At 59.4% G+C, this 55,148-nt stretch carries 61 protein-coding genes, 2 tRNA genes and 1 pseudogene (1 of these 64 running past the window's edge); 40 read left to right on the plus strand and 24 right to left on the minus strand.

Annotated elements, in window-relative coordinates; all coding sequences use genetic code 11:
• Nucleotides 1-325: 325 nt before the first annotated feature.
• Complete coding sequence (gene hemH, locus JMV15_RS26130) at nt 326-1,351, minus strand: ferrochelatase (protein ID WP_014716851.1); 1,026 nt, start codon at nt 1,349-1,351, stop codon at nt 326-328.
• A gap of 14 nt (nt 1,352-1,365) precedes the next feature.
• A complete protein-coding gene (locus JMV15_RS26135) occupies nt 1,366-2,265 on the minus strand; it encodes a TIGR01777 family oxidoreductase (RefSeq protein ID WP_038448815.1) in 900 nt (299 codons plus the stop codon).
• A 212-nt stretch (nt 2,266-2,477) separates the two neighbouring features.
• Here JMV15_RS26135 and JMV15_RS26140 point away from each other — a divergent pair, with 212 nt between their 5' ends.
• The 12 genes from JMV15_RS26140 (at nt 2,478) to JMV15_RS26195 (ending at nt 12,466) form a co-directional block, all read left to right on the plus strand.
• On the plus strand, nt 2,478-3,464 hold the full coding sequence (locus JMV15_RS26140) for an NAD(P)/FAD-dependent oxidoreductase (protein ID WP_014716849.1): 987 nt from the start codon (nt 2,478-2,480) through the stop codon (nt 3,462-3,464).
• Nucleotides 3,461-3,676: a TIGR02450 family Trp-rich protein gene (locus JMV15_RS26145; RefSeq protein ID WP_014716848.1), complete on the plus strand. Its 216-nt coding sequence runs from the start codon at nt 3,461-3,463 to the stop codon at nt 3,674-3,676. The genes JMV15_RS26140 and JMV15_RS26145 overlap by 4 nt, the downstream gene beginning before the upstream one ends.
• 111 nt (nt 3,677-3,787) lie before the next feature.
• A complete protein-coding gene (locus JMV15_RS26150) occupies nt 3,788-4,747 on the plus strand; it encodes a YbgA family protein (RefSeq protein ID WP_014716847.1) in 960 nt (319 codons plus the stop codon).
• Between the two features lie 3 nt (nt 4,748-4,750).
• Nucleotides 4,751-5,680: a MerR family transcriptional regulator gene (locus JMV15_RS26155; protein WP_032903986.1), complete on the plus strand. Its 930-nt coding sequence runs from the start codon at nt 4,751-4,753 to the stop codon at nt 5,678-5,680.
• Complete coding sequence (gene phrB, locus JMV15_RS26160) at nt 5,681-7,123, plus strand: deoxyribodipyrimidine photo-lyase (protein ID WP_069868938.1); 1,443 nt, start codon at nt 5,681-5,683, stop codon at nt 7,121-7,123.
• Entirely contained in the window at nt 7,116-7,538 is a 423-nt protein-coding gene (locus JMV15_RS26165; RefSeq protein WP_020302485.1) for a nuclear transport factor 2 family protein, read from the plus strand. Before phrB ends, JMV15_RS26165 begins: the two co-directional genes overlap by 8 nt.
• Nucleotides 7,535-8,317 carry an SDR family NAD(P)-dependent oxidoreductase gene (locus JMV15_RS26170; protein ID WP_032903982.1) on the plus strand — a complete coding sequence of 261 codons (783 nt, stop codon included), beginning with the start codon at nt 7,535-7,537 and terminating at the stop codon, nt 8,315-8,317. Before JMV15_RS26165 ends, JMV15_RS26170 begins: the two co-directional genes overlap by 4 nt.
• Nucleotides 8,314-9,561, plus strand: a complete 1,248-nt coding sequence (locus JMV15_RS26175) for an NAD(P)/FAD-dependent oxidoreductase (protein ID WP_032903980.1) — start codon at nt 8,314-8,316, stop codon at nt 9,559-9,561. Before JMV15_RS26170 ends, JMV15_RS26175 begins: the two co-directional genes overlap by 4 nt.
• Complete coding sequence (locus JMV15_RS26180; protein ID WP_069868935.1) at nt 9,558-10,367, plus strand: DUF1365 domain-containing protein; 810 nt, start codon at nt 9,558-9,560, stop codon at nt 10,365-10,367. The genes JMV15_RS26175 and JMV15_RS26180 overlap by 4 nt, the downstream gene beginning before the upstream one ends.
• On the plus strand, nt 10,354-11,625 hold the full coding sequence (locus JMV15_RS26185; RefSeq protein WP_060766634.1) for an SAM-dependent methyltransferase: 1,272 nt from the start codon (nt 10,354-10,356) through the stop codon (nt 11,623-11,625). Before JMV15_RS26180 ends, JMV15_RS26185 begins: the two co-directional genes overlap by 14 nt.
• Nucleotides 11,618-12,109: a DUF2878 domain-containing protein gene (locus JMV15_RS26190; protein ID WP_014716839.1), complete on the plus strand. Its 492-nt coding sequence runs from the start codon at nt 11,618-11,620 to the stop codon at nt 12,107-12,109. The genes JMV15_RS26185 and JMV15_RS26190 overlap by 8 nt, the downstream gene beginning before the upstream one ends.
• Before the next feature lie 54 nt (nt 12,110-12,163).
• The gene (locus JMV15_RS26195) at nt 12,164-12,466 is read left to right on the plus strand and encodes a YkgJ family cysteine cluster protein (RefSeq protein WP_003188364.1); all 303 of its coding nucleotides are present in this window, start codon (nt 12,164-12,166) and stop codon (nt 12,464-12,466) included.
• A gap of 141 nt (nt 12,467-12,607) precedes the next feature.
• On the opposite strand, the gene JMV15_RS26200 is transcribed toward JMV15_RS26195, so the two are convergent.
• The 6 genes from JMV15_RS26200 to hemA form a co-directional block, all read right to left on the minus strand.
• Nucleotides 12,608-13,126 carry an acyloxyacyl hydrolase gene (locus tag JMV15_RS26200; protein WP_014716838.1) on the minus strand — a complete coding sequence of 173 codons (519 nt, stop codon included), beginning with the start codon at nt 13,124-13,126 and terminating at the stop codon, nt 12,608-12,610.
• Nucleotides 13,127-13,237: 111 nt separating this feature from the next.
• Nucleotides 13,238-14,032: a glutamate racemase gene (gene murI, locus JMV15_RS26205; protein ID WP_069868932.1), complete on the minus strand. Its 795-nt coding sequence runs from the start codon at nt 14,030-14,032 to the stop codon at nt 13,238-13,240.
• Nucleotides 14,025-14,780, minus strand: a complete 756-nt coding sequence (locus tag JMV15_RS26210; protein ID WP_069868930.1) for a molybdopterin-synthase adenylyltransferase MoeB — start codon at nt 14,778-14,780, stop codon at nt 14,025-14,027. Before JMV15_RS26210 ends, murI begins: the two co-directional genes overlap by 8 nt.
• Nucleotides 14,774-15,604 carry a peptide chain release factor N(5)-glutamine methyltransferase gene (prmC, locus tag JMV15_RS26215; protein ID WP_069868928.1) on the minus strand — a complete coding sequence of 277 codons (831 nt, stop codon included), beginning with the start codon at nt 15,602-15,604 and terminating at the stop codon, nt 14,774-14,776. Before prmC ends, JMV15_RS26210 begins: the two co-directional genes overlap by 7 nt.
• On the minus strand, nt 15,605-16,687 hold the full coding sequence (prfA, locus tag JMV15_RS26220; RefSeq protein ID WP_014716834.1) for a peptide chain release factor 1: 1,083 nt from the start codon (nt 16,685-16,687) through the stop codon (nt 15,605-15,607). It lies immediately after the preceding gene.
• Nucleotides 16,684-17,973: a glutamyl-tRNA reductase gene (gene hemA, locus JMV15_RS26225; RefSeq protein ID WP_003188356.1), complete on the minus strand. Its 1,290-nt coding sequence runs from the start codon at nt 17,971-17,973 to the stop codon at nt 16,684-16,686. The genes prfA and hemA overlap by 4 nt, the downstream gene beginning before the upstream one ends.
• A 244-nt stretch (nt 17,974-18,217) precedes the next feature.
• Between hemA and JMV15_RS26230 the strand changes: the two genes are divergently transcribed.
• The 18 genes from JMV15_RS26230 to JMV15_RS26310 all read left to right on the plus strand — a co-directional run bounded on the left by JMV15_RS26230 (nt 18,218) and on the right by JMV15_RS26310 (nt 32,711).
• A complete protein-coding gene (locus JMV15_RS26230) occupies nt 18,218-19,942 on the plus strand; it encodes a tetratricopeptide repeat protein (RefSeq protein ID WP_014716833.1) in 1,725 nt (574 codons plus the stop codon).
• Between the two features lie 4 nt (nt 19,943-19,946).
• Nucleotides 19,947-20,564, plus strand: a complete 618-nt coding sequence (gene lolB / locus JMV15_RS26235) for a lipoprotein insertase outer membrane protein LolB (RefSeq protein ID WP_003188354.1) — start codon at nt 19,947-19,949, stop codon at nt 20,562-20,564.
• Nucleotides 20,565-20,613: 49 nt separating this feature from the next.
• Nucleotides 20,614-21,417: a 4-(cytidine 5'-diphospho)-2-C-methyl-D-erythritol kinase gene (gene ispE, locus JMV15_RS26240; RefSeq protein WP_178114207.1), complete on the plus strand. Its 804-nt coding sequence runs from the start codon at nt 20,614-20,616 to the stop codon at nt 21,415-21,417.
• A 37-nt stretch (nt 21,418-21,454) separates the two neighbouring features.
• Nucleotides 21,455-21,529: transfer RNA gene (locus JMV15_RS26245), tRNA-Gln, on the plus strand.
• Between the two features lie 46 nt (nt 21,530-21,575).
• Nucleotides 21,576-22,517 (plus strand): ribose-phosphate pyrophosphokinase, encoded by a 942-nt coding sequence (locus JMV15_RS26250; RefSeq protein WP_003171603.1) that lies wholly within the window; start codon nt 21,576-21,578, stop codon nt 22,515-22,517.
• A gap of 137 nt (nt 22,518-22,654) precedes the next feature.
• A complete protein-coding gene (locus JMV15_RS26255) occupies nt 22,655-23,254 on the plus strand; it encodes a 50S ribosomal protein L25/general stress protein Ctc (RefSeq protein ID WP_003188351.1) in 600 nt (199 codons plus the stop codon).
• Between the two features lie 167 nt (nt 23,255-23,421).
• Entirely contained in the window at nt 23,422-24,006 is a 585-nt protein-coding gene (gene pth / locus JMV15_RS26260) for an aminoacyl-tRNA hydrolase (protein ID WP_010213318.1), read from the plus strand.
• A gap of 22 nt (nt 24,007-24,028) precedes the next feature.
• Complete coding sequence (ychF, locus tag JMV15_RS26265; RefSeq protein ID WP_014716830.1) at nt 24,029-25,129, plus strand: redox-regulated ATPase YchF; 1,101 nt, start codon at nt 24,029-24,031, stop codon at nt 25,127-25,129.
• A 321-nt stretch (nt 25,130-25,450) separates the two neighbouring features.
• Complete coding sequence (locus tag JMV15_RS26270; RefSeq protein WP_038448795.1) at nt 25,451-26,374, plus strand: sigma-54-dependent Fis family transcriptional regulator; 924 nt, start codon at nt 25,451-25,453, stop codon at nt 26,372-26,374.
• Nucleotides 26,375-26,617: 243 nt separating this feature from the next.
• Nucleotides 26,618-26,842: a hypothetical protein gene (locus tag JMV15_RS26275; RefSeq protein WP_014716828.1), complete on the plus strand. Its 225-nt coding sequence runs from the start codon at nt 26,618-26,620 to the stop codon at nt 26,840-26,842.
• Between the two features lie 485 nt (nt 26,843-27,327).
• The gene (sctJ, locus tag JMV15_RS26280) at nt 27,328-28,128 is read left to right on the plus strand and encodes a type III secretion system inner membrane ring lipoprotein SctJ (RefSeq protein ID WP_038448793.1); all 801 of its coding nucleotides are present in this window, start codon (nt 27,328-27,330) and stop codon (nt 28,126-28,128) included.
• A 13-nt stretch (nt 28,129-28,141) separates the two neighbouring features.
• Nucleotides 28,142-28,723, plus strand: coding sequence for a type III secretion protein (locus JMV15_RS26285; RefSeq protein ID WP_224796991.1), 582 nt, complete (start codon nt 28,142-28,144; stop codon nt 28,721-28,723).
• Nucleotides 28,701-29,294 (plus strand): type III secretion system stator protein SctL, encoded by a 594-nt coding sequence (gene sctL / locus JMV15_RS26290; protein WP_014716824.1) that lies wholly within the window; start codon nt 28,701-28,703, stop codon nt 29,292-29,294. Before JMV15_RS26285 ends, sctL begins: the two co-directional genes overlap by 23 nt.
• Before the next feature lie 90 nt (nt 29,295-29,384).
• On the plus strand, nt 29,385-29,600 hold the full coding sequence (locus JMV15_RS26295) for a hypothetical protein (protein WP_014716823.1): 216 nt from the start codon (nt 29,385-29,387) through the stop codon (nt 29,598-29,600).
• On the plus strand, nt 29,601-29,993 hold the full coding sequence (locus tag JMV15_RS26300; RefSeq protein ID WP_014716822.1) for a hypothetical protein: 393 nt from the start codon (nt 29,601-29,603) through the stop codon (nt 29,991-29,993). It begins immediately after the preceding gene.
• A 14-nt stretch (nt 29,994-30,007) separates the two neighbouring features.
• Entirely contained in the window at nt 30,008-32,149 is a 2,142-nt protein-coding gene (sctC, locus tag JMV15_RS26305; protein ID WP_014716821.1) for a type III secretion system outer membrane ring subunit SctC, read from the plus strand.
• Entirely contained in the window at nt 32,146-32,328 is a 183-nt protein-coding gene (hrpT, locus tag JMV15_RS28485; RefSeq protein ID WP_235991966.1) for an HrpT family type III secretion system protein, read from the plus strand. Before sctC ends, hrpT begins: the two co-directional genes overlap by 4 nt.
• A gap of 17 nt (nt 32,329-32,345) precedes the next feature.
• A complete protein-coding gene (locus JMV15_RS26310; RefSeq protein WP_102666821.1) occupies nt 32,346-32,711 on the plus strand; it encodes a transcriptional regulator in 366 nt (121 codons plus the stop codon).
• On the opposite strand, the gene sctU is transcribed toward JMV15_RS26310, so the two are convergent.
• Genes sctU through JMV15_RS26365 form a run of 11 tightly spaced genes read right to left on the minus strand, consistent with a single transcriptional unit; the run spans nt 32,712 to nt 42,852 of the window.
• On the minus strand, nt 32,712-33,809 hold the full coding sequence (gene sctU, locus JMV15_RS26315; protein ID WP_020301452.1) for a type III secretion system export apparatus subunit SctU: 1,098 nt from the start codon (nt 33,807-33,809) through the stop codon (nt 32,712-32,714).
• Entirely contained in the window at nt 33,806-34,594 is a 789-nt protein-coding gene (gene sctT, locus JMV15_RS26320; RefSeq protein ID WP_020301451.1) for a type III secretion system export apparatus subunit SctT, read from the minus strand. Before sctT ends, sctU begins: the two co-directional genes overlap by 4 nt.
• Nucleotides 34,595-34,604: 10 nt before the next feature.
• Entirely contained in the window at nt 34,605-34,868 is a 264-nt protein-coding gene (gene sctS, locus JMV15_RS26325) for a type III secretion system export apparatus subunit SctS (RefSeq protein WP_014716816.1), read from the minus strand.
• A 7-nt stretch (nt 34,869-34,875) separates the two neighbouring features.
• Nucleotides 34,876-35,529 carry a type III secretion system export apparatus subunit SctR gene (sctR, locus tag JMV15_RS26330; protein WP_014716815.1) on the minus strand — a complete coding sequence of 218 codons (654 nt, stop codon included), beginning with the start codon at nt 35,527-35,529 and terminating at the stop codon, nt 34,876-34,878.
• Entirely contained in the window at nt 35,526-36,539 is a 1,014-nt protein-coding gene (locus tag JMV15_RS26335) for a FliM/FliN family flagellar motor switch protein (protein WP_014716814.1), read from the minus strand. Before JMV15_RS26335 ends, sctR begins: the two co-directional genes overlap by 4 nt.
• The gene (locus tag JMV15_RS26340; protein WP_172832673.1) at nt 36,536-36,994 is read right to left on the minus strand and encodes a type III secretion system HrpP C-terminal domain-containing protein; all 459 of its coding nucleotides are present in this window, start codon (nt 36,992-36,994) and stop codon (nt 36,536-36,538) included. The genes JMV15_RS26335 and JMV15_RS26340 overlap by 4 nt, the downstream gene beginning before the upstream one ends.
• Nucleotides 36,991-37,419 carry a type III secretion system stalk subunit SctO gene (gene sctO, locus JMV15_RS26345; RefSeq protein ID WP_038448788.1) on the minus strand — a complete coding sequence of 143 codons (429 nt, stop codon included), beginning with the start codon at nt 37,417-37,419 and terminating at the stop codon, nt 36,991-36,993. Before sctO ends, JMV15_RS26340 begins: the two co-directional genes overlap by 4 nt.
• Nucleotides 37,406-38,764 carry a FliI/YscN family ATPase gene (locus tag JMV15_RS26350; protein WP_014716811.1) on the minus strand — a complete coding sequence of 453 codons (1,359 nt, stop codon included), beginning with the start codon at nt 38,762-38,764 and terminating at the stop codon, nt 37,406-37,408. The genes sctO and JMV15_RS26350 overlap by 14 nt, the downstream gene beginning before the upstream one ends.
• A complete protein-coding gene (locus tag JMV15_RS26355) occupies nt 38,761-39,660 on the minus strand; it encodes an FHA domain-containing protein (protein ID WP_038448786.1) in 900 nt (299 codons plus the stop codon). Before JMV15_RS26355 ends, JMV15_RS26350 begins: the two co-directional genes overlap by 4 nt.
• Before the next feature lie 37 nt (nt 39,661-39,697).
• Complete coding sequence (gene sctV / locus JMV15_RS26360) at nt 39,698-41,791, minus strand: type III secretion system export apparatus subunit SctV (protein WP_038448783.1); 2,094 nt, start codon at nt 41,789-41,791, stop codon at nt 39,698-39,700.
• Nucleotides 41,788-42,852, minus strand: a complete 1,065-nt coding sequence (locus JMV15_RS26365) for a TyeA family type III secretion system gatekeeper subunit (RefSeq protein WP_014716808.1) — start codon at nt 42,850-42,852, stop codon at nt 41,788-41,790. Before JMV15_RS26365 ends, sctV begins: the two co-directional genes overlap by 4 nt.
• Before the next feature lie 264 nt (nt 42,853-43,116).
• On the opposite strand from JMV15_RS26365, the gene JMV15_RS26370 reads away from it, so the two are divergent.
• The 6 genes from JMV15_RS26370 to JMV15_RS26395 all read left to right on the plus strand — a co-directional run bounded on the left by JMV15_RS26370 (nt 43,117) and on the right by JMV15_RS26395 (nt 47,572).
• The gene (locus tag JMV15_RS26370) at nt 43,117-43,668 is read left to right on the plus strand and encodes an RNA polymerase sigma factor (RefSeq protein WP_014716807.1); all 552 of its coding nucleotides are present in this window, start codon (nt 43,117-43,119) and stop codon (nt 43,666-43,668) included.
• A 235-nt stretch (nt 43,669-43,903) separates the two neighbouring features.
• A tRNA-Met gene (locus JMV15_RS26375) sits at nt 43,904-43,980 on the plus strand.
• A gap of 128 nt (nt 43,981-44,108) precedes the next feature.
• Complete coding sequence (locus JMV15_RS26380) at nt 44,109-44,888, plus strand: PhzF family phenazine biosynthesis protein (RefSeq protein WP_038448781.1); 780 nt, start codon at nt 44,109-44,111, stop codon at nt 44,886-44,888.
• Nucleotides 44,889-44,926: 38 nt separating this feature from the next.
• The gene (gene ggt / locus JMV15_RS26385) at nt 44,927-46,756 is read left to right on the plus strand and encodes a gamma-glutamyltransferase (protein ID WP_201491960.1); all 1,830 of its coding nucleotides are present in this window, start codon (nt 44,927-44,929) and stop codon (nt 46,754-46,756) included.
• Between the two features lie 194 nt (nt 46,757-46,950).
• A complete protein-coding gene (locus JMV15_RS26390; protein WP_019817026.1) occupies nt 46,951-47,271 on the plus strand; it encodes a hypothetical protein in 321 nt (106 codons plus the stop codon).
• Nucleotides 47,258-47,572: a helix-turn-helix domain-containing protein gene (locus JMV15_RS26395; RefSeq protein WP_019817027.1), complete on the plus strand. Its 315-nt coding sequence runs from the start codon at nt 47,258-47,260 to the stop codon at nt 47,570-47,572. Before JMV15_RS26390 ends, JMV15_RS26395 begins: the two co-directional genes overlap by 14 nt.
• Nucleotides 47,573-47,594: 22 nt before the next feature.
• Here JMV15_RS26395 and ddlA read toward each other — a convergent pair whose 3' ends face one another.
• Nucleotides 47,595-48,692 carry a D-alanine--D-alanine ligase gene (gene ddlA, locus JMV15_RS26400; protein WP_038448779.1) on the minus strand — a complete coding sequence of 366 codons (1,098 nt, stop codon included), beginning with the start codon at nt 48,690-48,692 and terminating at the stop codon, nt 47,595-47,597.
• Between the two features lie 162 nt (nt 48,693-48,854).
• On the opposite strand from ddlA, the gene JMV15_RS26405 reads away from it, so the two are divergent.
• Together JMV15_RS26405 and JMV15_RS26410 are read left to right on the plus strand one after the other, a co-directional pair.
• Nucleotides 48,855-49,664, plus strand: coding sequence for an AraC family transcriptional regulator (locus tag JMV15_RS26405; RefSeq protein ID WP_201491961.1), 810 nt, complete (start codon nt 48,855-48,857; stop codon nt 49,662-49,664).
• A gap of 437 nt (nt 49,665-50,101) precedes the next feature.
• The gene (locus tag JMV15_RS26410; RefSeq protein ID WP_014716802.1) at nt 50,102-50,338 is read left to right on the plus strand and encodes a DUF6124 family protein; all 237 of its coding nucleotides are present in this window, start codon (nt 50,102-50,104) and stop codon (nt 50,336-50,338) included.
• 131 nt (nt 50,339-50,469) lie between these two features.
• Here the strand turns inward: JMV15_RS26410 and JMV15_RS26415 are convergent, their stop codons facing one another.
• The 4 genes and pseudogenes from JMV15_RS26415 to JMV15_RS26425 all read right to left on the minus strand — a co-directional run bounded on the left by JMV15_RS26415 (nt 50,470) and on the right by JMV15_RS26425 (nt 52,851).
• A complete protein-coding gene (locus tag JMV15_RS26415) occupies nt 50,470-51,045 on the minus strand; it encodes a flavin reductase family protein (RefSeq protein ID WP_038448774.1) in 576 nt (191 codons plus the stop codon).
• 60 nt (nt 51,046-51,105) lie between these two features.
• Complete coding sequence (locus JMV15_RS28840; RefSeq protein ID WP_370712620.1) at nt 51,106-51,537, minus strand: methyl-accepting chemotaxis protein; 432 nt, start codon at nt 51,535-51,537, stop codon at nt 51,106-51,108.
• A 108-nt stretch (nt 51,538-51,645) separates the two neighbouring features.
• Nucleotides 51,646-52,422 (minus strand): annotated as a pseudogene (locus JMV15_RS28845) (PAS domain-containing protein); the annotation flags it as partial.
• 96 nt (nt 52,423-52,518) lie between these two features.
• Nucleotides 52,519-52,851 carry a DUF2790 domain-containing protein gene (locus JMV15_RS26425; RefSeq protein WP_014716799.1) on the minus strand — a complete coding sequence of 111 codons (333 nt, stop codon included), beginning with the start codon at nt 52,849-52,851 and terminating at the stop codon, nt 52,519-52,521.
• A gap of 226 nt (nt 52,852-53,077) precedes the next feature.
• Between JMV15_RS26425 and JMV15_RS26430 the strand changes: the two genes are divergently transcribed.
• Both JMV15_RS26430 and JMV15_RS26435 read left to right on the plus strand, forming a co-directional pair.
• Nucleotides 53,078-54,397, plus strand: a complete 1,320-nt coding sequence (locus JMV15_RS26430) for an OprD family porin (protein WP_038448772.1) — start codon at nt 53,078-53,080, stop codon at nt 54,395-54,397.
• A 337-nt stretch (nt 54,398-54,734) separates the two neighbouring features.
• A protein-coding gene (locus JMV15_RS26435; protein WP_014716797.1) for a heavy metal response regulator transcription factor crosses the window boundary here: on the plus strand, nt 54,735-55,148 show its 5' portion. The gene runs 261 nt beyond the window's last position; the window shows 414 of its 675 coding nt (coding positions 1-414); the start codon lies at nt 54,735-54,737; the stop codon falls past the right edge of the window.

Below are 55,148 nucleotides of genomic sequence, written 5' to 3' on the forward strand. Positions count from 1 at the left end.
GAAAAGCCCCCGTGGCCCCAAGGTACCCAAGCCCAAAACATGGGTTAAAGGCACCGCGGTGAATGCGCATGTTTCAACGGACCGGATAATCAAGGCTGCCAAGACGAAAAGACCTTGAAAGGGCTGGCTGTAAAAGCGGAACCCTAAGCAGCCGTTACCGCAGGAATGGATATGTACACAATCCAACTGTGTTGACTGCCATGCCGCCTTCGCGAGCAAGCCCGCTCCCACAGTTGGTCCGCGGGGGGTCAAGTAGGGAAGCGTCGCGGTTAGGCCGCCATCGCAGGCAAGCCAGCTCCCACAATTGGATCACCGCAGGGCTCGATTACAAGGCAACCGGCGCCCGTTCGCACAGGGTATTAAGCGCCGCCGCCCACTGCGGCTCGTCATTCAGGCAAGGCACCAACACCAACTCCTCGCCCCCCGCTTCACGAAATTGCTCGCGACCGCGATCGCCAATTTCCTCCAACGTCTCAATACAGTCGGCGACGAACGCCGGGCACATCACCAGCAGCTTCTTCACCCCTTGCTGGGCCAATGCCTCAAGGCGCGCCTCGGTGTAGGGTTCGATCCACTTGGCCCGGCCCAGGCGGGACTGGAACGCCACCGACCATTTACCCTCCGGCAAACCCAGCCGCTCGGCCACATCCCGCGCCACGCTGAAGCACTGCGCGCGGTAACAGGTGGCAAGCACTTCAGGGGATGCGTTCTTGCAGCAGTCGGCGTCCTTGAAGCAGTGCTGGCCGGTAGGGTCGAGCTTGGTCAGGTGACGCTCAGGCAAACCATGGAAACTGAGCAGCAAGTGATCGTAATCCTGCTCCACATAAGCGCGCACACTCGCCGCCAGCGCATCGAGGTACTCAGGCTGATCGTAGAACGGTTGCAGGATCGAAAACTGCACATTCAGTTGCTTGTCGCGCACCACTCGCTTGGCTTCCTCTATCACCGTGGTGACGGTGCTGTCGGCAAATTGAGGGTACAACGGCGCCAGTGTGATTTTTTGAATACCCTGGGCGGCCAGGCGCGTCAGGACCGTTTCCAGGGACGGTTCGCCGTAACGCATCGCCAGTTCCACCGGGCCCTGGGTCCACTGCGCGGTCATCTGCTGTTGCAGGCGGCGGCTCAGCACCACCAGCGGCGAACCTTCGTCCCACCAGATCGACGCATAGGCATGGGCCGATTGCTCGGGGCGCTTGATCAGGATCAGCGACACCAGCAAGCGCCGCACCGGCCACGGCAAGTCGATCACATAAGGGTCCATCAGGAACTGATTGAGGTAGCTGCGCACATCGGCCACTGAAGTGGACTTTGGCGAACCCAGGTTGACCAGTAACAACGCGTGATCGGTCATGCAACATCCTATCTTTAGAGGCGGCTGGACAAGTCGTCCAGAGCCGCACGCAACTCAGTGAACTGGAAAGTGAAACCTGCGGCCTGCAGCCGTTCAGGCAAAGCCTTTTGCCCGCCCAGCAACAAGCCGGACAACTCACCCAGGCCAACCTTCAACGCAAATGCCGGCATCGGCATGAACGCCGGGCGGTGCAGCACCTGGCCCAAGGTCTTGGCAAATTCGCGGTTGCGCACCGGGTGTGGCGCGCAGGCATTATAAGGACCGTTGGCGTCTTGCTTGTGCAGAAGAAAATCAATCAGGGCGATTTGATCCTTGATATGCACCCAGGGCATCCACTGCCGTCCACTGCCAATCGGCCCGCCCAGCGCCAGTTTGAACGGCAGCAGCAGGCGCGACAAAAAGCCGCCCTCGGCAGACAGCACCAACCCCGTACGCACCAGCACCACGCGAATGCCCAAGGCTTCGGCACGCTGGGCGGTTTCCTCCCAGGCGATACACAACTGGCTGGGGAAGTCATCCAGCACCGGGCCGCTGGCTTCGGTCAGTTCGCGCTCGCCGCCGTCGCCGTACCAACCCACCGCAGAACCGGAGATCAGCACCGCCGGTTTTTGCTCCAGGCTTTCCATCCAGGCCAGCAAGGTTTCGGTGAGGTGAATGCGACTGTTCCACAGCAATGCCTTGCGCTTGTGGGTCCAAGGCCGGTCGGCGATAGGCGCGCCTGCCAGGTTGACCACCGCGTCCACCGCGCCAATCACCTCTTGTAGACGAGCCACCCCGAGCACCTGCGCACCACACACCTGGGCGACCGTTTCCGGTTGCCGGCTCCACACCGTCAGGCGATGGCCTTGCGCGAGCCAGTGCTTGCAGAGTTGGCGACCGATCAAGCCGGTACCGCCGGTCAGCAAAATATGCATGGGACTCTCCTCATGTAACGTTCGCCGCCGCTCACTGGTCTATTTTATAAGCAGGGATCAATTTGATAATTGAGCGTGACGGGGGTTCAAGCCTTAGCTTAACCATAGGTCACGCCACACAATCAGGCACGCCAAAACTTATACCAAAAAACAATATTGTACAGCTATTGGTGTCGGCGTAGTCTGTACCCAACGGTAAAACGAGGCCTCCCATGACTGTTCCCATCGCGATCATTGGTACCGGCATCGCCGGTCTCTCCGCCGCCCGAGCGTTACAAGACGCCGGGCACGCAGTACAACTCTTCGATAAAAGCCGCGGCAGCGGTGGCCGCATGTCCAGTAAGCGCAGCGACGCCGGCGCGCTGGACATGGGCGCGCAATATTTCACCGCCCGCGACCGGCGCTTCGTCAACGAAGTGCAGCGCTGGCAAAGCAACGGCTGGGCCGAGCAGTGGAAGCCCCAGCTGTATAACTTCAAGTCCGGGCAATTGACGCCCTCCCCCGATGAGCAGATCCGCTGGGTGGGCACACCGCGCATGAGCGCCATCACCCGCGCCCTGCTCGACGACTTGCCGGTGGAGTTCGGTTGCCGCATCACCGAAGTCTTCCAGGGCACGCAGCACTGGAACCTGCTCGACGCGGACGGCGGCAATCACGGCCCTTTCAGTCACGTGATCATTGCCACGCCGGCGCCCCAAGCCACCGCCCTGCTGGCCGCCGCGCCCAAGCTGGCGAGCGCCGCCGCCGGGGTGAAAATGGACCCGACCTGGGCCATCGCCCTGGCGTTCGACAAGCCCCTGGATACGCCGATGGAGGGCTGCTTCGTGCAAGACAGCCCCCTCGACTGGCTGGCGCGCAACCGCAGCAAGCCTGGGCGCGACACCACCCTCGACACCTGGGTGCTGCACGCCACCAGCGCCTGGAGCAAGGCCCACCTAGACCTGCCCAAGGAAGCGGTGATCGAACACCTGCACGGCGCCTTTGCCGAATTGCTGCACAGCGCCATGCCCGCGCCGTCGTTCAGCCTGGCGCATCGCTGGCTCTACGCACGCCCCTCCAGCAGCCATGAGTTCGGTGTGCTGGCCGACGCCGACCTGGGCTTGTTCGTTTGCGGCGACTGGTGCCTGTCCGGTCGGGTGGAAGGTGCCTGGTTGAGTGGCCAGGAAGCGGCGCGACGCTTGATCGAGCACCTGCAATGAACCGCATCAACCCCGCCAAACTGCTGCTGTCAAAATGGACGGCAGCTCATCCTCGCCACAAGGAAAAACACTTCCTGGTCACCGAGTTGTTCCGTGACGACGAGGGCACGGTGCTGGACATCGAACTGCAGGCCATCCTTACTCGGCGCGCCGAACGCCTGCCCTGGCAGACCCTGAAAAACGCTGAAGACTGGAAAATCGGCTGGAAATAAGCGGCGGCACAAACCTGTACAAATTATTTGACTTGTACAACATCGAGCCTATGATGAGATTTAGTTGTACAAGATTTTTAGCTTGTACAGGATTCTTGCAGAGGTTTGCTTATGTCCAGCCATGTGAAACCGAAGATCGCCATCAGCGCCTGCCTTCTGGGTGAGAACGTGCGCTTCAATGGCGGTCATAAACAGTCCCTGCTATGCAGCCAGACCCTGAGTGACTACTTCGATTTTGTCCCGTTGTGCCCTGAAGTTGCCATCGGCCTGGGCATTCCTCGGCAAGCGATCCGCCTGGTCGGCGATCCCAACCAACCGCAGGCTGTGGGCAGCGTAAACCCTGCGCTCAATGTCACTCAGCCACTGGACGATTACGGCCAGCAAATGGCCCGGGAACATACCGACCTGTGCGGCTACATTTTCATGCAAAAGTCACCGTCTTGTGGGCTGGAGCGGGTCAAGGTGTACCGCGACAACGGCACGCCCGTCGACGGTGGCGGGCGCGGTATTTACGCCCAGGCGTTTTGTGCCCGCCACCCCAACCTGCCGGTGGAAGAGGACGGTCGCCTGAACGACCCGGTGCTTCGAGAAAACTTCCTCACCCGCGTATTCGTGTACGCCAGTTGGCAGCAACTGTTGGCCGACGGCCTTACCCGTCACCGCTTGCTGACGTTTCACTCGCGCTACAAGTACCTGCTGATGGCCCACAGCCCGGCGCATTACAAAAGCCTGGGCCACTTGCTCGGCAGCATGGGCAAGGGCATTGACCTGCAAGCTTTGGCCGACGGCTATTTCAGCGAACTGATGGCGGGCCTGAAAAAATGCGCGACTCGCGGTACCCATACCAATGTGCTGCAACACATCAGTGGCTACCTCAAGCAGGCCATCAGCGCCGATGACAAACAGGAAATGCAGACCGTCATCGGCCAATACCGCCACGGCATCGTGCCACTGGTGGTGCCGCTGACCCTGCTCAAGCACCACTTTCGCCAACATCCGGACCGCTACATCGCGCAGCAGGCCTACCTGCAACCGCACCCGGAAAACCTCAGCCTGCGTAATGCGATCTAACCCATGAAACCTGCCCTGCTCGACGAACCCGGCGAAGACATCGCCCTGGCCCTGGAAAACGGTTGGCTGCCGATCCGCGAGGTGGCGCGCCAGACCGGCGTGAATGCGGTGACGCTGCGCGCGTGGGAGCGCCGCTACGGCCTCATCGTGCCCCAGCGCACGCCCAAAGGGCATCGGTTGTTCAGCGCCGAACACGTGCAACGCATCCAGGCCATCCTCACCTGGCTCAATCGCGGCGTGCCGGTCAGCCAGGTCAAAGGGCTGATCGACTCCGCCCAAGGTAGCCCGGAGCCGATGGAAAACGAGTGGCAGAGCCTGCGCCAGCATTTGGTGAGTGCCATCAGTGAACTGGCCGAGCGCCGGGTCGATGACGCCTTCAACCAGGCCATGGCGCTGTACCCACCACGCACCTTGTGCGAGCAACTGATGCTGCCGCTGCTCAACGAGCTGGAACAACGCTGGCAGGGCCAGTTCGGCGCGCAGATGGAGCGGGTGTTCTTCTTGTCCTGGTTGCGCAGCAAGTTCGGCGCACGGATCTATCACAACAATCGTCAACTCCACGGCGCGCCGCTGTTGCTGGTCAATCATTCCGACCTGCCCCTGGAACCCCACCTCTGGCTCAGCGCCTGGCTGGCCAGCAGTGCCGATTGCCCGGTGGAAGTGTTCGATTGGCCGCTGCCGGTGGGCGAACTCGCCCTGGCGGTGGAACACCTGCAACCGCGTGCGGTGCTGCTGTATTCGAGCAAGGCGTTGCAGGTGCCGGCCCTCAGCAAACTGCTGGGCGGCATCCGTTGCCCAACCGTGATTGCCGGACCAACGGTGTGCATCCACCACGCCGAGTTGGGCGTATTAACCCAGGACATCCCTGAGTTGTCCGTGGCCGAGGACCTGTTGTCGGCCCATCAATTATTGATCCAGCGTGGAATTGTCTGAATGCATCTGATCTGGCTGCGCACCGACTTGCGCCTGCACGACAACACTGCCCTGGCGGCCGCGAGCCAGCGCGGCCCCGTCGCAGCTGTTTACCTGATCACGCCCGAGCAATGGCAGGCGCATGATGACGCGCCGTGCAAAGTCGATTTCTGGCTGCGCAACTTGCAGCACCTGAGCCAGGCACTGGACAACCTCAACATCCCCCTGTTAATCCGCCACGCCGCGACCTGGGACCAGGCGCCGACGGTACTGAGCCAACTGTGCCGCGAGCTGTCGGTGGAGTCGGTACACGTCAACGAGGAATACGGCATTCACGAAACCCGCCGCGACAGCGCCGTGGCCCAGGCCCTGGAAGCTGACGGCGTGACCTTCCACAGCTACCTGGACCAACTGTTTTTCCACCCGGGTAGTGTGCTGACCAAGACCGGCACCTACTTCCAGGTGTTCAGCCAGTTCCGCAAGGTCTGCTACAGCCGCCTGCACAGCGCCCTGCCCCGCGTGGTGCCGACGCCAAAGGCCCAGGCCGAGCCTGGCGTGAAGAGCGACCCTGTGCCAACGGCAGTCGAAGGGTTCCCGACACCCAGCGAAACCTTGCGTGCCCTCTGGCCCGCTGGCGAAGACGAGGCGCGCCGTCGCCTCGATGCCTTCGCTGATCAGCAGATCAGCTATTACAAGGACGAACGCGACTTCCCGGCCAAGCCCGGCACCAGTCAGCTTTCTGCCTACCTGGCCGCCGGAGTGGTTTCGCCGCGCCAGTGCTTGCACGCCGCGCTGCAAACCAACCAGGGCGAGTTCGAAAGCGGCGACATCGGCGCCATCACCTGGATCAACGAGCTGCTGTGGCGCGAGTTCTACAAGCACATCCTGGTCGGCTACCCACGGGTTTCCCGCCACCGCGCGTTTCGCCCGGAAACCGAAGCGCTGGCCTGGCGCAAGGCGCCCGAAGACCTGGCCGCCTGGCAACAGGCGCGCACCGGCTTGCCGATCATCGACGCGGCCATGCGCCAATTGCTGGAAACCGGCTGGATGCACAATCGCCTGCGCATGGTGGTGGCGATGTTCCTGACCAAAAACCTGCTGATCGACTGGCGCGAAGGCGAGCGCTTCTTCATGCGCCACCTGATCGACGGTGATCTGGCGGCCAACAACGGCGGCTGGCAGTGGAGTTCGTCCACCGGCACCGACTCGGCGCCGTATTTCCGGATATTCAGCCCGCTGAGCCAATCGGAAAAATTCGACGGCGACGGCGTGTTCATCAAACGCTGGCTCCCGGAACTGGCCGCGCTGAATAAAAAACAAGTGCACAACCCCGAAGCGGCTGGCGGCCTGTTCGGCGTGGCGGATTATCCGCGTGCCATCGTCGATTTGAAACAGTCTCGCGAGCGTGCCTTGGCCGCATTTCGCCGGCTGCCTTCGCGTCAGGAGATGGCCGAACATGAGTGACTTCCTGCGCCAGTTCGCCCACACCTTCGCCACGCTGGACAAGCACAACCTGCACCTGCTCGGCCGCCTGTACAGCGAGGACGTCGCCTTCGCCGACCCCCTGCATGAAGTTCAGGGCCTGCCAGCGTTGCAGCGTTACTTTGCCGACTTGTACAGCAACGTCAGCGAGCTGAACTTTGACTTCCACGGCTTCGATACCGTGGCCGAAGGCGAGGGCTACCTGCGCTGGACTATGCGTTTTCGTCACCCACGCCTGGCCGGCGGCCAGGTGATCGAGGTGCCAGGCTGTTCCCATTTGATGTGGCACGACAAGGTTTACCGCCATCGCGACTACTTCGATGCCGGCGCCCTGCTCTATGAACATGTCCCCCTACTGGGTCGCGTTATTCGTTGGCTGAAAAGGAGAATGGGATGAGCCTTACACCGCCCCGTCGTTATTGGCTGACCGGCGCCAGCAGTGGTATCGGTGCGGCGCTGGCCGTGGAGTTGCTCGACAGCGGCGCCCACGTGGCCCTCAGTTCCCGCACCCAAGGCCCGCTGGATGCCCTCGCCGTTCGATATCCAGGCCAGGTGCTGGTGGTGGCCGGCGACCTGACCAACAGCCAGACCGTGCGCGAGATCGGTGAGCGTATCAGCGAGGTCTGGGGTTCGCTGGACACGGTGATCCTCAACGCCGGCACTTGTGAATACGTCGACGCCCGGCAATTTGACGCCTCGATCATCGAGCACGTGGTGCGTACCAACCTGCTGGCGAGCAGTTATTGCATCGAGGCCGCGCTGCCGCTGTTGCGCGCCGGGCGTACCCCGCATCTGGTGGGCGTGGCCAGTGCCGTGACCTACCTGCCCATGCCTCGCGCCGAAGCCTACGGCGCGTCCAAGGCCGGCCTGCGTTACTTGTTCGAATCCCTGCGTATCGGCCTGTCGCCAGAAAACATCGATGTCACGGTGATCAGCCCAGGCTTCGTCGACACGCCGCTGACCGAGCGCAATGATTTCCCGATGCCCCTGAGCTGGCCGGCCGACAAAGCCGCGAAACACATCTTCGCCAAGCTGGAAAAACGCCCGCTGGAAATCGCCTTTCCGGCCCTGTTCATTGCCACCTTGTGGCCGCTGTCGAAGCTGCCCAACCGCGCGCAACTGATCATCGGCAAACGCATGCTGCGCAGCCCGCCACCGAAGAAGGACGACCTGTGAAGATCGCCATTATCGGCAGCGGCATCGCCGGGCTGACCAGCGCCTACCTGCTCAGCCGTCGCCACGACATTACGCTGTTCGAGGCCAGTGACTGCATTGGCGGGCATACCCACACGGCCAAGGTGACGGTCGACGGCAAAAGCTATGCGGTGGACACGGGCTTCATTGTGTTCAACGACTGGACCTACCCCAACTTCATCCGTCTGCTGGAGCAGATCGGGGTCAGGTTCAAACCCACCGAGATGAGCTTTTCGGTGTGTGACCAAAGCACTGGCTTTGAGTACAACGGCAACAACCTCAACAGCCTGTTTGCCCAGCGCCGCAACATCCTGTCGCCGGGGTTCTGGGGCATGTTGCGCGATATCCTGCGCTTCAATCGCCAGGCGCCCCTGGACTTGCAAGAGCAGCGCATCAGCGCCGACATGACCCTGGGCGATTACCTCACCGCTGGCGGCTATGGCCCCAGGTTTATCCGGCATTACATCGTGCCGATGGGCGCGGCCATCTGGTCGATGTCCTTGGCCGATATGCTCAAGTTTCCGCTGCAGTTTTTTGTGCGCTTCTTCAAGAATCACGGCTTGCTTTCGGTGAGCAACCGCCCGCAATGGTGCGTGATCGAAGGCGGCTCCAGCTGTTATATCGAGCCGCTGACCCGCAGCTTTCGCGAACAGATACGGCTCAACTGCCCTGTGCATAAGGTGCAACGCAGCGACGAGGGTGTGGTTATCCACAGCCCGGCCGGCAGCGAAACCTTCGACCGCGTGGTGTTCGCCTGCCACAGCGATCAGGCCCTGGCCTTGCTCGATGACCCCAGCCAGGCCGAACAGCAGATCCTCGGTGCCCTGCCCTACGCCGACAACGACGTGGTGCTGCACACCGACACACGCCTGCTGCCCGACCGCAAACTGGCCTGGGCCAGCTGGAACTATCGGCTGACGGGCAACGTGCAACAACAGGCCGCCGTCACCTATGACATGAACATCCTGCAAGGCATCGACAGCGCCACTACCTTTTGCGTCAGCCTCAACCAGACGCCGATGATCAACCCGCTGAAGATCCTGGCGCGCTACACCTACGCCCATCCGCAATACAGCCTGGCCGCAGTCGCCGCACAGGCACGCTGGGAAGAATTGAACGGCGTGCGCAATACCTTCTACTGCGGGGCCTACTGGGCCAGCGGCTTTCACGAAGACGGCGTGGTCAGCGCTCTGCGCGTGGCCCAGGCGTTTGGGGAAACCCTGTGAACAGCGCCCTGTACAGCGGCTGGATCGCCCATCGGCGGTTTACGCCGAAGGCCCACGCCTTTCGCTACCGCATCGGCCTGCTGTACCTGGACCTCAGCGAAGAGGACGAAGTACTGGGGCTCTCGCCGCTGGCCGGCACGGGGCGCCTGGCGCCCTTCGGTTTCCGCCAGCAGGATTACCTGCGTGAATTCACACGCCACGGCATGAGCCTGAGCGATGCCGTGCGCCAGGAAGTCGGCAAGGCCCTGGGGCAAACACCCCAGGGCGCTATCTGCCTGCTGACCCAGGCCCGCAGTTGGGGCCTGGCTTTTAACCCGGTGAGTTTCTTCTACTGCTTCGAGGCTGACGGGCAACTGGCCGCGATCCTGTGTGAAGTGACCAACACCCCATGGCGCGAGCGCTATCACTACGTGCTGCCTGCCCAGGCACTGGGCGCCGATGAGCACCAGCATTTCGCCGTGGCCAAGGCCTTCCATGTGTCGCCGTTTTTGCCTCGCGAGCTGGAATACCGCATGAGTTTCAGCCCGCCCGCAGCCAGGCTCGGCGTGCATATGGCCGATTGGCAGGGCACGCAAAAAGTCTTCGACGCCACCTTGAGCCTGGAAAAACAGGCACTGAGCCGCGCCAGCCTGCATCGCTATCTGTGGCGCTTCCCCTGGATGACCGCCAAGACCGGCCTTGCGATCTACTGGCAAGCCTTGCGCCTGCTGCTCAAACGCACACCGATTTTTTCCCACCAGGCCGCCGATGGCGCCTCTCGCACCGCAGTCGGGTATACCAAGGATCGCCACCATGAAATCCCCTAGCTTATCGGTCAAGGCTAACCGCCTGAACGTCAACGGCATGACCGCTGCGCTGTTGCGCAAAGGCGTGTTGCGCCAGCTCAGCCAATTGCGCCACGGCCAGTTGGTGATCATCGAGGATGGCGAGCGGCAAGTCTTCGGCGCACGGGAAGCGCACCTGCTGGGCGAGATCCAGATTCTCGACGCGGCGGTATGGGGGCTGGTAGCGGCCAATGGATCGATCGGCGCTGGCGAAGCGTTTATCCATGGTTACTGGACCAGCCCCGACCTCACCGCCGTCGTGCGGGTGATGGTCAGCAATCTGGAGGTGCTCGACGCCATGGAAGGCGGGCTGGCACGCCTGGCCCGGCCGTTCACTCAGGGCCTGCACTGGCTCAACCGCAACACACGCAAAGGCTCGCAAAAAAACATCGCCGCCCATTACGACCTGGGCAACGACCTGTTCGAAGAATTTCTCGACCCCACCATGATGTACTCGGCGGCGCAGTTCCTGACGCCTGATGACACCCTGGAGCAGGCACAGCTGAACAAACTGGCGCGGATTTGCCAGAAACTGGCGCTCAAGCCCAGCGACCATCTGCTGGAAATCGGTACCGGCTGGGGCAGCATGGCGTTGTATGCGGCGCAGCATTATGGTTGCCGGGTCACCACCACGACCTTGTCCAAGGAGCAGTTCGCCTACACCGCCCAGCGTGTCGAGGCGCTGGGCCTGCAAGATCAAGTGACCGTGCTGCTGAGCGATTACCGCGACCTCACCGGTGAGTACGACAAGCTGGTGTCGATCGAAATGATTGAAGCGGTGGGCCATCGTTTCCTGCCCACCTATTTCAAACAATGTGCCCAGTTGCTCAAGCCCGACGGCCTGATGCTGCTGCAAGCCATCACCATACGTGAACAGCGCTTTGAACAGGCCAAGCGCAGCGTCGACTTTATCCAGCGCTACATCTTCCCCGGCGGCGCGCTGCCCTGTGTGCAAAACATGCTGCAGATCGTCAGCCGCGACACCGACATGAACCTGCTGCACATGGAAGACTTCGGCCTGCACTACGCTCGCACCCTGCGCCTGTGGCATGAAAACTTTCGCCGCGCCCATGGCCGTCTTGCGGAACTCGGTTATGACGAATACTTCCTGCGCCTGTGGGAGTTTTACCTGTGCTACTGCGAAGGCGGCTTTATGGAGCGCACCATCGGCACCGCGCAGTTGCTGCTGGCCAAACCGGCGGCCATCAATCCGCCGCTGCTCGGGCGTTTCAGTGCTTAAATCCCTGGCCAATGCCGTGCTGTTTCAGTGCGGCTGGTTTGCCTGCGTACTCGGCGGCGATAGCCGTTGGTTGCTGATCGGCGTCGCGGCACTGGGCGCACACTTGCTGTGGATAAGTGCTTGGGCAAGAGAGGGGCAAGTGATTCTGGCCGTGACGGTGCTGGGAACGCTGGTCGATACAGCACTGCGCGGGCTCGGCGTGTTTGAGTTCAATACGCCGGGACCACTGATTCCGCTGTGGCTGATACTGTTATGGGCCTTGCTGGCCACCACCTTGCGCCATTGCCTGGCCTGGAGCGCACGGCCCTGGTGGCTGGCCAGCCTGCTAGGCGCGGTGGGCGGGCCGTTGTCTTATTACGCCGGCAGCCAATTGGCAGGCGTGAGTTTTGCGTACGGCACCACCCCGACACTGATCGGCCTGGCGCTGTTATGGGCCATGCTCTTTCCGCTGTTGCACGGGGTTGCACAGAGGCTGGAATACTGACGCCCGTCCGAGCATTCATACGCGTCTAGCGCACTTGCCTTACACTGCGCGCCTATGACCAACATCCCTCACATTCAAATCACCGAACCCGTCACCTGCTCGACGTGCGCGGCCTGTTGCTGCCAGCTGGAAGTCATGCTGATCACCGACACCGGCGTGCCGCAACGCTTTATCGATACCGACGATTGGGGAGGTGAGGTGATGCTGCGCCTGGACGACGGCTGGTGCGCAGCGCTGGACCGCGACACGATGATGTGCACGATCTATGAGCTTCGGCCGTTGATTTGCCGGGAGTTCGAGATGGGGGCGCCGGAATGCCTTGAAGAGCGCGAAGGTATTACCACGGCCTATCGCTGACCCCGAACTTCGTGACGATCACGGGCTTGTGTGGGAGCGGGCTTGCTCGCGAATGCGGTGGGTCAGTCTAAGTATGTGCTAGCTGATACACCGCTTTCGCGAGCAAGCCCGCTCCCACAGGGGGGCCAAGTGTTCTTGAGATTAGAGCGGCATGGTGTAGTGCAGCGAGTAGCTCTCTACCCCATCGTTATTGCTGCTGATGCCGGCATTGGAATAATGCGTGGCACGAATGCCCACTTCATGCCCGCCGTTGAACCGCAGGCCGAAACCCAGGCGGTCTTCGAACTGGAAGGACTGGCCGATGTTGTTGTCTTCCAGCCGAGTGCGGGAGAACAACGCCACGCCGATACCGGCTTCGATGTAGGGCTTGACCGACTCGCCGGCAAACTCATACACAAATACCGGCGAGAACGACAGGCTGCTAGCGCCTGCACGGTCGTCCCCTTCCCAATAGGTATAGGCGCCGCTCCAGTAGCCGGTCAGTCGGCCGACATTGCTCTGCATCCAGCTTTTGTCCCAATCGGAGGTCAGGCCCAGGCGGTAGGTCAGCGTCGAATCGCTGGTGCTCCCCAAGCCGAACTCCAGGCCGGCGGCCTGGGCTGAAACAGAGTGTCCCAACATAGCGGCCGCAATCGCAGCCAAACAGAACAAGCGCTTCATGTGAAACGTCCTTTGCAAACGGAATAATTGGGTTATGTACAGGCTAACGGGCTATAGAAGCCGACGCATAGCCAGAAGTTCAGCTTTTTTCAGTGTTATTTCACGAAATTTTCACGAGCCAAAGCTTCGCACAACTCCAGGATGTTTCCAAAGTGTCGGTAGGATATTTTTTAGGTGACACAGATCGCCGCTGGTCCAGAACTGTGTAGCTTCAGGTTCGCCAGCGGCCAGCAGGTCGCGCTCACCCAGCAAGCGCTTGAGCTGGCGCGCCACAGCGGCGCCGGTATCAATGAGGATGATGCTGGGGGGCAGCATCTGCGCCAGGAGTGGCTTGAGGAAGGGGTAATGAGTGCAACCCAGGATGATGGTGTCGCAACCGGCGCTGAGCAGCGGCTCTACATAGCCTTGCAGCAGGGCGCGCAAGGCCGGGCTGTTGAGGTCGCCGGCTTCAATCAGCTCCACCAGGCCTGGGCACGGCTGGGTAATCACTCGCACATCGGTGGCGAAGCGGTCGAGCAAGGCGGCGAACTTGGCGCTTTGCAGGGTACCGGTGGTGGCGAGCACACCCACCACGCCACTGCGCGTGGCTGCGGCCGCAGGTTTCACCGCAGGCTCCATACCGACCAATGGCCAGTCAGGGTAATCCTGGCGTAAGTCGGCCACGGCGGCGACAGTCGCCGTATTACAGGCAATCACAAAGGCCTTGGCGCCCCGCTCGCGGAAAAACTCAGCGACCGAGCGAGAACGCTCAAGAATGAACGCCGGCGTTTTCTCGCCATAAGGAATGTGCCCGCAGTCAGCCACGTACAACAGTGACTCGTGGGGCAACAACTGCTGGATTTCTTCCAGCACCGTGAGGCCGCCGATGCCGGAATCGAACACACCAATAGGCGCGCCCTTAACCATGCTTTGCCCCGCAGACGCTGCAGCCTGGGTCACGCTTGACGCGCAACTCGCGAAAACGCGTGGTCAGCGCATCGATCAACAACAGGCGCCCCACCAACGGCTCACCAAAACCGGCCAGCAGCTTCAAGGCTTCCAGCGCTTGCAGGCTGCCAACCACCCCCACCAACGGCCCGACAACGCCGGCTTCGCTGCAGGTCAGTTCAGTGTCGCTGCCGTGCCCGTACAAACAGTGGTAACAGGGGCTGTCGGCGCGACGGGGGTCGAATACCGACAACTGCCCCTCAAGGCGAATGGCCGCGCCACTGACCAGCGGTTTACCGGCGGCCACGCAGGCCGCGTTGACCGCCTCGCGGGTAGAGAAGTTGTCGCTGCAATCGAGCACCAGGTCCACTGCGTTGACCGCAGCGGCCAGCGAGTCGGCATCCAGCGCAGCACGATGGGCGACCAGGGTGACTTCAGGGTTGATCGCCCTCAGGCGCCCCATGGCCGAATCGACCTTGGTCTGCCCCACGCTGTCGGTGTCATGGATGATCTGGCGTTGCAGGTTGGTCAAATCGACTGTATCGAAATCCGCCAGGTGCAATTCGCCCACCCCGGCAGCGGCCAGGTAAAGCGCCACCGGAGCGCCCAGGCCACCCAGGCCGACGATCAACGCGCGACTCTGCTTCAGGCGCAATTGGCCGTCGATGTCGACAGGCTGCAACAGAATCTGCCGGCTATAGCGCAACAACTCCTGATCGGTCAGCACGGGCGGCGCCCCAAGGTGATGCGCTCGTGACCGCCGAGATCGATGCGGCTGTGTACGCCGTCAAAGCCCTGGTTCAGCAACAAATCCCGCACGGCCTGGGCCTGGTCGTAACCGTGCTCGAGCAACAGCCAGCCTCCGTCGTTCAGGTGGTCAGGAGACTCTTGGGTGATCAGGCGCAAGTCGTCCAGACCATCGTGCCCCGCCACCAGCGCACTGGCCGGTTCGAAGCGCACATCGCCGGCCGCCAGGTGCGGGTCATTGTCGGCAATGTAGGGCGGGTTGCTGATGATCAGGTCGAAGCGGTGGCCTTGCAGGGCGCTGAACCAATGGCTGTTGAGCACCGTAGCGTTATTGAGGTGCAGACGTTGACGATTGCGCTCGGCCAGGGCCACGGCCTCCAGCACGCGGTCGACCGCCGTGACCTGCCAGGCCGGACGTTCGCTGGCCAGGGCCAAGGCGATGGCACCGCTGCCGGTGCCCAGGTCCAGGATCTGGGCGGGCGTGGCGGGCAGCAATTCCAGGGCAGCTTCCACCAGCAACTCAGTTTCCGGGCGGGGGATCAAAGTGTGCGGTGCTACTTCCAGGTCGAGTTTCCAGAAGCCTTGCTGGCCGAGGATATAGGCCACCGGCTCGCCGCTGCGGCGTCGCTGCAGGTAGCCGGCAAAGGTCAGGGCATCTTCGCTGCTGACGATCTTTTCCGGCCAGGTATGCAGGTAGCTGCGCGATTTGCCCAGGGCAGCGGCAAGCAGCAACTCCACGTCCAGGCGCGCCGTTGGCGAGTCGGGCAGGTCAGCGGCGCGCAGCAGGCTGGCAATGATGGTCATTCAGTCACCTATCGCCGCCAGTTGGTCGGCCTGGTATTCGGCGAGCAACGGCTCGATCACCGCATCCACGCCACCGGCGAGAATTTCGTCGAGGGAGTACAGGGTGAGGTTGACCCGATGGTCGGTAACCCGGCCTTGGGCAAAGTTGTAGGTGCGGATACGCTCGGAGCGGTCGCCGGAGCCCACCAGCAGCTTGCGTTCGCTGGCAATTGCGTTGGCCGCGGCGCTGGTCTGCTGGTCGTTCAACTTGGCCGACAACCAGGACATGGCCCGTGCACGGTTCTTGTGCTGGGAACGTTCTTCCTGGCACTCCACCACAATGCCCGACGGCAAGTGAGTGATACGGATCGCCGAGTCGGTCTTGTTAACGTGCTGGCCACCCGCGCCGGATGAGCGGTAAGTGTCGACGCGCAAGTCCGCCGGGTTGATCTCGATGGCTTCCTGTTCGTCCGGCTCAGGCAACACCGCGACGGTGCACGCCGAGGTGTGGATACGGCCCTGGGATTCGGTCGCTGGCACCCGCTGTACGCGGTGCGCACCGGACTCGAACTTCAGCTTGCCATAGACGTTGTCGCCTTCAACCCGGGCGATGACTTCTTTATAGCCGCCGTGCTCGCCCTCGTTCTCGGAAAGGATCTCCACCCGCCAGCCACGACGCTCGGCATAACGCGAATACATGCGGAACAGGTCGCCGGAGAAAATCGCCGCCTCGTCGCCACCGGTGCCGGCGCGGATTTCGAGGAACACGTTGCGTCCGTCGTTAGGGTCCTTGGGCAGCAACATGCGTTGCAAGTCACCCTCAAGCTCAGCGAGTTTGTCCTTGGCTTCGCGGACTTCTTCCACGGCCATTTCACGCATGTCCGGGTCGCTGTCCTTGAGCAGGGCCTGGGCACCTTCGAGGTCGGCCTGGACTTTCAGCAGGTTTTTATAGGTGGCCACAATGGGCTCAACTTCGGCGTATTCCTTGGAATAGGCACGGAATTTGGTCTGATCGGAAATGACCTCGCCATCGCCGAGCAAGGCGGTCAGTTCTTCGAAACGGTCCTGGAGCACGTCCAGTTTATTGAGCAGTGACGCTTTCATTGCGGTTTTTTATCCGAAGAGCTGTCTGACGCGCCCTCACCGAGGGCAAAGAGTTCCTGGGCCATGGCCAGCGCATCGAGGCGGCCTTCGGCGGTAAGCTTTTTCAACTGGACGCTAGGCGCGTGAAGCAGTTTGTTGGTCAGGCCACGGGCCAATTGCATCAGCACCTCTTCGGCGCCACTGCCATTGGCCAGCATGCGCTGGGCCTTGAGCAACTCTTCATCACGCAGGCGTTCACCCTGCTGACGATACGCCTTGAGCACATCCACTGCCGCCAGTTCACGCAGGCGCACCATGAAATCTTCGGCACCGGTGCTGACCATTTCCTCGGCGGCCTGGGCGGCACCCTGCCGGCTCTTGAGGTTTTCAGCGACCACTTCATGCAGATCATCAACGCTATAGAGGTAAACGTCGTCCAACTCGCCGACTTCGGGCTCGATATCCCGGGGAACGGCGATATCCACCATGAAGATCGGCTTGTGCTTGCGCAGCTTCAACGCGCTCTCGACCGCGCCCTTGCCCAGAATCGGCAATTGGCTGGCGGTGGAACTGATGACGATATCACTGCGTACCAGTTCAGCGGGAATGTCCGACAGCAGCACCGCATGCGCACCGAACTGCTCGGCCAGAATGCTGGCGCGCTCCAGGGTGCGGTTGGCGACCACGATGCGCTTCACGCCAAGATCGTGCAGGTGACGGGCTACCAGGGTGATGGTTTCACCAGCGCCGATCAGCAGGGCCTGGCTGCGCTGCAAGTCGCTGAAAATCTGCTTGGCCAGGCTCACAGCGGCAAAGGCCACGGACACCGGGTTTTCGCCGATGGCCGTATCGGTACGCACTTGCTTGGCGGAATTGAAGGTGGCCTGGAACAGGCGGCCCAGCAATGGGCCGACGGTGCCGGCCTCGCGCGCCACGGCGTAGGCGGACTTCATCTGGCCGAGAATCTGCGGTTCACCCAACACCAGCGAGTCAAGACCGGCCGCCACGCGCATCATGTGACGAACTGCCGCATCCTCTTCATGCACATAAGCGCTGGCGCGCAGGTCATCGAGGCTCAAATGGTGATAATCGGCCAGCCAGCGCAGCACCACATCCGCCGAGAGATGTTCCTGCTCTATATAGAGCTCGCTGCGATTGCAGGTCGAAAGAATCGCAGCTTCGCGGCTGTCGGTAAGCCGGCAGAGCTGCTGCAGGGCCTCAACCAACTGCTCTGGCGTAAACGCCACGCGCTCGCGCACGTCTACGGAGGCAGTCTTGTGGTTAATACCGAGTGCGAGGAAGGCCATTCAATATCGCTGATGATGTCGGGAAGCCGACAATTGTCCTACTTCGAAAGATCCAGAACAACCACCGTCGTCTATTGTCCCTATATCTTATGCCTATCAATGCACTTTTGTAGGAGCGAGCAAGCTCGCGCCTACAAAGGAAAGGCAAAAGGCAGCAATAGTCGTATTCCGAGTGCCCCGGTTATGTTTGGCCGAAGGCTTGTGTCATGATGATCCGACCGCAGGTTAGTCGTCCTCTTCCTATATGAATAGATCTTCCGCGTTGCTCCTCGCTTTTGTCTTCCTCAGCGGCTGCCAGGCCATGGCACCCGTGTCGCCGGACGCTACGTCGCCGGTGGAAGACAGCACTCCCGCCCCTGAAAAACCCAAGGTTTATTCCTCGTTCAGTGAAGAAACGATCTACAGCCTGCTGACCGCTGAACTGGCCGGCCAGCGCAATCGCTTCGATATTGCACTGGATAATTACGTGACCCAGGCCATCAACACCCAGGACCCGGGGATTTCCGAGCGAGCGTTTCGCATCGCCGAATACCTGGGCGCCGACCAGGCAGCGCTGGACACCTCGCTGATCTGGGCCAAAAACGCGCCGGATGATCTGGAAGCCCAACGCGCCGCGGCGGTGCAACTGGCGCGTGCCGGGCGCTATGACGACTCCATGGTCTATATGGAGAAGGTTCTGCAGGGCAAGGGCGACACACATTTTGACTTTCTTGCGCTATCGGCCGCCGACACCGACCAGGACACGCGCAACGGCCTGATGAAGAGTTTCGATCGCCTGCTGCAAAAGCATCCGAAGAACAGCCAGTTGATTTTCGGCAAGGCCCTGCTGCTGCAACAGGACGATGAAGCCGACGCCGCGCTCAACCTCTTGGAACAGAACCCGCCGGAAGAAGGCGAAATCGCGCCGATCCTGTTGCGTGCACGCCTGCTGCAAAGCCTTAACCGCGGCAAGGAAGCGATTCCGCTGCTGGAAAAAAGCATCAAGAAATACCCCGGCGACAAGCGCCTGCTCCTGACCTATGCACGCATGCTGGTTGAGCAGGACCGTATGGAAGACGCCAAAGTGCAGTTCGCCAACCTGGTCCAGCAATACCCGGACGACGACGAACTGCGTTATTCCCTGGCATTGGTGTGCCTGGAAGCCAAGGCCTGGGACGAGGCCAAGGGCTACCTGCAAGAGCTGATCGAACGTGACAGCCACGTGGATTCGGCGCACTTGAACCTGGGCCGCATCGCTGAAGAGCGCAACGACCCGCAGGCGGCCCTGCTTGAATACGCCCAAGTCGGCCCCGGCAATGATTATCTGCCAGCGCAGTTGCGCCAAGCCGACATCCTGATGAGCAACGGCCGCACCGACGAAGCGGAAAAACGCCTGGCCGCGGCCCGCGATGCCGAGCCGGACTATGCGATCCAGCTGTACCTGATCCAGGCCGAGACCTTATCGGCCAACAAGCAGGGCGAACGCGCCTGGAAGTTATTGCAACAGGCGTTGCTGCAATACCCCGACGATTTGAACCTGCTGTACACCCGCGCCATGCAGGCGGAAAAACGCAATGACCTGGCGCAGTTGGAGAAAGACCTGCGCCTGATCATCAAGCGTGACCCGGACAACGCCATGGCCCTTAACGCCCTGGGCTACACCTTGTCCGATCGCACCACGCGCTACGCCGAAGCCAAGGTGCTGATCGAACAGGCCCACGCGCTCAACCCGGAAGACCCGGCCGTACTCGACAGCCTGGGCTGGGTGAATTACCGCCTGGGCAACCTCGACGAGGCCGAGCGCTTGCTGCGCCAGGCGCTGGAGCGTTTCCCGGACCAGGAAGTTGCCGCACACCTGGGCGAAGTGCTCTGGGCCAATGGCAAGCAGCGCGAAGCCCGACAAATCTGGGAAAAGTTCCTCAAGGAACAACCCGACAGCCCTATCCTGCGCAGCACCATCAAGCGCCTGACCGGATCCGAGACCCTTTAAGCTTATGTTCTTGCGCCACATTATCGTTTTCAGTTTCATCGCCCTGCTCGCCGGTTGCGCGGGCATCGGCAGCCGTGAATCCGTTGAAGGCCAGGGCAACCCGGCACAATGGAAACAACACAAGGACCAGCTCAGCAGCATCGATGGCTGGCAGATCGAGGGCAAGGTCGGGGTGCGTGCGCCGAAAGACTCCGGCAGCGGCACCCTGTTCTGGCTGCAACGCCAGGACTACTACGACATTCGCCTCTCGGGCCCCCTGGGTCGTGGCGCAGCCCGCCTGACTGGCAGGCCAGGGCAAGTAAGCCTGGAAGTGGCCAATCAGGGCCGCTACGAGGCAACCTCTCCGGAAGAACTGCTGGAGCAGCAGATTGGCTGGAAGCTGCCCGTCTCTCATCTGGTCTGGTGGGTCCGCGGCCTGCCGGCACCTGACAGCAAGAGCCGGCTGAGCCTCAATGGCGACAGCCGCCTCGCCACCCTGGAGCAGGATGGCTGGCAGGTCGAATATTTGAGCTACGTGGAGCAAAGCGGCTATTGGCTTCCCGAACGTATCAAGCTGCATGGCACCGACCTTGATGTCACGCTGGTGATCAAGGACTGGCAACCGCGCAAACTGGGGCAATAACGTGTCCGCACAAAAATTGACCCTGCCCTCCCCGGCCAAGCTCAACCTGATGCTGCACATCCTTGGCCGTCGTGAAGATGGCTACCACGAGTTGCAGACGCTGTTTCAGTTTCTCGACTACGGCGATGAGCTGACCTTTGCCGTGCGTGAGGATGGCGTAATCCAACTGCACACCGAATTCGACGGCGTGCCCCACGACAGCAATCTGATTGTGCGGGCAGCCAAAAAACTTCAGGCACAATCCGGCTGCCCACTTGGCATTGATATCTGGATCGACAAAATCCTGCCCATGGGCGGGGGTATCGGTGGCGGCAGCTCCAATGCCGCGACCACTTTGTTGGGCCTAAATCACTTATGGCAACTGGGCTGGGACCACGATCGCCTTGCTGCGCTGGGCCTCACGCTGGGCGCCGACGTCCCGGTTTTCGTGCGGGGGCACGCCGCATTTGCTGAAGGCGTTGGGGAGAAACTCACCCCTGTAGAGCCCGAAGAACCTTGGTATGTCGTGCTGGTGCCGCAAGTATCTGTAAGTACAGCAGAAATTTTTTCAGATCCGTTGTTGACACGTAACTCTTCTCCCATTAAAGTGCGCCCCGTTCCCAAGGGAAACAGTCGAAATGACTGCTTACCGGTTGTAGCAAGGCGTTATCCAGAGGTACGTAACGCTTTGAATTTGTTAGGTAAATTTACCGAAGCAAAATTAACCGGCACTGGAAGTTGTGTGTTTGGGGGCTTCCCAAGCAAAGCTGAAGCTGATAAAGTCTCGGCCCTTCTTACAGAGACCCTTACAGGGTTTGTAGCAAAAGGAAGCAACGTTTCGATGTTGCATCGCAAGCTGCAAAGTCTGCTCTAAAAGGAACCGAGTGTTAGGCACTCGTTGCAACAGATACAGGGGCGTCGCCAAGCGGTAAGGCAGCAGGTTTTGATCCTGCCATGCGTTGGTTCGAATCCAGCCGCCCCTGCCATTTTCTAATACTCATCCAGGTTACCCTCAGCCTCTAGGTACTGCGCGTGTCCAAGATGATGGTCTTTACGGGGAATGCCAACCCCGATCTGGCTCGACGTGTCGTACGTCAGCTGCATATCCCTCTCGGTGACATCTCTGTCGGTAAATTCTCCGACGGCGAAATTACAGCCGAGATCAATGAAAATGTCCGCGGTAAAGACGTCTTCATTATTCAGCCGACCTGCGCTCCGACCAACGATAACCTGATGGAACTCGTCGTGATGGCTGATGCCTTCCGCCGCTCCTCAGCGACTCGAATCACAGCTGTAATCCCTTACTTTGGTTATGCCCGTCAGGATCGCCGTCCGCGCTCCGCACGTGTAGCTATCAGCGCGAAAGTCGTTGCTGACATGCTGACCGTGGTAGGTATCGACCGTGTGCTCACGGTTGACCTGCACGCTGACCAAATCCAGGGGTTCTTCGATATTCCGGTAGATAACATCTACGGCTCCCCCGTCCTGGTGGATGACATCGAAGACCAGCGCTTTGAAAACCTGATGATCGTGTCCCCGGACATTGGTGGCGTCGTGCGTGCACGGGCTGTTGCCAAATCCCTGGGCGTGGACCTCGGGATCATCGACAAACGCCGCGAGAAAGCCAATCACTCTGAAGTGATGCATATCATCGGTGATGTCGAAGGGCGTACCTGTATTCTGGTTGATGACATGGTCGACACCGCCGGCACGCTGTGCCACGCGGCGAAAGCCTTGAAAGAGCACGGTGCAGCAAAAGTCTTCGCCTACTGCACACACCCTGTGCTGTCGGGCCGAGCGATCGAAAACATCGAGAACTCCGTGCTGGACGAACTGGTGGTGACCAACACCATCCCGTTGTCCGCCGCAGCTCAAGCCTGTGCACGTATCCGCCAACTGGATATTGCACCGGTCGTTGCCGAAGCGGTTCGCCGCATCAGCAATGAAGAATCGATCAGCGCGATGTTCCGTTAAGGGTCAAACCAACGGATCACCTCACTGACGAAAAGCGCCCCGCCCCAGCATTCCGCTGGGGCGGGGCTTTTTTGCCCATATCGAGTTCGGCGCTGGTCGCAAACGCCCCTCGATGATGGCTATTTTGGAGATACAACATGAACGAATTTACTCTGAACGCCCAAGCGCGTACTGACCTGGGGAAAGGTGCGAGCCGCCGCCTGCGTCACGCCGCCAACATCCCAGCCGTTGTCTACGGTGGTAACAAGCCTGCTGAATCCGTGACCATCCTGGCCAAGGAAATCGCCAAGCTGTTCGAAAACGAAGCTGCCTACAGCCACGTTATCGAGCTGAACGTCGACGGCGCCAAGCAGAACGTCATCGTTAAAGCGATGCAGCGTCACCCTTCCAAGCAGTTCATCATGCACGCTGACTTCGTTCGCGTTGTAGCTGGCCAGAAACTGACCGCCATCGTGCCTGTGCACTTTGTGGGTGAAGAAGCTCCGGTCAAGAAAGGCGGCGAGATCTCTCACGTCCTGAACGAAATCGAAGTGACCTGCCTGCCGAAAGACCTGCCTGAGTTCATCGAAGTCGACCTGTCGGCTCTGGAAATCGGCGCCATCGTTCACCTGTCCGACCTCAAGGCCCCTAAAGGCGTTGAGTTTGTCGCACTGGCTCACGGTGATGACAAAGCTGTTGCCAACGTTCACGCTCCACGCGTTGCTCCAGAAGAAGCTGAAGAAGGCGCTGCAGAGTAATTCACTCTGTATTGCCGGAGCTTGAGGAAACATCGCGGACCGAAACGTAGCGAGAAAGCGGGCGATAACGCGGCGTTTACTCTTGAGTAAATGATGTAGTGTCGTCCACTTTCGCCGCACCTGGGTACGGCGATGTTATCCACAACTCCAAAGGAAGGGCTCCTGTCGTGACTGCCATTAAACTGATCGTTGGCCTGGGAAATCCAGGCGCCGAATACGAACAGACCCGGCATAACGCGGGGGCCCTTTTTGTTGAGCGCATCGCCCACGCCCAAGGCGTCAACCTGGTGGCCGATCGCAAATATTTTGGCCTGACCGGGCGCTTCTCGCACCAGGGTCAGGATGTTCGTCTACTGATTCCCACCACCTATATGAACCGCAGCGGCCAGGCTGTCGCGGCGCTTGCGGGCTTCTTCCGGATCAAACCCGAAGAAATCCTGGTGGCCCATGACGAACTGGACCTGCCGCCCGGCGTAGCCAAGCTCAAGCTCGGCGGTGGGCATGGTGGGCACAATGGCCTGCGTGACATCATCGCGCAGTTGGGCAATCAGAATAATTTTTACCGTCTGCGGCTCGGCATTGGCCACCCAGGCGTTGCCAGTATGGTTTCAAATTTCGTCCTGGGTCGTGCGCCACGCGCCGAACAGGAAAAACTCGATGCCAGCATCGATTTTGCCCTCGGCGTGCTGCCGGATATCTTCGCCGGTGAATGGAACCGTGCGATGAAAAACCTGCACAGCCAGAAGGCCTGACTCTTATCCGAGGGGAAACACCATGGGATTCAATTGCGGCATCGTCGGCCTGCCCAACGTCGGCAAGTCCACCCTGTTCAACGCCCTGACCAAGTCCGGTATTGCGGCGGAGAACTTCCCCTTCTGCACCATCGAACCCAACAGCGGCATCGTGCCGATGCCGGACCCGCGTCTTGACGCACTGGCGGCCATCGTCAATCCCAAGCGCATCCTGCCGACCACCATGGAGTTCGTCGACATCGCGGGCCTCGTCGCCGGCGCCTCGAAAGGTGAAGGCCTGGGCAACAAGTTCCTGGCCAACATCCGCGAAACCGATGCTATCGCCCACGTGGTCCGCTGCTTTGAAGACGAGAACGTGATTCACGTCTCCAACAGCGTCGACCCCAAGCGCGACATCGAGATCATCGACCTGGAACTGATCTTCGCCGACCTCGACAGCTGTGAAAAGCAACTGCAGAAAGTCGCGCGTAACGCCAAGGGCGGCGACAAGGATGCAGTGGTCCAGAAGGGCCTGCTGGAGCAGCTGATCGCGCACTTCACCGAAGGCAAGCCTGCGCGCAGCCTGATGAAGAACATGGGGGCCGATGAGAAGGCCGTGATCAAGGGCTTCCACCTGTTGACCACCAAGCCTGTGATGTACATCGCCAACGTTGCCGAAGACGGCTTCGAGAACAACCCGCTGCTCGACGTGGTCAAGGCTATTGCCGACGAAGAAGGCGCCATCGTTGTTCCGGTGTGCAACAAGATCGAAGCGGAAATCGCCGAGCTCGATGACGGCGAAGAAAAGGACATGTTCCTCGAGGCCCTGGGCCTGGAAGAGCCTGGCCTGAACCGCGTGATCCGCGCAGGCTACGAAATGCTCAACCTGCAGACCTACTTCACCGCCGGTGTCGAAGAAGTCCGCGCCTGGACCGTCAAGGTCGGTGCTACCGCGCCACAGGCTGCTGGCGTGATCCACACCGACTTTGAGAAAGGCTTCATCCGCGCCGAAGTGATCGCCTACAACGACTTCATCCAGTTCAAGGGTGAAGCCGGTGCCAAGGAAGCCGGTAAATGGCGCCTGGAAGGCAAGGACTACATTGTTAAAGATGGCGATGTGATGCACTTCCGCTTTAACGTGTAAGCACCACCGCAGTATTGACTGCGAACAAAAAGCCGATGCATTGCATCGGCTTTTTTGTGGCCGGTATTTAAGCTTACAAATAAAAACACATATCCAAATACTCAACTATCTCAGAATCTTCCTACTTACCTTTTTCGACGCTTTAACCAAACTAAAGCCGAGCACATTAAAAACTTAAACTTACAGTCATTTTCCTACATTATTCCGGCACATAACTACCTCTTCGCCGGGTGACAACTTTTATATTCTGCGTTCTACTGAGTTGGCGCTTGCACACCGTCCTTCTACAGTGAAGTACTAGCGAACAGGGAGTACACATCGATGTCGGCCTACGTCCAGAAGGATAATACAACAGACGTTTCACTCATCGATGGTCAGGAAATTGAAACCACACTTAACAACACTGCCGCGCTTAACGTTGACATCCTGCTGTTGGGAGAAACGGGTACCGGCAAAGATACGCTTGCACAACGGATTCATCGCTTATCGGGTCGACGAGGTAATTTTGTCGCCGTGAACTGTGCGGCCATCCCTGAAAGCCTGGCGGAAAGCCAGCTGTTCGGTGTCAACAGCGGCGCCTACACCGGGGCAGTGCAATCAAGGGCTGGATTTGTCGAAGCCGCCCACTTGGGTACTCTGTACCTTGATGAGATCGACAGCATGCCCTTGAGCCTGCAAGCCAAGCTACTGCGTGTGCTGGAGTGCCGCGGGGTGGAGCGCCTGGGTTCGACTCGGTTCATTTCCGTGGACATGCGCGTCATTGCATCGGCCCAGCAATCCCTGCAAATCATGGTCGACCAGGGCGCCTTCAGGCGTGATCTCTACTTTCGGCTGAATGTCGTGAACATCGAACTGCCCGCCCTGCGCGATCGGCGCGAGCGCATCATCCCGTTGTTTCTGCAGATGATTCAGGAAGAAGCAGACCAGTTCAATTGCACACCTCCATCGCCTTCTGACGGCCTGTTGCATGAACTGCTCTGCCACCCCTGGCTGGGTAATGTTCGCGAGCTACGCTCGGCGGCGAAACGGTTCGTCCTGGGCCTCCCGCCGCTCTCAGCGCCCGCCTGCCGTCAGCCGCCCCCTCAGACGGACCTGAAGGCACGCCTTCAACAAATTGAAAAAGCGTTGATTGAAGAGTCGATGTACCGTCACCACCACTGTGTGGATACCGTAGCCATTGAGCTGGGGGTTGCGAAGCGCACGCTGTATTACAGAATGAAACAATTGAACATATCATTGGCATAAGCTTGATGACGCCCGGTTCAAAAATCTTATAGTCAAAACCTCAATGATACGAGCCAGCACATGAAGAGCCGATAGTTTCTCAAATATTGAGGATCATATTTCGTTACACCTCCGCTCAAAACTTTTGGAACGCATCCGTTTTATAGGCCACACAATTATAGCTGCAAAATATGTCAACAGCGTCATATCTATGATGATGTTACGGGCAGCGAATACAATTCTTAATTCACAAAGGACCCTTATATGTCAACTATTACCTCAGGTTCGATCTATTCACAAGCGTTGGCAAACACGTCTAACCCATTCACTAAATTTAACGGAGGCACAGGAGACGGATTTGCTGGAGGTGGCGAAGATGGCGCCGAAGGCATCTTCGAAAAGATGAAGGCTGATGCCATAAAAAACGGCTGGAGAAGCGCTGAAGTGAAAAACATTCAAGGGTTGATCCGGTCGGGGTCCGGTCAATAATTATCGGGTGATCGATTACCTTTCAGGCTCTCTAGTCCGAAAGGTAATCATCCCCCCTCCCGACAGGCCAGTGTGTACGCCTGTAAAGCTGCGCCCACTTTGATCGAGTAAACCGCCATGCGAATAGCAAACGACCCTTTCTCACAGAAAGGCAGCAGTACGGAACATACCCGTGCAGCCCAGGAACAGTCGCCAGACGGTATGGATGCCAGTTTTTTCACATCGATGCTTGAACGCCCCACCAACGCGACTTCTGCCAAGCCTGAAGTCTCGCTCCTTTTGACAGAGGCCTCAAAGCACCTCAGTCACTCAAGAGATGGCTTCGCAAAAATAATCCGCTCAACCAAAAAAGGTATAGATGTTGAGGCCATCAGTACTTACCCACGAGAGTTATATAGCGCACAACTCACATCACAACTCATGGTGAAATGTCTGGCCAAGACAACACAGTGCATCGACAAGATCAGTAACATGCAGTCCTGAGCATGAATAACTCTCTGCGTGTCGTTTTAGTTTTGATCATGGCTTTTATACTGAGCGGATGCGGTGACCGAGTGGAACTTCATCGCCAATTGTCCGAGCAAGAAGCCAATGAGGTCGTCGCCGAATTGGCTGATAAACATATTCGTGCGCAAAAGACCCCGGCCAAAGATGGCGTCGTCGTAACGGTCAATACAAACGACATCGGGCGCGCCGTACGTACCTTGGAAGCGGCAGGCCTTCCTCGACTTGCCCGGACCACCATGGGGGATACATTTCGCAAGGAAGGGGTCATTTCCACCCCCCTGGAAGAGCGTGCCCGCTACATCTATGCCTTATCCCAAGAGCTTGAAACCACCTTGTCCAAGATCGATGGCGTTATTGTCGCACGCGTGCATGTGGTGTTGCCCGAGCGCATTGCGCCAGGAGAGCCGGTCCAACCTGCATCTGCCTCCGTGTTTATCAAGCATGATCCACGCCTGGATCCCGACAACATCCGTGCGCGGGTCCGCAGAATGGTGGCAAGCAGTATTCCCGGGATGACCACAGCGGTGGATAACCCGCAAAAACTCACTGTGGTGTTTGTACCTGCCTCCACTTATCAGGAACAGCAACGCCTGGTGTATTTCGGCCCCTTCCTGGTGCCTGGCGACGATCTCGGCTTCTGGCGAACCAGCATAATGATTGTGCTGCTCGCTCTGGTTTCGGCCGTGGCCGCCATGATCTTCCTCCAAGCGCGGCGCAAGCGTCACTCCCAGGAGCCTTCCATTAAAGGCGACTCAGCGGGGTCAACGCATGGCACCTAGACCCGACCCCCTCATGCGTGAACAACTGGCCTGGGCTCAGTGGTGGGCTTTTCCCTGGAAGCAGGCCCACGAAGACTGGCGAGGTGAGGAGTATCGTGCGATTGAAAGGCTTTTTTACAACGGCCGGTCAGTGCCCGACAACCTGACGGGTTTTAAAGCCTGCTTGCCTGCTGCGCCTCACGCTACCGTGCTTCGGTTGGCCCTGGCCACGACGGATCAACTGAACCTGGGGCTGGCATTGGTCACGCACATATTCAATCCCGAAGCGCCATCACCATTGAGTGAAAGTCATCACCAGTGGTGCATGCGCCTCTCCATGGCGCTGCACCCCTCCATGCTGCCCCCACATTCCGATCCACTGCGACTGCTTCATAGCTGGGTTGAACCGGCTATCTGGCAGCGTCTTCGATTGCGCTTTCCCCGTACACGTGTGAGCGAGGCTGAAATAGCAAACGCCCCACTCGAACATGCAAGCGGCCGATTGAACACTCTCTGGCAGGCCGTCGTCTGGCGCGTCACGACCATGGCGAGCGGCAACACGCCCCTGTCTCGCACAGGTGAGGAAAACAGTAATGTTATGCCGACATACTATTGAGTTACGCAATGACGCATCCGGCGCACGAGGAAGCCTTATCAAGCGCGAAGAGCTTGCCCATTGGGAACACGCCAACCACCTCTTGAGCCACGCCAAGGCCCAGGCCGACGAATTGATAAGTATGGCCGAGAAAAAATGCGAGGCCATGCTTGAACAAGCCTCATTGGAAATCTGGCAACGCGCAGATGCACAACTCAAGCAATGGGAACGCGACCGTCAAACGATGCGCGACAACCTTGAACACTATGCGACCTCCATAACCAACCAGGCCATTCGCTGCTTGCTCGGCGAGACGACTGCCCCGCAAAGGCTCGCAGCACTGTTAAAGCACTTGCTGGAGAGCCAAGTTCAGGAAGTCAGCGCGACGCTGCTCTGTCATCCCCTTGATCTTGAGGAAATAAGGCAGAGCCTTGCACGCCACAAGAGCAACGCCTGGAAGTTAAGCGCCGACGACACAGTTCATCTTCAGACCCTCGTACTGAAAACAGATGAGGGCGACTTCCGTATCAGCTGGAACGCGATGCTCGACACTTTTTTCAAGCAGGATAAAGAGTACTTGATCGAGATTTAATCCTACGAACATAGAGACTTTCTTTATGTTAATCACTCAGAGCTGACTGTTTAAATTCATCCATCGACAATAGAAAACCGAGGAAAAATCATGGATTTTTTCAAAGAACTGACTCATTCGATTGCCCGAAATAAAACATCGACATACAAGGAGTTCAAAGCCGGCTTCGAAGAAAGCCTGGCCGCCGAAGACAGCGAACTCTTTCACAACTTGGTAACGCGTAGAGAGGTCACCTTTGCGCTTTATAACGAGCACGGTAAAACCGTCAACCAAATGCTTAAAACAACTATTGAAAGCTTCCAGTAGATGAAGGCGCTCGTGAGTGACTGGCTGAGCAGCGGAAAGGAAAAAATCGCTCTATTTGAGGGCGACGACGAAGTCACCCTGCAACGTCAGGGAGACACCGTTTTATTGGGGGCTCAACTGACCTCTTCTCTACCCGATAACTCAGCCTTGCAAGGCTGGCTGCGCCTGGGCGCGGCCAGCTTGAATCATTTTCAAGGTGCATTGGCTCAAAAAGCCGACACGGGAGCGCTATGGGTGATTAACAGCCTGCGCGCCGACCGTGGAGAAGCCGGCCTGCTTGGCTGCCTTGAAGCCCTGCTCAACCAACGCGACACATGGCGCGCAATCAATGCACGACTTGCTCGCCCAGTTCAAAACCTCAAACCCACCCCGCTAAGTTCACGTTCGTACTAATCAGAGAACTGTCTATGTCTAACAAGACCCATAAGGGCAATCGCTCGTACCTTGGCTCGCCTGCCGTTACAGCCAAAAGAACCCACTGGCGGAATGTGTTTTTGTTTTCCTGGTTGCTGGTTTCAGCACAAAGCGCGCTGGCCGCCATCCCTTCGGAATGGAAAAACACCGCCTACGCTTATGAAGCCGAGCATAAGCCGGTGCGCGAGGTACTCGAAGATTTCGCCCAGACCTTCGGTACACAACTGCAGATCGAGGGCCTGCTGGAAGGCATCGTCAATGGCAAGATACGCGCTAACACCCCGCAGTCATTGCTCGACCGCCTGGGGGTAGAGCATCGCTTCCAATGGTACCTGTACAACAACACGCTCTACGTCAGTACTCTGGACCAGCAAGAGTCAGCGCGCCTGGAGGTCTCCTCCGAGACCATTGCCGACCTCAAGCAAGCCCTCACTGATATCGGCCTGCTCGACAGCCGCTTCGGTTGGGGTGAGTTGCCCGACGATGGCATCGTGTTGGTCTCAGGGCCTCGGCGCTATATCGAGCAAGTCAAACAGTTCAGCAGCCAACGCCGCTCGGTGGACGAAAAACAGAGCGTGCTGAGTTTCCCGCTGAAGTTTGCCAATGCAGCGGATCGCCACGTGGATTATCGCGGCCAGAAGATCACCATTGCCGGTGTTTCCAGCATTGTGCGGGGCTTACTGGAGCCACGCTCCAACGCGACACCCCCTGCGTTAGCCCAGCGCCCCGCCTCACAGCCCGCCCCTCTCGTACCCAACGTTCCCCGCTTGAGCAACCCATTGCTGGGGCAGATGCTCGCTACAAACAGCACTCCCATGCCAATGGATATTGGCGCCACACTCACCCCGCGGGCGCCGGCCCCCACCAGTCGCATTCGCGTCGAAGCCGATATGCGCAATAACGCGGTGCTCATTTATGACCTGCCAGAGCGCCAGGCCATGTACCGCGAGTTGATCGCTCAACTCGATGTGGCGCGCAAGTTGGTGGAAATCGATACGATCATTCTGGATATCGAGCGCACCCAATTGCGTGAATTCGGCGTGAACTGGGGGTTTCAGAACAGCCGTTTCCGTGGTGGTGCAAATATGGCGCCCGGCACATCGCAGCAGTTGTCGATCGAGAATCGCGACCGTTTCTATGCTGACATACGCGCCCTGGAAGCCAAGGGGCTGGCGACCATGGTGTCCAACCCCTCCGTGCTCACCCTGGAAAACCAACCGGCGGTGATCGACTTCAACCGCACTCAGTACCTGACACCCGGTCGTCAGAACGCAACCATCCTGCCGGTCACCGTGGGTACCAGCGTGCAGGTCGTGCCCCGCGTCATCACCAGCCGAGGCAGCCATCAGATTCACTTGGTGGTGGATATCGAGGACGGTACGTTCGATGAGTCCAACCCCAATCGTGACCTCAATAACTTGGATGTGCGCCGCGGTAACGTCAGTACCCAGGCGGTCATGGCGGAAAAACGCTCAATGGTGGTGGGCGGATTCCATGTCACGGAAAGCACCGACAAGCACAACAAGGTGCCGCTGCTGGGCGATATCCCACTGCTGGGCAAGGCGTTGTTCTCTTCAAGCGAACGGCAGAACAATCGGCGTGAACGCCTGTTCATCATCACCCCACGCGTCATCGGCGACCAGGCCGATCCGTCCCGCTACTTGCCTCAGGCAGACCAGGCCGAGTTGCAGACGGCCCTTGCACCACTGGCCAGGCGCAACGCCCCTCACCAGCCCGAGATCAAGCGTAGCGACATCATCAGCACGTTGGCGCATCTGGTGACGGGAGAAGTGCCCAAGGCCTTCAAGTTGGCGCCCATGCCCCTGGGATTGAACACGCTGTGCAGCCCCCGCGACTTGCTGGCGCTGAACACCGAGCGCAGCCAATGGTACGCAGGCCCCGAGTACAACGTCGCCGTCGTGGTGATGCGCAACCAGTTCAACCGCAATGTGCGCATCGATGAAAAAGAATGCAGCAACTCGCAGACTTTGGCCGTCACCGTGTGGCCACGCGCCTGGTTGAAGCCGGGAGAAGAAGCCGAAGTCTTTATCGCCATGCGCCCGGTGAAGAAGGATGAACACCTCAGCGTACCGCGCCCTACCTTGATTACTCCTGTCAAAAAGGCCCGACCATGAAGCATCAATTGTTGTGCGTCACCCTGATCGGTGCGGCGCTGCTCGTCAGCGCTTGTACCCCAACATGCAAAGGCGACTCCTGCTCACGCCCGCAGTCGACCGCGCAGAAGATGGTGATCTGGTGGCCATCGCACATGCGCGTCCAGCCTGGACCATCCGGGGAGCGCGCGGACTACTAGACGGTATCGCTGGAGCGATGAGCACGACGCAAATGCCCGGCAACCAACCCCAGGTAGTGCTGAACGACCTGGTGAGCGGCGCTGCCGCTCACCAGTCCCTCGCGCCCGGTATCAAAGTGTGCACGTTGCAGGCCGGCAATCGCCCGGGGCTGGCACTGCATGTCGCTCGCGAAGCGTTGCAAGCCGGGCAATTGCAACGGATATTACAGCGCCGCTTTGAGCAGGCCCTGGTCTTCGAGGGGTGCTTTGTCTACCTCGATGCCCAGGGCGCCATGGTGATCTGGCACGCGCTGCCAACACCGCCCGGCAATCTGGACAGGACGCTGAGCCGGATGCTCTCGCTGGCAGGTCTCAGTGTCCTGGACCCACGATCCATTCGCTGATCAGCGCTGGTCAAGCTCCGGGAGCTCCAGCGTCTCGCGTTTGGCGTCATCGTCCAGCTCGCGCAAGGTGCGATAGATCAACGCCACGGCCTGCAGGGTTTCGCGAGGAATGCTGGCTCCCAACTTTTTGGTGTAGATCGTACGCGCCAACCACACACACTGAATCACGGGCACCTCGGCGGCCTTCGCGCGCGCGATCAGTTTTCGCGCCTCGTCGTCCGTGCCTTTACTGATCAGCAGGGGCAGAGGCGTCTTGCCAGGACGGTAATACAGGGCGACCGCAAAGTGCGTCGGGTTGACTACCAGCATGTCTGCCTCTTCCAGCTTGGGCAGTTTGACCTTCGGTTCCTCCTGGGCCAATTGCTGCGCCAACTGACGGCGCTGCCCCTTCACATGAGGGTCGCCTTCCATGTCTTTGTATTCTTTGACGACCTCAACCTGTGTCATGCGCATACGCTTGGCGAAGAAGTGCTTCTGCAACGTCAGATCGATCAACGCCAACACCAGCAACAGCCCCAGGCAGGCATGCAGCAAGTGACGGAACAACGCGATCAGCGCCAGTAGGTAACTCTGCAGATCGCTGTTGGCAAGATTGATCAACGCCCCCAAAGAGGGCCAAACCACCACGTACACAATCAGGCCCAGGAGGAACGCCTTGGCTATGCTCATCAACAGATTCATCAAAGACTGGGCAGAAAACATCTGCTTGATCTGGCTGATAGGGTTGAGGCGATTGAAATCCAGCTTGAGCGTTTGCGGGGCGAACAACAAGCCGAACTGCATCCAGCTGCCAATCAGCTTCGCAGCAATTGCAAGCCCGGCCATCAGCAGAGAGAACGAGAAAAACATGACCAGGCCCTCCACCAGTACTTCTTCCAGCACTCGCACAAACGGCTGGCTCAAGCGCGACATCGGGAACACCATCAGTTGCTGAAAGCGCTGCAAACTGGTCTCGGCAGTGAACAAGGCGACTTCACTGATAGCCGTCAGTGCCAACAGCTTGCTCACATCCTGGCTTTGCGCGACCTGACCTTTCTTGCGTTGGTCACGCAGTTTCTTGGCGGACGCCGGGTGCTTTTTTTCCCCCGAATCACTCACGGTGCCGAGACCGAGAACAAAAGCCCCAGATAGTGCTTAAGGTCACCCAGCTGGCTCATACGCCCGACAATAAGATCCTGCAACAATGCAAAGTACAGCAACAAAATACCGATTCCCGCCAGGCATTTAACCGGTGGCGCCAAGGTACTCACTTGCAATTGCTGGCTGTAGACGCCCAGCAACGCGATGCCAAACTCCAACAGCAACAACACGGCAATAAAGGGCGCAGCGTAAAGCATCATGTGCATGAACGTGTCACTCAGCATCCCGACAAATACGCTCATGCCATCAGCCGCTGGAAACGGAAACCACACGGTGGGTGGCCAGATCAGATAACTGTCCCAGATCACCTGGGTCAGCGTGCCCAACCCCAGAACGGCCATCAACAGGTAAATCGCCAGTTGCTTGAACATGTGCCCGATCGGTGTCGCGTCCGGCCCCAGTGACGGGTTAAGTTGGCCACCTGCCAAGGCTCCACGCTGGTTGTCCAGCAGTGCCCCGACCGACTCGAACATCCAGAACGGCATCGCCAGCAACACCCCGAGCAGCAACCCCAGGACCACTTCCTTGATCATCAGCGCACCGAGCATGATTGCTGAAGGGTCCTGCCCTGCCAAAGCTGCGTGAATACCCGGCGCGGGCAGCAGCGCCAGGACCATCACGATGGTGTGCCGAGGCAGGCCTCGCACGTGCTGAAAACAAAACGCCGCCACCAAAATGCCACAGGGGTAAATACGCGCCATGCCAATCACCAGGCTGGGCAGGTAGTCAAGATAAAGCAGCACAGGCAACGCCTCAGTTCAGGGCCGAACGGCCGATCATTTCAAACGTCAGGTTGATCAGCTGGATCAACTCAACGCCAATCCAGCGGCCCGTCAGGATCAATGTGACACCCACCGCCACCAGCTTGATACCAAAGGGTAATGTCTGGTCCTGGATCTGCATCAGTGCTTGTACCAGGGAAGTCAGTACCCCCACCACCACCGCCACGATCAGCGGCGGCGCCGACAGTACAACCACCAGCAACATGCCCTGCTTGAACAGCACGATAGGTTCCATACGCCACTCAGAGATAAGAAAGGAACAGGCTGTCGAGCAACCGCGACCAGCCAGACACCAGCACGAACAGCAGCAGCTTGAGTGGCAGGGAAATGGTCATCGGCGAGACCATCTGCATACCCAGCGCCAGCAGCAGGTTGGAAACAATAAGGTCGATCACGATGAAGGGGATATATATCAGGAACCCGATCTCGAACCCCGCCTGCAATTGCGAAAGCACAAAGGCCGGAATCAGCAGGATAAGATCCTCACGCTGCACCTCCTGCGCCATTTTCGCTGGCCACAGACGTGCGGTATTTTCCAATAGATGGGTCAGCACATCCGGGTCCACATTACGCAGCATGAAGGCACGCAAGGGGTTGATGGCCTCATTGCCGGTACTCAGAAACGTTTGCACGTTGGTCATGTCCAGAGGCGAAGCCTTGAGGTTCTCGGCGATCTCGTAACCCACCGGCGCCATGATGAACAAGGTGGCAGCCAGGGCGATTCCGTTGATGGCCATGCTTGGAGGCACCTGTTGTACGCCGATGGCATTGCGGGTAATCATCAGCACAATCACGATTTTCAAGAAGGCTGTGCAGACAACCAACAGCATGGGCATCAACGACAACGCCCCCAGAAATACCGCCAGAACTACCGGGTCCAGCCCCTGAAGAATCATCGACCGAACACCACTCGGGACAACTGCAACCCCAGACGCCCGTCAACTTCCACCAACTGTCCCTGGCCGATGGGTCGATCCCCGTAATACAGTCCCGCCGTGCCCGGGGCGAAACCGGCAATGCCCAATACCGAGCCGGGCACGAGGTTACGCAGCTCCCCCAGGGTAAGGTTCAGTGTTCCGCAGCGTACGTTCAGCGTCATGCTCAACTCATCGAACGGCTCGGGGCCGAATACATCCATGACAGGTTCATCGTTTTCATGCCCCGAGTAATGAGGTACAGCTAAATCTTCGTCCACGGACATGTCCTCGATAGAAGTAAGAATGAAACGTAACCGCCCGTTGTCATCGTCAATGCCCCCGTGCAGGCGCTCTCTGCCAACCTGCACATAGCCGCTGCCCAGGGCCTGGAAGAAGGTCTGTTCAAGCACCAGCACATCGCCGGTCCGCAGGCTACTGGCCTGTACAATCGGTAACCGCAACCGCCCAAGGGTCACGGCAATTGCCAATTGAAACGACAACGGCAGTGGCGCAGCCGTGGCCCGCCAGGAACTCGCCTCGTGCAAGGCCAAAAAGCTTTCGGGGCTCAACCAGGCATAACCCTCAGCCCAGGATGCCCCCAGGGTCACGGTGAGGCGGCAGCCAAACCCCCTTGGTCGCTCGGTGTGCAGCAATCTCACATAACCCAACAACGACCGCACTTCGGGGCTCAGGTAATACTGGAACAACGCCCAGAACCAGGAGTCTGGTTCGTTGTCGGCCCCAGCGAGGGTCACCGGACACTCGCCCATCAGGCTGAGCAACGGCCCTGCCTTAGCGAGCGCCAGCACGCCGCACTGCGTGTCAAAGCACACCGCTTCACTGCCAACTGGCGCACGTCCAGGCTCAAGCCGCAGCTCACCGGCCTGACCCGCGACATGGAACGGCAGGTACAGGCCGCGCCCCAGTCGGTTGCGTGCGGCAACCAAGTCGCTCTTGATCGACGGGAATGTCAGTAGCGGTACGATCATAGGTTGCCGACGCTTGGCACAAGTACGCTGACTGGCCGCCCCAGCGCTTGCGCAAAACGTTCCTCACACTGCTGTCGTACGCCACTGAGCCAGCGTGCCGTGGCGCCCTGTTCAGCTTCCAGCTCAATGGTCCAGGCGCTCTGTTCTCGGCGCACGCTGGCATTGATCCGTCCCAGACGTGGCAAGTACAACACTGCCTGCAACGGCCATTGCGAACCGGCCAATACACGCGGCGCCAGCTGTTCGGCGAGCGCCTCGATCATGGCGATACCGGATACTGATTTTTTTCCCGATAAGGAGGCTCCCGTCCCTGTGCCCTCACGCTCATCAGCAAACAGCCGCGCAAACAGTCGCCCTTGCTCCCAGGGCACCACGCCCGCTGTTCCCGGCTCACGTTCTTCCCGAGGCTCACGCAGGGGCGGTCTTTGAGGGGGTTTATTAGCAACCTTAGTCATGCCGGCTCCCGTGCCAGTAAAAGTGATAACTCCTGTAACTTTTCAACCTGTCGCAAGCATTCGGTGGCTTGCCTCTGGGCTTTGCCAACGTGGCTTTCTTTTACTGGCCGTTGGCTGCGCAACGCCTCAAGCTGCCCCTCTTCTCGCTGGGTGCTGGCGGATAAGGAGTGTTCCTGGGCGCGCCAGGATTTCAGCCCCTTCAAGGTCAGGGTCTGGCCCTGATGCTGACTGAGCAACTGCGCACTTTGCCGGGCTTCCTCCTGCCGAGTCTGTTCAAGTGCTTCCTGGGCCTGCTGGATGTGCGCAAGCAGGGCCTGCTGCGCACGCTTGGCCTCACGCAGGGCACGCTCGGCCCGATCGGCCCGGTGCCTGCGCAGGCGCTGCAGCGTCTCCACCTCACCGAGCAGTACGTCAGAATGGGACATGGGCGGTCAGCTCCTTGAGTTGCTCCAGCGTGACAGCCATCGGTGTCGGCTCACGCAAATCCTGGCGCAGGAAACCATCCACCGCTTGGCGACTGTTCACCGCCAGGTCCGTCAGGGCATCGCTGCCAGGCTGGTACTCGCCCAGCTTGAGCATCAACTCAATCTGCTGGTACGCCGATAGCAAACGCCGCAACGCCGTGCCCGCCTGGATATCCGCAGGTTCTGCGACGTTGCTCAATATTCGTGAAAGGCTCGCCAGCACATCTACCGCCGGATAGTGCCCACGCTCGGCCAATTTGCGCGACAGCACGATATGGCCGTCAAGCAACGAACGCACTTCGTCGGCCACCGGGTCGTTCATGGAGTCCTGCTCGATCAGCACCGTGTAGATCGCTGTGATCACACCGTCACGGGTCAACCCGGCGCGTTCCACCAGACGCGGCAGCAAGCTGTACACCGAAGGCGGCAGACCACCGCGTCCCAGGGGCTCACCGGCAGCCAGGCCAATTTCGCGCTGGGCCCTGGCGAAACGAGTCAGGGAATCAATCAGCAACAACACCCGTTGACCCTTGCGCCGAAAACCTTCAGCCAACGCCGTGGCGGTGAATGCAGCGCGAGCGCGCTCCATGCTGGAGCGATCAGACGTAGCACACACCAGTACCGCTTTGGAGCGCAGTTGCTCATCCAGCTCATGGTCGAGAAACTCACGCAACTCGCGGCCTCGCTCGCCGATCAGGCCGAACACGATGACGTCGCATTCGACGTTACGGGCGATCTCGGCCAACAAGGTCGTCTTGCCGCAACCGGCCCCGGCGAACAGACCGACGCGCTGGCCTTCACCCAGCGTCATCAAGCCATCAATGGAACGCACCCCAGTGGCCAGGGCACGGTTGATCCGCGGGCGCTCGGTGGGTAACGGCGCTTCACACAGCACCGCACTGGTATCGGGCAGTTCAGCTTCGACAAACGCACTGGCGCCCTGCCCCGTAATCGGTCGCCCGAAACCATCCAGTACTTGGCCCAACAGCGCCTCGCTGACCTGCACACGATGCGAAACGCCCAGGCGCTCAACGCCAGCGCCCACTCGTACGCCTTCCAGATTACCCAGGGCACTGAGTACTGCATCCTGCTGATCAAAGCCGATGATTTCGGCGAGCATGAAATCGCCCGGCCCTTTTTCCACTTGGCACAAATCGCCGATGCGCGCCTGAGGCAATCGGCATTGCAGCAACATGCCATTGACGCGCTGGATGCGACCACGCATCGCCACTGGCGCAAAGCTGCTCAGCGCCTGGGCCTGGCGCTGTTGCCAGGCGTCGAGACGCGCTTGCAATTGCGTACTCACCAAAGCACCTCATAACGCTGCGCACCGTCGAAAACCACCTTGCTGTTGTCGATCAGCACCAGGCGCAGGCCGTCTATCTGATCCCCCAGAAAAAGCCGGCTGCCCTCTTCCAGAACCACGTGGCCGTTCGGTCCGCCCACTATCTGCACAATCCTGAACGGCAAGGCCTCATCGCGCACACGGACACGACTGATCACCGGCACCGCACTGTCGAATTGCTCACCAAAACGGCTGAGCATCCGCGACACCAACTCCACATCCTCCTGGGAAACATCCCCGCTCAGCACGACTTGGCCGTTGATCACCTGCAAGCCGATGCGCGGGTTCAACTCACGCTCGCCAAGCATCTTCACCAACTGTTGGCGCACATCAATCGGCGAGGCCAGTTCCTGTTTGCCAGCCACCGCAGGCATCAGCGAAGCCTGGGCCTCATGCTCCCCTGTCGAGACCATGCCCACTACGGCGATGATGATCGCCATCACCAGCACCAGGCTGATCAAGCGCTTTTGCTGCGAGGGCGCAATGGCGGACAACATCAGTGCCTGCACGGGTTCATCCGGCGATGGCACCGCTGCGGCCGCCGGCGCCACAGGCTCGGGCCACGGTTGATCCGCCAGGGTGACGCACAACCTTACGCTGCCCACCAGAAAGGGCACGTTCAATGCCAGATTCGGGATCTGCGCCATGGCTTGCCCAGCAGCCCCGTACAACAGTTCCGCCTGGGCCTGCACCGACCAGTTAGCCTCAAAAAAGCGCAGCAACGCATGCTGCTCGGCAACCCCTGGATCGTTCAGCACCAAGTCAGCATCTGCCTGGGCGCCAATGCTCCATTGTTCGCCAAACAACGGCAACGCAGCGCCCTGGCGCTGGCCATCAAGCACCCTTAGCTCATACATTATCGAGCCCTCCTTCGTATTAACCATGGCCGCAGGCTCATGCCGCCGCCCCCCGCATCAAGGCTTCCTGGCCCAGGTCTATGCGCCCCAGGACCTTGACCTTGGATGTGCTTCCCAACTCAGCGAAAGACAGCACCGGTACATGGTTGAACTCTTCCAGCAGCAAGGTCCGCAATGGGCTGCGCAAGTCTTGCGCCACCAACATCACACTTTTTCTCTTGGCCCTTAGTACAAAGGCTTGGTTGAGCAAACTGATAAAGGCCGCGCTGTGGTTCTCGTCCAGCGCGAAAAACACGCCGGTCTGGGTCTGGCGCAGCGCCTCGCGCAGGATGTTTTCGCTCTGCGGAGATAACAGCCAGGCATGCAGGCCATCGGCCTCGCTGTACTGGTGGTAGATCTGTGCCTTGAGGGCAATGCGCGCATAGTCGGCCAGGGCTTCCGGCTCACGCTCATGCTGCCCGTACTCGATCAGCGACTCGACAATCAGCCGCACTGCTCGCAGCGGTACGCCTTCACTGGCCAGGCGTTGCAACACCGCCGAAAAACGCGAGAGCGGCATGATGCGCTGCAGTTCCTGCACCAGTTCCGGCTGGTTATGCTCAAGCCAACTCAAGATCGACTTGCTCTCCTGAATCCCCAGGAACTGCGGCCCGCTGAGCATCATTGCCTGCCTCATGCGTTCCAGGATCAGGTGCGTAGCCGTGAAGCGCTCCAGCTCTGGGTCCTCCAGCAGCGGGTCATCAGGAGGCAACCAGAGCCAATCCTGTTCATCCCGCTCAGCCAGCCCCGGTATGGCGTGCTCAGGCTCAACCGTCAGCGCCTTGCGCTCAACAGCCACATGGTTGACCACTGACGCCCTGACCATGGGCACCTCATGCACGCAAAAGCGCATTTCATCGGCGGCCAGGGAATCATCGAGTTCAACTTCGAACGGCGGCAATGTCAGGCCGATATTGGCGACCAGCGAGTTTCGCGCCTGGCGAATCCCATGAATCAGGTCCGTCACCTCAGGCGTTCCGCGCAGCACGGGGGAAAACTGCAATAGGTAGGGGCGCGACGGATCAAATCCGCGCAAGTCCTCTTTACCGTTCTCTTCAGGTCGAACGACCTCGGCGGCTTCGTTGGCGGGCTCTGCCTGTCGTTGACGCTGGCGGACCAGGTAGTAACCCACACAGCCGGTGATCAGCGCGATAAGAATAAACACCAGGGTAGGCATGCCCGGCACTAGGGCAAACGCAAGCATTCCCACCGAGGCAATCACCCAGCTCTTGGGCTCGCTGGTCATTTGCCGAGCAATTTCGACGCCCATGTTACTGACGCCTTTGCGTCCATCCGGCGCCACGCGGGTGATGATCATGCCCGCAGTCAGAGAGATCAGCAGCGCTGGAATCTGTGCTATCAGGCCATCGCCAATCGTCAGCACCGAATACAACGAAATGGAATCGGCAGCGCTCAACCCGTGCTGGAACATGCCCGTGGAGAAGCCGCCCAACAGGTTGACCACGACGATGATCAAACCGGCGATGGCGTCGCCTTTGACGAACTTCATGGCGCCATCCATGGCCCCAAACAGCTGGCTTTCACGCGACAGCTGATCGCGTTTGTCGCGCGCCTGCACACCGTCAATCAACCCGGCACGCAAATCGCTGTCGATAGACATCTGCTTACCCGGCATTGCATCCAGGCTAAATCGCGCCGCGACCTCGGCAACCCGCTCCGAACCCTTGGTGATCACCAGGAAGTTGACCAGGGTCAGGATCAGGAAGATCACCATCCCCACCGCCAGGTTTCCCCCCACCACAAAATTACCGAACGCCTCAACGATGTCACCGGCGTCCTGTTCCAACAAGATCAGGCGCGTGGTCGCGATCGACAGCGCCAATCGAAACATAGTGGTCAACAACAGGATCGACGGGAACGACGAGAACGCCAAAGGGCCCGGTAGATAAAGCGCCAGTACGATCAACAGGCAAGATATGCAGATATTGAGAGCAATCAGAATATCTACCAGCCAGGTCGGCAGTGGAACGATAAAGATAAAGATAATGGCCATGACCACCACAGCGCCCAGCACTTCAGCTCGCTGTGCCACTTTGAGCAGTAAGCCATTGATGGTCGACAGCAGAGTCACGTCATAGCCTCGGCCAGCTCAGGAGAACGCTGGGTTCCGCCATCGATCCGGTTCAGTTCGTCCATCACCGCTACAAACTTGAACAAGGTTTCCTCACGGACTCTGGTGTCAGGCCACAAGGCCAAAGGTAACTGCCGGATCAGAGGGTAAAGCGCGTTGAGAGCTGTCAATTGCCTGGTAGGCGAACCACTCCCCATCTCATTCCCCAACCGCAGAATTTCATCGGCGCCTATGCCGCTGCTGGCATATCCGAGCAGGCGCTGCAGCAGCGTAACGGCCTCATCCTCCATCTCCAGGCGCTGCTTGCACGTCACGCAACTGGCCAGCACTGCGCTCAACTGCCCGCAGCTTCGCAGCCCCACCAGCAAGGAGCGCAGCAATGGTGTAGGCACCGAGGACACCAAGGCGGCAATATCGTCTGCCAGGGCTTTACGCATCACGTTAAGCCCTTCTTGAAACCCATCACCGCCGTATACACCCAGCAGGGCTTGCATCATTGTTGCCAGGGATTGGCGCGTGACCACGCTGGCGTAGTAGAGCGCACGTAGGGCCTGGCGCTCCTCGGGGTCCACGCTGGCGGCTTGCAGTGTTAAGGCGATGTTCAGGCCGGCCTGGATTTCGCCCTTGAAACGCGCCTCCAGCTTGGCGATGGCTGCGTGTGCCAGGGCCGCTTCGGATTTACGGACTTCAGCGTCCGCCTCGCTCACCACATGCTTGAGCACCACGAAAGCACGCGCCGGGTCGCCTCCGGCGAGGTCGAGCAATTTTTCGAGACTGGCGCTTTGCAGCAACTGCATCCTGATTCGGCGCGAAACCGAAGCCATGCTCGCCTGGGCCGGGTGACCCAACTGGTCATAAAGCTCCACCAGCTTTTCAGCCGCAGGCACGCGCACGCCCATTTGCCGATGGGCCAGCGGGAGCTTATTGAGCTCCACTTCCTGATTGAACAGATGGGCCAGTTCGTCGACACCCTTCGCAGGTGCAGGCACGGAGCCAGTGTTGATAACAGGTTGATCCGAGCTTTGGACCGTTTGCACATCGTTGCGAGATTCGACTTTCATGGACAGGCCAGTTCAGGAAGAGTGTTTTCCCTGTGTGGCGAGGCCCACCCATACGGTTCCATAGAAATTTGAGGCTGAGGCGGGTTTGAAAAGACTTGCACAGGCACCTGTTCCCCCGTGCAAAAGTCTGCGTAAAAACACCTCCATTCAAAATATTTATCTATGTATATCAAGCTATTAAACGATTTTTTCTCTTTGGCACACGCAGTGCAATCGGGTTCCTGTCGATACGTTTTCGACTGCGTCTACCTTAAGGAAAAAATCATGAATATCCCTATTGAAGCCTTAGTTCACCTTGGTGGCAATTCGCCTCAATTCATGCTCCATCTGACAGACGATCAACAGAAAAAACTGCGGCGCTTCATTCACAAACGGGTCCTCAACCCGGAAGACGCGGATGATCTATTGCAACTGACTTACTTGGAGGCCTGGCGCAATCGCGAGCGCTTCAGTGGTACCGCGACGCTCAGCACCTGGATGTGCGGCATCGCGCAGAACCTGATCCGCAATCACTTCCGGCGCCTGTATGCCAAGCCCTCTCATTGCGAATTCGACGAGTCGCTGTGGCATGGCCATGAAGAAAACCACAGCCTGGATTGGGAATTCGAGGTCAACCGACGCCTGGAAAATACCCTGAGCGCAATTGATCACTTGCCCACAGAGATGCGCAGAACACTGTATGCCTCCCTGGAAACCGACGGCAGTTACCAGGACACCGCCGACGTACTGGACATTCCTATCGGCACCGTGCGCTCGCGCCTGTCACGGGCACGCGAACAGCTCAAGCGCGTCACCCACACCCCACTGCATCAGTAAGTTGAACTAGCCAGTCAAGCGTTGGGCGACAGGGATATCTGCCCAACACTGTCGGACTGGGCCCGTGAGTAGATCCTCGAAGACGCTTAGCGCTTGCGCTCCCCTCATGCACGGTGCATTCGCCACCGCCCGTCGCCAAAATCAGCGCTTTGGCTTAAACAGTTGAAAGCGTAGAAAAATTTTCAACAAAAACGCTTGACGCATTGCCGTTCCAAGCGAATAATGCGCGCCACTTGGCTACATAGCTCAGTTGGTTAGAGCATAGCATTCATAATGCTGGGGTCCGGGGTTCAAGTCCCTGTGTAGCCACCAAGTACTAAAAACGGCTTACCGAAAGGTAGGCCGTTTTTTTATGCGCGCAAAAAAACTCCCCAACTGTATTTTGACGCCCCCCAACCCCACTGTTAGTGTCCTGCCTCCCCTAAACACGGAGTGCCCCGATGCAACTGGACATCTACCAAGTCGACGCTTTCAGTCACCATCCCTTCGGCGGCAACCCGGCAGCGGTGTGCCCACTCACTGAGTGGCTGGCCGACGAGCAACTGCAGCAGATTGCAGCCGAGAATAATCTTTCGGAAACCGCGTTCTTTGTACCCCGTGGCGAGTTCTATGAGTTGCGTTGGCTCACGCCGGAAGTTGAGGTGGACCTGTGCGGCCATGCCACGTTGGCAGCCGCGTGGGTATTGATCCACAAGTTGGCGGACGCCCCGCAGGTTCTGCGCTTTGCCACCCGTAGCGGCGAGTTGCGGGTAACGCGCAACGGCGATGAGCTGGCGATGGATTTTCCGGCCAAAAAACCCGAACGCTGCGAGCCGCCCCAAGGCATGTTGAGCGCCCTGGGGCTTGAAAAAGCCGAGGTGTTTGGCACCGACGACTACATCGTGCTGGTGGAAGATGAAGCACAGGTGGCGGCTCTCACACCGGACTTTGCGCGGCTCAAAGGCCTGCCTAAACGCGGGGTTGCGGTGACCGCTAAAAGCACTCGGTTTGATTTTGTCTCGCGCTGGTTCGGCCCGAATGTGGGCGTTAATGAAGACCCGGTTACCGGCTCGGCGCACACCTCGCTGGCACCTTTCTGGGCCGAGCGCCTGGGCAAATCGCAATTGAGCGCCGAGCAAGGCGGCCAGCGTAAGGGCCAGCTGCGCTGTGAACTGCAGGGTGACCGGGTGATTATTTCCGGCAAGGCCGTGCTGTACATGCAAGGCACGATTTACCTGTAAACAACGCAGTAGCCCAAGGACCACAGCACCTTCTCAACATGAACGGAGTTCAGCGCGTGTTTTTGATTTCCCGCCGCAGCCTGACAGTCATCGCCGCAACCCTGGCCCTCGCCGCCTGCCACACGCCCGTCAACGAACAGCCTCCGGCGCCAGAGCTGGGCTCGGGCTACCGCACCGACCTGAGCACCCGCCACGCCGAGCGCCATATGGCCGCCGCCGCCAACCCGCTGGCCGCTGAAGCCGGGCGTGAAATGCTGCGTCAAGGCGGTTCAGCCATTGATGCGGCGATTGCCATGCAAGCGGTATTGACCCTGGTGGAACCGCAGTCTTCCGGCATCGGCGGCGGTGCGTTCATCATGCTGTGGGATGGGCACAACGTGCAGGCTTATGACGGCCGCGAAACTGCGCCGGCCGGGGCCACGGAGCGTCTTTTCCTGAAGGCCGACGGTACGCCCATGGCGTTCACGGATGCGCAGATTGGCGGGCGCTCGGTGGGCACTCCAGAGGTATTGCGCGCCCTGGAGATGGCGCACAAAAAGAGCGGCCGCTTGCCATGGGCCAAGGTGTTTGAACCGGCGATTCGCCTGTCGGAGCAAGGCTTCGCCATTTCCCCACGCTTGCACAGCTTGATCGCGGCTGACCGTTTTATCGCGCAATCGCCCGACATGGCGGCGTACTTCCTGAATGCCGATAGCTCGCCAAAAGCCACCGGCACGCTGTTGAAAAACCCGGCTCTGGCCGCGGTGTTCAAGCGCATCGCCAAGGAAGGGCTGGATGCGCTGTACCAAGGATCGATTGCCGATGAGATCGCACGCAAGGTGCAGGGCCATCGCAATGCCGGCAGCCTGTCCCAGGCTGATCTCAAGAGCTACACCGCCAAGCAACGCGCACCGCTGTGCACCGACTACAAACAATGGAAGGTCTGCGGCATGCCACCGCCGTCCTCGGGCGGGATTGCCGTGGCGCAGATCCTCGGGACACTGCAGGCGCTGGAAACCCGCACCCCGCGCCTGGCCATCGCCCCTATGACACCGGTCAAGAGTGCCTCGCCGGCCGGGCTTGAGCCGACACCCGAGGCCGTGCACCTGCTCGCCGAAGCCGGGCGCCTGGCCTTTGCCGACCGCGCGCTGTACGTGGCCGATGCAGACTTCACCCCCGTACCCGTCGCCGGCCTCGTCGCACCGAGTTACCTGGCGCAGCGCGCCACGCTGATCGGCGAACGCAGCATGGGCATCGCCAAGCCCGGCCAACCCGCCGGTATTCAGGTAGCGTATGCGCCAGACCGCTCGCCGCTGCGCATCTCCACCTCACAGGTGGTGGCGGTGGACGACCAGGGCGGCGCCGTGTCGATGACCACCACGGTTGAAGCGGCATTCGGCTCTCATGTGATGGTCCAGGGCTTTTTGCTCAACAACCAGATGACCGACTTCTCCTTCATCCCCGAAGAAAACGGCCAGCCTGTGGCCAACCGCGTGCAACCGGGCAAACGCCCACGCTCGGCCATGGCGCCGACCTTGGTGTTCGACCGCAACACGGGCGAACTGCTGGCTACCGTCGGCTCCCCCGGCGGCTCGCAGATCATCGAGTACGTGAGTAAATCCCTGGTGGCCATGCTCGACTGGAAGCTCGACCCGCAGGCGGCCATCAGCCTGCCCAACTTCGGCAGTCGCAATGGTGCTACCGAGTTGGAAGCTGGGCTGTTCAGCCCGGCGCTTAAACAGGCGCTCAAGGACAAGGGCCACGCCCTGAGCGAGATCGAGATGACCAGCGGCGTGCAGGCCATCGTGCGCACACGGGATGCCCAGGGCAAGGTGACGCTCAGTGGTGGCGCGGACCCTCGGCGTGAAGGTGAGGCGTTGGGTGATTAAGGTGTTGATCTATCCGTACAGGCTTATAAAAAAAGACCTGCACCCTTACGCCTTAAATCCTACGCGGAGCGCCAGAACTCAAAGTGCCATGTCATCTTTTGCGATAAAAACCTTCTTGAGCAGCCCCATCTCACCTGCGATTTTCTGGCCCGCCCTTTCTTGCCAGAGGCTACGTCAAAGACGTAGAATTTCGCGTGTTCACTCTCATAGAATCCCCTCTCTTCAGCAGGCAATGGCCTGACTATTGGACTGAAGATGAAAAAGGTATCTTCATGGCGTTTCTCGCCAGCCATCCTGATGCTGGAAATGTCATTCCGCGCTCGGGAGGTTGCCGAAAGATACGCTGGAGCATGGAGGGCCGGGGTAAAAGTGGATCAGTGCGGGTCATCTACACCACACAACTGGAGTGCGGAGCAGTCGTCGCGCTACTGATTTATGGCAAGAGCGCCACGGAGAATATTCCGGCACATATCCTGTACAAAATCGCAAAGGAAATGAACCATGCCACTCACTGATAAAGAACTGAAGGAACGTGACGCCAAACGCAATATAGGCGAAGAACTACTCACAGCCATTCAGGATGTCAAAGCGGGACGTTACGGTGCCGTGCAGCACGTTGAGGTCACTCAGGCTGCCGAAGCAAGAAGCAAGACAGGGCTCTCACAACCCAAATTTGCCGAGCTTCTGGGCGTGTCAGTAAGAACCCTTCAAGAATGGGAGCAAGGGCGTCGCGCACCTTCCGGAGCAGCACGTTCGCTACTGCATATTGCGGCCATAAGGCCGGACGTTTTTCGCGAAGTACTCAGTAACGCCTGATCGCGTTACTGCTTCGGGCCAATCACTGGCGGTTGATCTTCAAGCCCTTGCGCCCCGCATGCCGCTCCAGCGCCAGCTCGATCAACCGGCTCACCAGCTCGCTGTAGCTCATGCCTGCCGCCTGCCACAGCTTGGGGTACATGCTGATGCGGGTAAAACCGGGCAGTGAGTTGATCTCGTTGATCAGCACTTCGCCGTCCTGCGTCAGGAACACATCCACCCGCGCCAACCCGGCGCAGCCCAACACTTCAAACGCCTCAATGGCCAGGCTGCGGATCCGCTCGCTGGCGTCATGACTGATCGCCGCCGGCACCACCACCTGGGCGGCCTGGCCATCGATGTATTTGCTGTCGTAGGAATAGAAACCACTGCTCACCACGATCTCGCCACAACCGCTGGCGATGGGCTCGTCATTGCCCAGCACGGCGCATTCGATCTCACGGCCCTGGACGGCGGACTCCACCAGCACCTTCTCATCAAACCCCAACGCCAGTTCAACGGCAGCGCGGTACTCGGCTTCGCTGCCGACTTTGCTTACCCCCACCGACGAACCCTGGTTGGCGGGCTTGACGAACATCGGCACACCGAGCTTGCCAGCGGCCGTTTCAAAAGAGGTGCGCGCCGCATTAGCTCGCGTAAGGGTGATGAACGGCGTGACCGCAATGCCCGCGTCGCGCAGCAAGCGCTTGCTGATGTCTTTGTCCATGCACACCGCCGAGCCGAGTACGTCGGAACCGACGAAGGGCAAGTCCGCCATGCGCAGCAAGCCTTGCAGGCAACCGTCTTCACCGAGGGTGCCGTGGACAATCGGGAAGATCACGTCGATGTGTTCCAGCACGCCCTGGCCAGAGGTCTCTACCACTTGCTGGCTGGCCTTGCCGGGCACCACGGCCAATTCACGGTTGGACTGGTTGAGGGCGATGAGCGCCGGGTTTTCCTGGTTGAGCAGGAAGTTCGAGGTGTCATTGAGGTGCCAGTGACCGGCCTTGTCGATACCGATCAAAACCGGCTCGAAGCGTGAGCGATCAAGGGCATCGACAATGTTGCGCGCCGATTGAAGCGAGACCTCATGCTCAGCCGAACGCCCCCCAAAAATAATCCCTACCCGCACCTTGCTCATGGCCCGGCCTCACTGTTGAAAGTAAGGCTTCTTACCATGGGTGGTCAGCGATTCGCTACCCGATGTGCATTGCCCAATACCTGCACAATCGTACAAGACCCCAGCAGACAACCGGTGCAGACTCAGTTAACGTGTTTCCACCTCCTTTTGTGACAAGTCACCATGGGCAACCCCATCCACTCCCTCGACTGGCTGCACCGCGCGCCCCACGCCAGTGGCCTTGACCGTATCGAGGCGTACTTTGCCGGCTTTGCCTTCGACCCTCATCGCCATGACACCTACGCCATCGGGCGCACGTTGTTCGGCGTACAGAGTTTTCATTATCGCGGCGGCACGACCCACAGCCTGCCTGGCACCACCATGGTGATCCACCCCGATGAAACCCATGACGGTCGCGCCGGCAGCAACGAAGGCTTCAAGTATCGGATGATTTATGTGGAGCCGGCGCTGATCCAGCAGATCCTCGGTGGCCAGCCGTTGCCGTTTATCCCCGGCGGCTTGTCCACCGACCCACGGCTGCACCGCGCCAGCGAAGTGTTGCTGCAGAGCCTGGATTGCCCGATAGACCCGATGCAAGAGCAAGACGCAATGTTCGACCTGGCCCACGCGCTGAGCGCTGCGTCAGGGGCCATCATCCGCCGTAAATCCTTCGACTACATCGCGGCCGAACGCGCCCGTGAATTCATCCACAGCGCCCTGGGCCGCAGCATCACCCTGGATGAAATTGCCGACCACGCCGGCCGCGACCGGTGGGCGTTATCGCGGGATTTTCGTTTGTTATTCGGCACCAGCCCCTACCGCTACCTGACCATGCGCCGAATGGACCTGGTGCGCCACTTGTTGGCCCAGGGCCAATCGTTGGTGGATGCGGCGATGACCGCAGGCTTTACCGACCAAAGCCACATGACCCGCCAATTTCGCAGCACCTACGGCATGCCGCCATCGCGTTGGGTGAAAATGCTCGGACGCTGAGTACTGGGTTGGACTGTGGGAGCTGGCTTGCCTGCGATGCAGACACCTAGGTGTATCAGGCACACCGCTATCGCAGGCAAGCCAGCTCCCACAGTTGGATGAGGTGGCGTTGCTGGCATTTGGTCATGGTTTGTAAAGGGCCAGCAAGCTGCGTCCCTTTAAATTGCAGGACGTTTCCGAGACAATCCCTGCCGCCTTGTGCCTGTTGGAATCGATGGCTAGTCTTCGGCCCGTCACTGCCTTTTCAGTGATCGGGTTTAGTCGCCCGGACTCTAATCAGGCGCATGGTCCTCCATGAGGTTTTATGGTGGCTGTGCGCAGGGCACCCTCGGGTGCGCCGGATTTTCCTGATTAGCCGGTCGACTAACCTGCGTACAGCCGCCACCCTTCGTTTAGTCGCGACTGGGCCGGCTTCTGCCTCAATCAGGAGTTACACCATGACCAAAGCACTTCCCGATCCACCCATGGATTGCCTAGTCGTCAATGAAGAACTCAGCTTCGAAGACGCTCAACTCTATATTTCCCATCTGATCAACAGCGCATCGGCCACGGTGTGGGACTGTTGCGATCACCTGCAACCCCACGACCGCGCCCGAATCCATGCCGTATGGCACTTGCTGGAGATGGCCAAGACCGTAGTAAACCGCACCCTCGAGTGCATGCCACGAACCTGAAGACACCATAAACCCCATGTGGGAGCTGGCTTGCCTGCGATGCAGACACCTCGGTACATCAGGTACACCGAGGTGATGCCATCGCAGGCAAGCCAGCTCCCACAGTTGATCTTCGTGGCTTTGCGCCTCTGTCAGAGCTGGCGCCCGACAATCGGTTGGCCAATGGCCAGGAAATTCCCGCCCGCCACATGGTGCAACGTGCGCAGTTCATCATGCCCTTCAAAATGCCAGCGGCCCTCGCTGAATACCCGCTCATCAGCATAGGCCGCGACCACTTCGCCCAGGAACAGGTCATAGGTCTGCTGATTATGCGGCTCGGGCAGCAAGCGGCATTCCAGCCAGGCCACGCAGCCTTCCAGCATCGGCGCCTCGGTGTGCTCACCGCTGAAAGTGTGCAGGCCATAGGCTGCGAATTTGTCGGTTTCAACGCCGCGGGTATTGCCCACCGTCTGCACCAGATCAGCCTGCGCAACACAAGGCACCTGCAGCACAAAAGTGCCGGCGCCTTCCAGTAGTTGGCGGGTCCAGGTGGCCTTGTCGAGCACCACCGCGACTTTCGGTGGTTCGAAATCCAGCGGCATGGCCCAGGCAGCGGCCATGATATTGCGCTGGCCGTTGCGGGCTGCACTCACCAACACGGTCGGCCCGTGGTTGAGCAAACGGTAAGCCTTGGACAGTGGTACGGGGCGACGGAACGTAGGGCTCATGGTCGATCAGCTCTGCAAGCGAGAAAAGACCTACGATACCTCAAGCACAAGCCCGACAGGTCAGCTCGACAGCTGATTGGCAAACTGCCCGACCGCACTCACCACCTTTTGCGCACCGTCCTGAATCTCGACGATCACGGTACCCGCCTCCGCCGCCAGGGCCAGGCCCTGCTCGGCTTGCGCACGACCGTCGGCCATCAAGGCCACCGCGTCGCGGGCCATGTCCTGGTTCTGGCGCACCACACCGACAATTTCCTCGGTGGCTTTGCTGGTGCGTGACGCCAATTGCCGCACTTCATCGGCCACCACCGCAAAGCCCCGCCCCTGTTCACCAGCACGCGCCGCTTCGATGGCGGCGTTGAGCGCCAAAAGGTTGGTTTGCTCGGCAATGCCGCTGATGGTCTTGACGATGCTGCCGATCACTTGGGACTGGGCATTAAGCGCCTCGATACCTTCGCCGGCCTGCTGCATGTGCTGGGCCAGGTCGCGCATCACGTCCACGGCCTGGGTGACCACAGTGGTACCGCGCTGGGCGCTGTCGTCGGTTTGCAACGAGGTGCTGTAGGCAATATTGGCGGCCTCGGCCACCGCCTGCTCGCGGTTGACCTGGTCGGTAATGACCGTGGCGAACTTGACCACTTTGTACAACCGCTCATTGGCGTCCAGCACCGGGTTGTAGGTGGCCTCCAACCACACCAGGCGGCCGTGGCTGTCCACGCGTTTGAAGCGCGCGGCGACGAACTCACCGGCGTTCAGGCGCTTCCAGAACTGTTGGTATTCGGCACTGTTGTATTCCTGTGGTTCACAGAACATACGGTGATGTTTGCCTTCGATCTGCGCCAGACTGTAACCCATGGCGCCGAGGAAGCGGTCATTGGCGGTGAGTACATGCCCCTCCAGATCGAACTCGATCAACGCAGTAGAACGCATCAGCGCGGTGATCAGGTTTTCATGTTCACGCGAACTCTCGATGGTGCGGGTAAGGTCGCTGGAGAACATCGAAAACTGCTTGATGCGCCCCTCCGAACTGCGCACCGGCTGCACGATTGAGCGCAACCAGGCTTCCTTGCCATTGCCGCGCATCAGGCGCACGGCGCCGGCAAAGTGTTCGCCGCGGGCCAGCGCGTGCTTGAAGCGCAGCTGGAACTCGTCCTGGCGCACGTGGGCCGGCACCAAGTCTTCGATCGCGCGCCCGACAATCTCGCCCAGCGAGTAAGCCAGCTCCTGCAGGAAGTTGGCATTGGCCCACTCCACACGGCCTTCAGGGTCCAGCGTCAGGCAGAGCATTTCGCTTTCCAGGCTCTCTTTCACCTGAAGCAAGCTCGACAATTCTTCGCGCAGAGCGGTCAGCTCCTGCTTCAGGCGGGTATTGAACATGGGGCACCGTTAGGCAAGTGAGGTGGGTGTACTCACTTGCATCGGCGCTGCCGGGGTTTTCTGAAGAGCGCTTGAGCCCTGGGCCGAACTATATTTTCAACCGCCATTGTTACGGCATACGCCCATGACCTGATATTCCAGGGTATTGAGCTTGCCGCTGGAGTCTTCGTAGGTCATGCGCGACGGCACGGCGTTGCACGAGCGGATCGGCGGCGTCACGTTGACGACCTTGGCAATGTCCAGGTCCATGCCATAGCGGTACGCCTGGACCTCAGGCACCGGCTTGCCTTTTTTGATGGCGTAGGCGGCCATGGCTTTCTCATTGCGCTCCATCATCAGGGCAAAGGTGCGATCCCCACCCCCTTCGGCCAGTGCGCCGAATGACAACACAGCCGTTAATACAGCCAAACCTGCTTTATAAAAGTTCATCGCGGTTTCCTCGACTGAAAAGTTCAGTGTCGAGATTAACCAACCCACCCTGACGCCAGGTTCACCAGAACATTACTTATTTGTTAGATGGCCGTTAGTTTCCAGAATTGTAATCTTCGCGCCATGCAGCTGTTATCCGTCGTTTGCAACTATCAGCCAGGGCCAGATCAATAAAAACGCCCGCCTCTATAAGAAGCCGATAACTGCCATCACCGAGGAGCGCATCATGAGCATTCGTCATTACACCCTTCCCTTTTCACTGATGGCTGCACTGCCCATGGCCGCCTTGGCGGTGGAGGACAAGCCCGAAGGTTTTATCGAGGGCAGCCGCATCAACGTGCTGGCACGCAATTTCTACTTCAACCGCGATGACCGCAAAGGCCAGTCCAGCCCCACTGGCAATGGTTACTCCGAAGCCTGGGCCCAGGGCTTTATCGGCAAATTCGAATCCGGTTTTACCCAGGGCACCGTGGGTTTTGGCCTGGACGCGTTCGCCATGTACGGCCTGACGCTTGACTCGGGCAGCGGCCGCAGCGGCGGCAAAGGCTCGTTCGGCGTGCTGCCGGTGAACAGCGACAACCAGCCGGAAGACAGCTACAGCAAAATCGGCGGCGCGGCGAAACTGCGCGTGCTGGACACCGTGATCAAGGCCGGCGACGTGTTCCCACTCACCCCGGTGGTGGCCTACGGCGACTCTCGCCTGTTGCCCGAGAGCTTTCGCGGCGTCACCCTGCAAAACACCAGCCTGGAAGGCTTGAGCCTGCAAGGCGGGCGCCTGAGCGGCATGAGCCAGCCCAGTGAAAGCGGCATGAACAAAGGCTTTGCCACCTTCTATGCAGGCAAGGTCGACTCGCCTTGGATCGCCTACTTCGGCGGTGACTATCAGCTCAACAGCCACCTGGGCTTTAGCCTGTACAGCAGCCGCTTGAAGGACGCCTGGGACCAGTACTACTTCGGCAGCAATGCCAATTACGCGCTGACCGACGACGTGTCGCTGTTCGGCGACTTCAACTATTACAAGGCCGTGGACGAAGGCCAGAAACGGCTCGGCGAGTTCGACAACAACATCTGGAGCGCCAGGCTCGGGGTCAAGGTCGGTGCCCACAGCCTGGCCGTGTCGCACCAGCGCAACAACGGCGACGATGATTTTGATTACCTGCGCCAGTCAGACTCGATCTTCCTCAACAACTCCATCCAGTACAGCGACTTCAACGCGCCCAAGGAGCGCTCATGGATGCTGCGCTACGACCTGGACATGCAGGCGTTCGGCATTCCCGGCCTGTCGTTCATGACCCGCTACGGCAAAGGCACCGGCGCCGACTATAGCAACGCCAATGCCGTGTATATGCGCCGCGATGCAGCGGGTAACCCCTTGACCGATCAACGCCGCTGGGAACGGGATATCGAGGCCAAGTACGTGGTGCAAAGTGGGCGTTTGAAAGATTTGTCCCTGCGCTTGCGCCAGGCCACCGTGCGCTCCAGTGCGTTCGAGTCAGACCTGGAAGAAGTTCGTCTGATTGCCGAATACCCATTGGTCGTGCTGTAGCCCTTACATTCGCTCGCGATTAACTAACATCTGTTCACAAATAGCCAGTTATCAAAATTGTAATATTGGCCTCAGCTTCTCGTTAAGTGGAACTTTCTATACTCGCTTCAACTTATTCACCCGAGCACATTCATCTCTGAAGCTTTTGTGTAGCTCCTTTGGAAAGAGATGAATTTTTAACGCCCCGCTTGGGGCGTTTTTTTTGCCTGCGACACATGCGACCGACGGTCGCAGTTGACCCTAAAGCTACTTTAGCCTTCAGACTTTTCCCACTTCCGAAACCGCCGCCATAGGGACATGGGCGCCTTCTCTCCCCCTAATTCAAGAGGTAACCCCCATGCGTATTCTTGTGGTTGAAGACGAGCAGAAAACCGCCGACTACCTGCAACAGGGCCTGAACGAAAGTGGCTACGTGGTCGACTGCGCCGCCAATGGCGTCGACGGCCTGCACCTGGCAGGGCAACACGCCTATGAACTGGTGATTCTGGACGTCAACCTGCCGGGCAAGGATGGCTGGCAAGTACTGGAAGAATTGCGCCGCAACGGCACCCAGCGCGTGATGATGCTCACCGCCCGTGGCCGGCTGGCTGACAAGATCAAGGGCCTGGACATGGGCGCCGACGATTACCTGGTCAAGCCGTTCGAGTTTCCCGAACTGCTGGCCCGCGTGCGCACCCTGATGCGTCGCAGCGAGCACATTCCACAGCCGGAAGTGTTCCGCGTCTCGGACCTGGAACTGGACCCGCGCCGC

This window comes from Pseudomonas paracarnis (assembly GCF_904063055.1).
In the GTDB taxonomy this organism is placed as follows: Bacteria; Pseudomonadota; Gammaproteobacteria; order Pseudomonadales; family Pseudomonadaceae; genus Aquipseudomonas; species Aquipseudomonas paracarnis.

Excerpts from the sequence above, each read along its gene's own strand:
- JMV15_RS26300 (WP_014716822.1), top strand. The coding sequence starts at position 29,601 with ATGAAGGCGCTCGTGAGTGACTGGCTGAGCAGCGGAAAGGAAAAAATC.
- JMV15_RS26425 (WP_014716799.1), bottom strand. The coding sequence starts at position 52,851 with ATGAACTTTTATAAAGCAGGTTTGGCTGTATTAACGGCTGTGTTGTCA.
- JMV15_RS26185 (WP_060766634.1), top strand. The coding sequence starts at position 10,354 with ATGAAATCCCCTAGCTTATCGGTCAAGGCTAACCGCCTGAACGTCAAC.
- hemA (WP_003188356.1), bottom strand. The coding sequence starts at position 17,973 with ATGGCCTTCCTCGCACTCGGTATTAACCACAAGACTGCCTCCGTAGAC.
- JMV15_RS26335 (WP_014716814.1), bottom strand. The coding sequence starts at position 36,539 with ATGATCGTACCGCTACTGACATTCCCGTCGATCAAGAGCGACTTGGTT.
- JMV15_RS26140 (WP_014716849.1), top strand. The coding sequence starts at position 2,478 with ATGACTGTTCCCATCGCGATCATTGGTACCGGCATCGCCGGTCTCTCC.
- JMV15_RS26195 (WP_003188364.1), top strand. The coding sequence starts at position 12,164 with ATGACCAACATCCCTCACATTCAAATCACCGAACCCGTCACCTGCTCG.
- JMV15_RS26430 (WP_038448772.1), top strand. The coding sequence starts at position 53,078 with ATGAGCATTCGTCATTACACCCTTCCCTTTTCACTGATGGCTGCACTG.
- JMV15_RS26365 (WP_014716808.1), bottom strand. The coding sequence starts at position 42,852 with ATGAAAGTCGAATCTCGCAACGATGTGCAAACGGTCCAAAGCTCGGAT.
- JMV15_RS26165 (WP_020302485.1), top strand. The coding sequence starts at position 7,116 with ATGAGTGACTTCCTGCGCCAGTTCGCCCACACCTTCGCCACGCTGGAC.
- ggt (WP_201491960.1), top strand. The coding sequence starts at position 44,927 with ATGAACGGAGTTCAGCGCGTGTTTTTGATTTCCCGCCGCAGCCTGACA.
- murI (WP_069868932.1), bottom strand. The coding sequence starts at position 14,032 with ATGGTTAAGGGCGCGCCTATTGGTGTGTTCGATTCCGGCATCGGCGGC.
- sctO (WP_038448788.1), bottom strand. The coding sequence starts at position 37,419 with ATGTCCCATTCTGACGTACTGCTCGGTGAGGTGGAGACGCTGCAGCGC.
- lolB (WP_003188354.1), top strand. The coding sequence starts at position 19,947 with ATGTTCTTGCGCCACATTATCGTTTTCAGTTTCATCGCCCTGCTCGCC.
- prmC (WP_069868928.1), bottom strand. The coding sequence starts at position 15,604 with ATGACCATCATTGCCAGCCTGCTGCGCGCCGCTGACCTGCCCGACTCG.
- JMV15_RS26410 (WP_014716802.1), top strand. The coding sequence starts at position 50,102 with ATGACCAAAGCACTTCCCGATCCACCCATGGATTGCCTAGTCGTCAAT.
- JMV15_RS26200 (WP_014716838.1), bottom strand. The coding sequence starts at position 13,126 with ATGAAGCGCTTGTTCTGTTTGGCTGCGATTGCGGCCGCTATGTTGGGA.
- hrpT (WP_235991966.1), top strand. The coding sequence starts at position 32,146 with ATGAAGCATCAATTGTTGTGCGTCACCCTGATCGGTGCGGCGCTGCTC.
- JMV15_RS26380 (WP_038448781.1), top strand. The coding sequence starts at position 44,109 with ATGCAACTGGACATCTACCAAGTCGACGCTTTCAGTCACCATCCCTTC.
- ddlA (WP_038448779.1), bottom strand. The coding sequence starts at position 48,692 with ATGAGCAAGGTGCGGGTAGGGATTATTTTTGGGGGGCGTTCGGCTGAG.
- JMV15_RS26150 (WP_014716847.1), top strand. The coding sequence starts at position 3,788 with ATGTCCAGCCATGTGAAACCGAAGATCGCCATCAGCGCCTGCCTTCTG.
- JMV15_RS26155 (WP_032903986.1), top strand. The coding sequence starts at position 4,751 with ATGAAACCTGCCCTGCTCGACGAACCCGGCGAAGACATCGCCCTGGCC.
- JMV15_RS26255 (WP_003188351.1), top strand. The coding sequence starts at position 22,655 with ATGAACGAATTTACTCTGAACGCCCAAGCGCGTACTGACCTGGGGAAA.
- sctS (WP_014716816.1), bottom strand. The coding sequence starts at position 34,868 with ATGGAACCTATCGTGCTGTTCAAGCAGGGCATGTTGCTGGTGGTTGTA.
- JMV15_RS26370 (WP_014716807.1), top strand. The coding sequence starts at position 43,117 with ATGAATATCCCTATTGAAGCCTTAGTTCACCTTGGTGGCAATTCGCCT.
- ispE (WP_178114207.1), top strand. The coding sequence starts at position 20,614 with ATGCTGCACATCCTTGGCCGTCGTGAAGATGGCTACCACGAGTTGCAG.
- JMV15_RS26415 (WP_038448774.1), bottom strand. The coding sequence starts at position 51,045 with ATGAGCCCTACGTTCCGTCGCCCCGTACCACTGTCCAAGGCTTACCGT.
- phrB (WP_069868938.1), top strand. The coding sequence starts at position 5,681 with ATGCATCTGATCTGGCTGCGCACCGACTTGCGCCTGCACGACAACACT.
- JMV15_RS26135 (WP_038448815.1), bottom strand. The coding sequence starts at position 2,265 with ATGCATATTTTGCTGACCGGCGGTACCGGCTTGATCGGTCGCCAACTC.
- JMV15_RS26395 (WP_019817027.1), top strand. The coding sequence starts at position 47,258 with ATGCCACTCACTGATAAAGAACTGAAGGAACGTGACGCCAAACGCAAT.
- JMV15_RS26170 (WP_032903982.1), top strand. The coding sequence starts at position 7,535 with ATGAGCCTTACACCGCCCCGTCGTTATTGGCTGACCGGCGCCAGCAGT.
- prfA (WP_014716834.1), bottom strand. The coding sequence starts at position 16,687 with ATGAAAGCGTCACTGCTCAATAAACTGGACGTGCTCCAGGACCGTTTC.
- JMV15_RS26340 (WP_172832673.1), bottom strand. The coding sequence starts at position 36,994 with ATGACTAAGGTTGCTAATAAACCCCCTCAAAGACCGCCCCTGCGTGAG.
- sctR (WP_014716815.1), bottom strand. The coding sequence starts at position 35,529 with ATGATTCTTCAGGGGCTGGACCCGGTAGTTCTGGCGGTATTTCTGGGG.
- sctC (WP_014716821.1), top strand. The coding sequence starts at position 30,008 with ATGTCTAACAAGACCCATAAGGGCAATCGCTCGTACCTTGGCTCGCCT.
- JMV15_RS26355 (WP_038448786.1), bottom strand. The coding sequence starts at position 39,660 with ATGTATGAGCTAAGGGTGCTTGATGGCCAGCGCCAGGGCGCTGCGTTG.
- JMV15_RS26310 (WP_102666821.1), top strand. The coding sequence starts at position 32,346 with ATGAGCACGACGCAAATGCCCGGCAACCAACCCCAGGTAGTGCTGAAC.
- JMV15_RS26285 (WP_224796991.1), top strand. The coding sequence starts at position 28,142 with ATGCGTGAACAACTGGCCTGGGCTCAGTGGTGGGCTTTTCCCTGGAAG.
- JMV15_RS28840 (WP_370712620.1), bottom strand. The coding sequence starts at position 51,537 with ATGCGCGACCTGGCCCAGCACATGCAGCAGGCCGGCGAAGGTATCGAG.
- ychF (WP_014716830.1), top strand. The coding sequence starts at position 24,029 with ATGGGATTCAATTGCGGCATCGTCGGCCTGCCCAACGTCGGCAAGTCC.
- JMV15_RS26230 (WP_014716833.1), top strand. The coding sequence starts at position 18,218 with ATGAATAGATCTTCCGCGTTGCTCCTCGCTTTTGTCTTCCTCAGCGGC.
- JMV15_RS26145 (WP_014716848.1), top strand. The coding sequence starts at position 3,461 with ATGAACCGCATCAACCCCGCCAAACTGCTGCTGTCAAAATGGACGGCA.
- JMV15_RS26295 (WP_014716823.1), top strand. The coding sequence starts at position 29,385 with ATGGATTTTTTCAAAGAACTGACTCATTCGATTGCCCGAAATAAAACA.
- JMV15_RS26405 (WP_201491961.1), top strand. The coding sequence starts at position 48,855 with ATGGGCAACCCCATCCACTCCCTCGACTGGCTGCACCGCGCGCCCCAC.
- JMV15_RS26275 (WP_014716828.1), top strand. The coding sequence starts at position 26,618 with ATGTCAACTATTACCTCAGGTTCGATCTATTCACAAGCGTTGGCAAAC.
- JMV15_RS26270 (WP_038448795.1), top strand. The coding sequence starts at position 25,451 with ATGTCGGCCTACGTCCAGAAGGATAATACAACAGACGTTTCACTCATC.
- sctL (WP_014716824.1), top strand. The coding sequence starts at position 28,701 with ATGTTATGCCGACATACTATTGAGTTACGCAATGACGCATCCGGCGCA.
- sctJ (WP_038448793.1), top strand. The coding sequence starts at position 27,328 with ATGAATAACTCTCTGCGTGTCGTTTTAGTTTTGATCATGGCTTTTATA.
- hemH (WP_014716851.1), bottom strand. The coding sequence starts at position 1,351 with ATGACCGATCACGCGTTGTTACTGGTCAACCTGGGTTCGCCAAAGTCC.